The organism is Cryptosporangium aurantiacum, assembly GCF_900143005.1.
Lineage (GTDB): Bacteria > Actinomycetota > Actinomycetes > Mycobacteriales > Cryptosporangiaceae > Cryptosporangium > Cryptosporangium aurantiacum.
The window spans coordinates 1-55,722 of record NZ_FRCS01000032.1 but is presented as its reverse complement, the minus strand read 5'-3'; the positions used below and the strand labels follow the sequence as shown (position 1 = coordinate 55,722).

Below are 55,722 nucleotides of genomic sequence, written 5' to 3'. Positions count from 1 at the left end.
CGACACCGACGGCGACGGCTACACCGACACCGCCGTGGCCGACACCAACGGCGACGGCGTCGCCGACACCGCAGCCACCACCCGCGTCTGACCCACACCCCGCGAGCCGCCCCCTGGAGGGCGGCTCGCGGCGTTCGAAACGGATTGCATTTGGAAGGGCCAGAGGCCTCCCAAATGCAATCCGCTTCGGCGCGGCCCCGACTCGGTGGCGGATTCCCGCCAGCATCCGGCGGCGGAGCGCACCACGATCGATGGTATGGACACCACGACGACCTACCGCATCGACGCGATCGCCCCACAGACCCTGGACGCCGCCCGGGCGGGCAGCCCGGACGCCGGCGGAACCCCGCCCGAGCGCCGCACGGCCGACGGCGGCGAACCGCTCCGCTGCTGCCTCCGGGACGCGAGCCCCGGCGAGGAGCTCATCCTGTTCGGCTACCGGCCACCGCTGCCGGAAGGCCCGTACCGCGAGTACGGCCCGGTGTTCGCACACGCCACCCCGTGCGGTGGTGCGGTTGATGGGCGGTATCCGGAGGGGTGGCTGGGGCGGCCGCAGGTCTATCGGGCCTACGACGCCGAGGGGCGCATCCACCCCGCCACGCGCGTCCACGACGGCTCCGCACCGGACGCGGTCCTCGACGAGATGCTCGCCGACCCGTCAGTGATCGGCATCCACAGCCGGAACGTCGCCTACGGGTGCTTCATGTTCACGGTGACGCGCACGGCGTGACCGCCACCACCCGCCCGCGAAGATCACGACGAGCACCACCGCGGCCGCGGCCGACAGGTAGGTTCCCGCGCCCTGGTACGGCGTGCGGTACGACAGCGCCACGGTGTGCACACCCTTCGGCACCGCGACCGCGACCAGACCGTGGTCGGCGGGGACCAGCTCGGCGGCCTTGCCGTCGACGGTCACCGCCCAGTCGGTCTGCAGTGCGTCGGCGACCACCAGGTAGCCGTCGCCGGACGCGTCGACCCGGGTCTCGATCCGGTCGACCCCGTCGGTGACGACCGAGATCTCCGCGGTGCTGCCCTCGGTCGCCGGCGCACCGGCCGCGTCGAGCACGACCTGGTTCGCCGCGAGCGAGCGGCTGTTCACCAGCTCCACCCGCGCGGCGGCGTCCGGCTCGACCACGGTCTCGTTCGCCCACCGGATCCGCGGCAGCGCGGTCAGCCGCTCGTAGACCACCGCTTCGCCGGCGTACACCAGCTTCAGCCCGTCGTCAGCCGGCCGCACGACGCCCAGCGACCCCTCGACGGTCAGCGGGACCGCGGAGTCCTGGGTGATCACCGCGGTCAGCGCCGCGTCGGCGGGCAGATCCTCGGCGACGATCGGGATCGTCAACCGCTGGCCGGCGGCCAGGCCGTCCCGCCCGCCGCTGACCAGTACCTCGCGCTCGCCGCGCGCCAGCTCCTTACCGGCGGAGTCGCGCAGGCTGACCCGCACGTGCGCGTCGCGGTCCGGCCGGAACGCCGCCGCGGTGACGACCGAGACCGCGCGCAGCGGCCCGGAACCCGGCACCCGCTCGGTCAGCGGCTGGTCGTTGCCGATCGTGGTCGGCCCGGTGGTCGGCTTCGGTTCGGTGACCGTGCCGAACACCTCGTCCCAGGGCGCGGTCACGAAGTACTTGATGCCGAGCCGGTCGAAGAGCGGCTGCTGCGCCATCTGCGACGTCGACCGGAAGTTGACGTAGGTCGGCGGGTCACCGAGTCCCCAGCCGGGCATGCCGTCCAGCGCCTCGCCGAACCGCTTCCCGACGAACTGGTGGCCGTTCAGCGCCCGCAGCCGGTAGTAGGAGTCCGATCCGACGAACATCGCGCCGCCCGCGGCGTACCGGTCGTCCCCGAGGTGCTCGGCGAGCCAGGTGTGGACGCCGGTCTCCGGGTAGAACGTGTCCCGGTCCGACTTCGGCCAGTACGGCCCGGCGAACGTCAGCGCCTGCACCACGACGAGCACCGGCACCAGCACCGCCGCAGCTCCGGCGAGCCACCGCCCGCGCCCGCGGCGGATCGTCCACCACAGCACCCCGATCGCCGCCACCGCCAGCGCGACGAACAGCCCGGCCCACAACACTTGGTCGTCGAACCAGGAGACGCGGTACGCGCCGTTCTCGCCGCCCTTCGCGATCTCCGCCGCCCGCCGCCCCCGCCAGATCAGTCCGGCGCCGGCAACCGCTGCCCCGCTGAACACCAGCGCCGGCCAAACCCGCCAGACCCAGCTCGCGGCCCGCGCCGGAGCGACCTTCCGCACCAGCAGGTCGAACCCGACCGCAGCGAGAACCGCGAGCACGAAGCAGAGCACGCTCCGCATCCGCCCGACGTAGTTGTCGGAGAACAGCACCGGCAGCTTCTGCAGCACGGCCAGCGGCAGCCCACCCGCGTACGAGACGAGGAGCCCGAGCCCGGCCGCGACGACGAAGAACGTCCAGCCGCCGCGCGGCAGCCGGCCCCAGGCGGCCCGTGGCCACGCGACCGCGACGAGGATCAGCAGCACCGCCGCCGCCCCGAGGTACATCGTCGATTCGACCAGGTTGACCGGTAGATACCAGTACGGTCCGCGGTTCGGGTCGGTCGTCCCGAACGCCCAGGGCGCCACCGCGGTCAACGCGGTCACCGGCGACAGGTGGTCGTCGGGCGTCTGTTCCCGTCCTCGGATGAAGACACCGGTCATCGCCGACGCGAACGGCAGCAGCTGGAACGCGGCGAGCGCGACCGCACCGCCGAGCGCCGCACCGGCGCCGCCGACCACGCCGACGATCCGCCGCCACTGCCCGCCGTACTCGGCGAAGACGCGGGTGACCAGGTACAGGCCGGCGAACAGGATCGTGTAGCCGGTCACCGCCGGGAAACCGCCGAGCAGCATCGACGCGACGGCCAGGCACAGCAGTGCCCCGTCCCGGGCCCGCCGGTTGGTCACCAACCGCTCGGCACACCAGAACACGGCCGGAATGAACGCGGCGACCCGGGTCTGCGGCCAGTTCGTCCACGCGATCATGAACCCGCTGCCGACGAACACCAACCCACCGAGCCCGGCCGCCGCACGTCCGAGCCCGAACCGCCGCAGGAACAGGAACGTCGCGCCCGCCGCCACCAGGATCTCGAGCAGCTTCACGTAGCCGGGCGCCAGCCATCCGGGCAGCACCAGGTACGGCACCGTCAGCGGGTTGTAGACCGCGTTGTTCGGCGTCGAGCCGAACGCGCTGCCACCGGCCTGGTACGGGTTCCAGAGTGCGACGTCACCGTCGCGGAACAGCTCACCGAAGAGCGTGGTGTTGGGGACGACCGAGTCGACGGTGTCGTTCAGGTACGTGTTCGTCGGCTGGACGTCGGCCAGGCCGGAGTTCACGTACGGGGCCTTGTTCGCGATCATGTCGGTCGCGGCGAAGACCTTCTGGCCCAGCAGAGCCGGCCCGATGCCGATCAGCGCGTAACCGATGATCGTCAGCGTGACCACCGCGGTCAGCACCCGCTGCCAGCGCGGTTCGGCCGGCCGGGACTGCTCGCTCTCCTCGGACGGCTCCGGCGCCGGGGTTGCCACGACGGTGTCGGACCTCTGGCTCACGGGGACCCTGTTTTGTTCACGAGATGATCGAACTCCGGAACGCGGGGGACTACGGCCACGCCGGGACGCGAGGACCCGCCGAGAGTAACAGCCCCGTGGTAACCCTCCGTCGAACGCCGGACGTCCGATGGATTGTCGGCAGCCCGGCGGGGAACCCAGCACGTCATGCGCATCGTGGTGACCGGAGCCAGCGGGAATGTCGGGAGTGCGGTGGTACGGGCTGCCCTCCGATCGGGTGCGGAGGTGGTCGCGGTCGCTCGGCGGATCCCGCCGGAACGCTCTGCACCTTCCGGCACGCGGTGGGTCCGCTGCGACGTCGGTGCCCGTAATGCGGACGTCGTCCTGCGCGCCGCCATGGCCGGGGCGGACGCCGTGGTGCACCTGGCGTGGGCGATCCAGCCGAGCCACGACCGGCGCCGGCTCGTCCGGACCAACCTGCTCGGGACCGACGCGGTGATCAGCGCCGCCGAGCAGGCAGGCGTCCCGCACCTGGTGCACGCGTCCTCGGTCGGCGTGTACTCGGTCGGGCCGAAGGATCGCCCGGTCGGCGAGGACTGGCCCACCGAGGGCATCCACACGTCGTCCTACAGCCGGGACAAGGTCGCGGCCGAACGCCTGCTCGACGCCGCCGAGCAGCGGGGCGTGCTGCCGGTCGTGACCCGGCTGCGGCCGGCGCTGGTGGTGCAGCGCAGAGCGGCCAGCGAGCTCCTGCGGTACTTCGCGCCCGCCCTGGCGCGGCCGCTCGTGCGTGCGCCACTACCGGTCCTCCCGCTACCCGACCGCGCGGTGACGCAGGTCGTGCACGCGGACGACGTCGCGGACGGCGTCCTGCGAATTCTCGCCGCGCGGGCGGGCGGGGCGTTCAACCTGGCGCCGGAGCCGCCGCTGCGGCCGGAGGACCTGGCGGCGGCGTTCGGTGGGCGGCGGATACCGCTTCCGGCGTCGGTGCTCCGTGCGGGCGCTGCCGTGACCTGGGCGACGCGCCTCCAGCCGGTCGACGCCGGTTGGGTCGACCTCTTGCTCGGTCACCCGCTGCTGGACAGCGCACGGGCGCGGGACGAACTGGGGTGGACGCCCCGCTACCGCACGACCGAGGCGCTCGCCGATGTCGTCGGTGGCATCCGCGCCCACGCGGGCGGTCGCGGCCCCCTCCTCCGCCCGATCCGGCTGTTCGCCTAGTCCACCATCAGGAAGACACGCACGAGCATGAACAGCGCGACCAGCACCACCATCAGTCCGATGGCGCCGATCACCACGCGGGGCACCCATTTCGGGGCCGGTCCTGCCTCCTGATGGGTGATCGCCGAGACGCCACCTTCCCCCGGTGGCGTCTCCCCCGGCGGCACACCGCCGCCGGGCTCCAGCCCCGGCGTGCGGCTCGGATCCGGACCTTGCCAGCTCATCGAGCTCATCAGTCCTCCTTCCGGTTGCGTCCGCCGGTGGGCTACCCGGTCACCCGGCACACACACCCCGTACCGGGCGGAAACCGGCGACCGATCTCAGGTTCACGGTGTGACCGCCTGCTTGCCGGGTAATTGCTGCTCTATGTCGGTGATCCGAGCACTCTTCACCCGCCTGGAAAACGCGCGGCTCCTCGACCCCGTCGCCGAGGCGGTCGCGGACGCGGTCCATCAGACGATCCCCAGCGCACGCATCGCAGACCTCCTACACGGTCGATGGCTCGGCCATCCGGTCCATCCGGTGTTGGTCCAGGTACCGATCGGCGCCTGGGTGTCGGCGAGCGTCCTCGACTTCACGCCCGGTGGCCGGACCGCCGCGCGGCGACTCGTCGGTCTCGGGCTGCTCACCGCGCCCGCCGCGATCGCTGCCGGCCTGGCCGACTGGGCGGACCTGGAACCCGACCAGCGGCGCGTCGGCCTGGTGCACGCGGCCGCGAACGCGGTCGGCACCACGTTCTACGCCGCCTCCTGGACGGCCCGGAAGCAGGGACGACAGCTCAGCGGCGTCGGTTACGCGCTGCTGGGCCTGGCCGCCGTCGGCCTCGGCGGCACGCTCGGCGGCCACCTCGCCTACTCGCAGGCGAGCGGCGTCAACCACGCCGAGGGCACGATGCGGCGGGCCGGGGACGGCTGGCAGGACCTCGGGCCGCTGGACGAGATCCCGATCGGCGAGCCGGTGCGGCGCGTGGTCGGTGACACCACGGTCGTCGTCTATCGCAGGCACCTGCGGACCGGCGGCGGCGTCCATGTCCTGGCGTCCGAATGCAGTCATGTCGGCGGACCGCTGCACGAAGGGGAAGTCACCGACGGGCCGGGGGAACCCCGGATCACGTGCCCCTGGCACGGGTCGGTGTTCCGGCTGGTCGACGGCGAACCGCTGCGCGGTCCGGCGACTGCGTGCCAGCCGGTGTTCCGGACCGAGATCGTGGCCGGGCGGCTGCGTGCTCGGGCGTTCGCGGAAGGAAGCGTGTGGAAGAACGCCGAGGTGTGAGCGGTGAGGAAGTGAGCGTCACGCTCTATGAGGACGGCCCGCTGCTGATTCGGGGCGACTTCGTACTGCGTGGCCAGGACGGGACGCCGATCGACCCCGGCCGCGCGACCGTGGCGCTGTGCCGGTGCGGGAAGTCCGGGCTCAAGCCGTTCTGCGACGGCACGCACAAACTCGTCGGCTTCGAAGCGCCCGGAGCATGAAAACAAGCCCTACCGCCGCATCTGCGGCGGTAGGGCTTTCCCATGGAGTCAGGCAGCGAGCGGATCGGGGCTGCGGAGTGCGGTGTGGCCGCTCTCCCAGCGATCGAGGATCCACTCGGCCGCAGCGGCGTCCAGCCACAACCCGCACGCCGCTCCGAACAGCACGTCGCGCGCCTGGTCGGGGTGCTCGGCGACGTATCCCCCGCAGAGGTCGTGCGCGGCGATCTGCTCGTGCACGGCGTCGGCGGTGACGTGCTCGTCGTAGAAGCGCGTCGCGTCGGCGTCACCGCCCAGCCGCCGCAACCCGTTGCCGTAGCGCCGATTCGGCAGCGACGACGTCATCTCGAACGCGGCCAGGTGCCCCAGCAGCGCGGGCAGCCAGCGCCGGTGCAGGCCGAACAGCGACATGAGGTTGCTGGTGGCGAGCGTCTGCGCCGAGACGTGGTCGACGTAGGCGCCGTACCGGGAGTCGAGACCGAGCCGCTCCATCGTCGTCCGGAACAGTTCGGAGTGCATCCGCTCGACGCGGCCGCCGCCGTACTCGTCCGCCTGGATCTCGACCAGCGCGGCCTTGGGCCGCCCGTCGAGCCGCGGAATCCCCCAGCTGTGCGGGTCGGCCTCCTTCAGGTGGTACAGCGACCGGTGCACGACGAACTCCCGGAACTGGGTGAGCGTCGCTTTCCGCTGCAGATAGCGGCTCATCGAGGGCCCGGCGTCGGCGTTGGTCAGCGCGGCGAGCGCGGCAGGGATCGGCCCGTCCGAACCGTCCGGAAGCGTCACCACCGCACGAAGGCCCCCGAGGAACCGTTGCTCCAACCCCGCCCGCAGCCGAATCAGATCTGGATCCCAGTCCCAGTCGGGGTCGACCTCGTCGAATCCCCGGTAGTGCAACTCGTAGAGCACCCAGAGCGCGAGCTGCAAATCCTCGTCGGCCCACGGCTCGTCCGACCCTGGGACGGACGCTCCCCCGAACGTGCCGGGCTTACCGGCCAGTGCCTGGACCAACGCTTCACTCACGCCACCCCGTGGCTCCGGCAACCGCATGTAACTTCCTTCCGGTTCGGCGCGTCAACGCGCGCCCCGGACGAAGTTCCCGCTAGGAAGCATCCGAAACGGCAGTTGCCAGCGGTACCGGGTGTCCGCGCTCGATCGGCCGCACGCCGGCGATCCGCCGCCGGGCCGTCTCGTCGAGGAACGCCTGCAGCGGCGTCTTCTGCACGGTGTAGTCGTCGTTGTGGATCGGGAAGACGAACGACGGGTCGATCAGCTCGACCAGGTCCGCGCCCTGCTGCTCGTCCATCGTCAACAGCACGCCGAGGATGCGGGTTCCACCGAGATGCACCAGCGCCGCGTCGATCCCCGGGTATCGCTCCGCGATCTCGCCGAGCCACGGACGGCAGAGCGTGTCGCCGGTGATGTACAGCCGGAACACCCGGACACCGTCCCGCTCCAGGTCGACGACGCTGCCCATCACCGGCGGCAGCAACCGGTGCACGAGGTCGGGGCCGTGCTGGCCGGGCACTGAGGTCACCCGGAGCACCTCGGTGCCGTGCCGCAGCTCCCACGCCGCCCAGGGACGGAGACCTTCGGCCGCCCGGAAGCCCCAGCGTTCCAGCCGCCGGGCGGCGTGCGCCGTGGTCACGATCGGCGTGCTGCGCTCGAGGCCGTGCCTCGCTCTCCGGTCGAAGTGGTCACCGTGCAGGTGGGAGAGCACCACCGCGTCCAGCGGCGGCAACGCCTCCATCGCGATCGCGGGATCGACCAACCGGCGGGACGACAAGCCGTAGCCGAGGTAGGCGCGCTCGCCGCGGCGCAGGAAATTCGGATCGGTCAGTACGGTGCAGCCCCCGAGCCGGAGCAGGACGGTGGCGTTCCCGATGAACATCAGGCTGCCGACTGCCCGGTTGACCGAGGTCATGCCCGGACGGGTTCACCCCTCAGCGGCGTCCGAAACGTCGGTGTCGCTGGCAACGTCCGGCTCGACGGCCAGTGCCGCCCAGACCGTCTTGCCGTCCGGGTGGTCGGCGATACCCCAGCGTTCGCTGACCCGATCGATCAGCGGCAGGCCGCGCCCTCGGAAGCTCACCATGTCCAATGGCCGCGCGACCGGCTGGACGGTGGAGCCGTCCCGGACGCTGATCCGCAGCCCGGTGTCGGTCAGCTCCAACACGACCGTCGACGGGGTCCCGGCGTGCTCGACCGCGTTCGAGACCAACTCGCTGACGACCAACTGGGCTACTTCGGTCAGGTCCGGTGAGAGGTCCCAATCGGCGGCTGTCTGCTGGAGAAACCTCCGGGCAGCGGCGGACGCGGAGGGATCGGCCGGAACCACGATGTCCCGTTTGATCCGTGCCGGCCGGTCATCGACATGGCGCACACCCGCCTCCGTCGCCGGGTAGAAGTGGAGCAGGTCGGCGCAGTGCACGCGCCGGGCGGCTGCCTCGTAGACGCCGTTCGCGTCGACGATCGACATCCGCGCGGCGGGCCATCCTCCCGCGGTGGTGAGCACGCTGGGCAGCAGCCAGACGCACTCCAGGTTCGCCAGCTGGAGCCGGGACACGTCCACCACCACCCTCCCCACGTCGAGCAGCGACTTGAGCATCGCTCGTCGAGCCGCCGGCGCGGAACGCACTGAGAGCCGACCGTGCAGGCGTAGAACCACATGGTCGACAGAACGTTCCTGGTCGACCTGTAGGTCCGGGCCCATCACACCGCTCTCCGGTCTCTGTTGCGTCGTGTTACCCACGATCCGTAGTGGGCACACGCGGAAGGACTGCCGGTGTCCCGATCAGGAGTAACCTCCGTCACATAGGGTGTTCACGGCAGCACGGACGCCCGGAAGGGAACCGTATGTCCGGTCGGGCAGAGGGCGTCGAGGGCCATCGCTCGGTCGTCCGTAGGTTCCCGACCGACCTTCCGGCGGCCCTTCTCGTCGTCCTGCACACGTCCCCCGGCGGAAGCAGCGTACTCGGCTCGATCCTCGACCGGGTGGGCCCGCTCCCCGCGCGCACGGCCACCGACGCTATGCGGCCGGCACCTGCTCAACCTCGACATCGGAATCGCTGTCGCTCGACGCGATCAACCGGCGGGGTCGGGCGGTGGAGATCCGGTCCGCACCGGCCTAACTAGTACCCGTCACCGCCGCGCCCGCCATTGGTCAGGACCAACGGCGGGCGCGGCCTTTATATGCGTTTCTACTCATATGATCCGGCGGCCTTGACGCGAGCTCCACCGCGAGAGGAGCCGGATGCCGGACCGCGTGCTCGACCCGCCAACCGTCCCGATCGCCCGCCTGGACCGATCGTCCCGCCCCGGGCGCCGGGTCCGGCCACCCGAGCGGCTACGCCTCACCCACCGCCCCGCCCTCGACGGGCTGCGTGCGGTGGCGGTCGTCGTCGTGTTGCTGTTCCACGGTGGAGTGTCCTGGCTACCGGGCGGCTGGCTGGGCGTCGACGCGTTCTTTGTACTCTCGGGGTACCTGATCACGACGTTGCTGCTCGCGGAGCACGAGCGGACCGGAAGCATCCGGCTCGGCGCGTTCTGGGCCCGCCGCGCGCGGCGGCTGCTGCCGGCGCTGCTGACCGTGGTCGCCACCGTGCTCGGCTGCGCCCGCTGGCTGGTGCCACCGGAGGAGCTGGCGGCCCTCGGCCCGGACGCGCTCGCGGCGCTCGGGTACGTCGCCAACTGGCGCATGCTCGACCGCGGCGACGGCTACGCCGTGCTGACCTCGGCGCCCTCACCGTTGCAACACACCTGGTCGCTGGCCCTGGAAGAACAGTTCTACCTGCTGTGGCCGCTGCTCGTCGTCGGAGCGCTCGCGCTGTGGTCGGCGCGCGCCCTGCTGGTGGGGACGCTGGTCGCGGCCGCGGCGTCCGCCGGTGCGATGGCACTGCTCTACGTTCCGGACGCCGAGCCCGCGCGCGCCTACTACGGCAGCGACACCAGGGCTTTCGGCCTGCTGGCGGGGTGCGCGCTCGCGCTGGTGCTGAGCGCTCGCCGGTACCGCCCCGGTCACGCCGCCCGCCGACGCTGGTCACCGGCGGTTCTGGCGGCGGCCGGCGTGCTCGCGGCGGCGCTGCTGCTGCTCGACGACGTCGGACCGGCGCTCTACCGCGGTGGCCTGCTGCTCGTCGTCCTGGCCGTGGCGGCGGTGATCAGCGACGCCGAGCGCGAGCCGGACGGGCTCACCGCCCGCCTGCTCTCGGTCCCGCCGCTTCCCCGGATCGGCCGCGTCTCGTACGAGCTGTACCTGTGGCACTGGCCGGTGTTCCTGGCGCTGGACTCCCAGCGCACCGGCCTGGACGGGCTGATGCTCCTGGTGGCGCGGTGCGCGGCCACGATCGTGCTCGCCGAACTCACGTTCCATTTCCTCAGTCGGCCGATCCGCGCCGGGCGGTGGCCACGCCCCGGGACGGTGCGGCCGATCCTGACCACGCTGGGAGCGACGGCTTGCGTGGTGATCGCGGCGCTCGTGCTGACCACGCCACCCGCTCCGCGTCCGACGACACCGGACGGCCCGGCGACCGCACTGCGGACCACCGGACCGAGCACGCTGCTCGACCGGCCGGGCCGGGCACCGGGGCCGCTGCGGATCACGGTGTTCGGCGATTCGGTCGCACACAGCCTGGCCATCGGGCTACCGCTGGTGTCCGGTGCCCGGGTGACGAATCGGGCGCTGATCGGGTGTGGGATCGCGCGGTCCGGGCCGGTTCGGAACGCCGCCCGGATCCAGGACCCCTACGAGCGGTGCCCCCGCTGGGACGCCTACTGGGCCGACGGCGTGCGCGCCGACCGTCCGGACGTCGCGCTGGTCGTCCTGGCCCGGTGGGAGGTGCTCGACCGCAAGTTGCGGGGGCGATGGCAGCACATCGGTCAGCCGGCGTACGACGCCTACCTGCGGACCGAGCTGGCGCGAATGATCCAGGTACTGACCGCGGACGGGGCACGGGTGGTGCTCGCCACCGCTCCGTACAACCACCGGTACGAGCGCCGGGACGGCAGCCTCTACCCGGAGGACGACCCGGCGCGGATGGACGCGTGGAACCGGATGCTGGTGGACACCACGCGGACCCATCCGGACCGCGTCCGGGTCGTGGACCTGGGAGCGCGGCTCTGTCCCGACGGCCGGTACGCCCGCGATGTCGACGGGATCCGGGTCCGGAGCGACGGACTCCACCTCACCCGAGGCGGAGTCCGCGACTACCTCGCTCCGTGGCTACTGCCGCAGTTGGTCGGGGCGGCCGGTTAGACCGCGGCGGGGGCGGGATCCGAGCTGGGCTCGGGGTCAGGGTCAGGGTCGGGGTCGGTTTCGGCGCCGCCGGTGGACGCCGGGCCCGCGTCGTGGCCGAGTCCGCGGAGGCGCAACGTGCCCGGCGGTGCGATCCCGAGCCGCTCGGCGGCCAGCAGGAACGCCTCGGCGTACGGCGAGTGCGCGGTCGCGTCGTGGACGAGGTTCCAGTCGATCTGCTCCCGCAACGCCCGGCCCAGCGGCAGCACCGTGGCCAGGTCGCAGTAGTGCTCGGTGAACGCCAGCAACTTGTTCAACAGCAGGTCGGTCGCCGACAGCACCGGCATCCGCACCGCCTCGACCGGCAGCTCCTCCGCCCGCTCGAGCATGTCGAACGTGACCTCCCGCTCGGAGGGGCGGAAGATCAGGTCGACCAGGCAGTCGCCGTCGTAGACCTTCACCAGCCAGTCCTCGGGCGGGTGCTCGGACCGCAGCCCGGCCTCGACGCAGGCCCCGACTGCCGACTGGACGTCGGAGGGACGGATCAGGAAATCCACGTCGTGCGTGGAGGCCGGGCCGCCTCTGGCATAGACCGCAAATCCTCCGGCCAGGGCAAACGGAATGTCCGCCGCCTTCAGCGTGCTGGCTACCCGCTTCATCGTGACGATCAGCGCGTCCGGATCTCCACTCATGGTCCCCCCTTACCCCGTTGTCGTCCCGGGTTACCCCGGCGGCTCAGCGCTGACACGACCAGCCGGCCGCGGTCCACCACTAGCATGGAGACTCGACGAATTCTCCGCGTCGACCCGGGTATGTCTCGCCGCGCGAGGGAACGACGTGCCTGCTCGGTGCGCCGAGAAGCGAGGCGTTGGATGTTCAGCAGTGAGATCGACAGGACCCGTCCGGCCACCGTGCTCCGACTGGACGGGGAGCTACGGATGCGGACCGTCGCCCAGGTTCGCAACGCCTTGCTGAAGTGCCTGGTCGAGTGCCCGGAGGCGGTCGTCGTCGATCTGTCCTGCCTGCAAATCGGCAGCAGGACCGCGCTCACGGTCTTCGGTGCCGTGAGCCACCGAGCCACGGAGTGGCCACCGGTCCCGCTGATCCTCGTGGCGACCCCGCCGGATCTCCGCCAGCAACTGCGTCAGGTCACGCAGCTCTGGAGAATCCCGGTGTTCTCGACGGTCGACGAGGCGCTGGCCGTGGCACCCGTGGTTCCGCTCACGCCTCGCCGTGTCAAACGGACCATGCGGCCGGGGACGATGTCGCTGCCCCAGGTTCGTGCGATGGCATCGGACGCCTGCCTGGCCTGGGGATTGGACGATTTTGCGCTGCCGGCCGAATTGATTCTCTCCGAGCTGGTCAGCAACTCGATCCAGCACGCGGGCACCGACTTCACCGTGGGCCTGGTCTTCCGGTACGACCTGCTGCACCTCACGGTCGCCGACGGCAGCCCCGACCCACCACGGAAGAGCCCGAGCTATCCCCCGGTCGGAGCGCTGAGCGGCCGCGGACTGCTGCTGGTCGACGAGTTCGCGTCGGCGTGGGGTTGCCTTCCGCTACAGAGCGGGAAGGTCGTCTGGGCGACACTCCGGGTAGGCAGGTAGATACGGCGCGGGTCACGCTTCAGAGCCTGGCGAACCGGTTAGGAGTACGTCCGGAACCGGCTTCCCGGCCGGCCGACGTGACGCCCGGCTCCTGACAGGGCAGGGCTGACCCGGAAGCAGGTGGGTAGCCCATGCGGCCCGAGTTCGCCCTGTCCACGGAGCTGACCGACGCGCACCCGGCCGACGCGTTTCTCATGGCGCACAAAGCCGGTCTACTCGACCTGCCGTTACCAGGATCCGGCCGGACCGCGACCCGGTTCGCGGCGCTGGCCGGTATCGGGCATGCCGACGCGGTGCTGGCCCGGCTCGCCGAGGGCCATGCCGACGCGGTCGCGATCCTCGCCGAACTCGGGGGCCCCGATCCCGGTGATGCAGCCTGGGGTGTGTGGGCCGCGGCGCCGGACTCGCTCGTGGCGACCCGGGAGGGCGGCGACTGGTTGCTCTCCGGCGACCGGCCGTGGTGCTCGGGAGCCGGCTGCTGCGCCCGCGCGCTGGTGACCGCGTCCACCGACGAGGGTGTCCGGCTGTTCGCGGTCGATGTCGACCCGCCGGCGGTCACGCCGCTGGACGAGACCTGGCCCGCCGTGGGCATGGCGGGCAGCGACAGCCGGACCGTCCGCTTCACCCGGGCGCGCGGCGAACCGGTCGGCGGTGTCGGTGACTACGTGAACCGGCCGGGGTTCTGGGCGGGCGGCGCGGGCGTGGCGGCCTGCTGGTACGGCGTCGCGGTGGCGATCGCCGAGCGTCTGGTGGACGCCCGCCCCACGGATCCGCACGCGCTGGCGCATCTGGGTGCAGTGGACACCGCACTCCGCAGCGCCTCGGCCCTGCTCGACCAGGTCGCGACCCGGATCGACGCCGACTTCACCACAACCGCGCTGCGTCTTCCGGTCCGCCGGGTCCGCGCCGCCGTCGAGGCCGCCGCGACGACGACGCTCGACCGCGTCGGACGCGCCCTCGGCGCCCGCCCGCTCTGCCAGGACGCCGCCCACGCCCGCCGCACCGCCGATCTCGCGGTCTACCTGCGGCAGAGCCACGCCGAGCGGGATCTCGCCGACCTCGGCGCCGACCTCCTCGCCGCCGGAGCCGACTGGTGACGCCGCTGATCACGGGTGCCGGGACCGCCGAGGAGGAGTGGCGTACCTGGGAGCTCTCCGGGCCCGAGTTGGAACTGCCGGACACACCGCCGCTCGTCGTGGCCCCGCATCCGGACGACGAGGTGCTGGGCGCCGGTGGTCTGCTGGCTCGCCTCGCCGACGGACCGGGTGCCGAGATCGTCGCGGTCACCGACGGCGAGGCGTCGCACCCGCACAGCACGGTCCACCGCCCGGACGAGCTGGCCGCGCTCCGCCGGGCCGAGACCGACGAGGCCCTGCGCCGGCTCGGCCTATCCGCGCCGGTCATCCACCGGCTCGGTCACCCGGACGGCGGCGTCGACGAGGCCACGCTGGCCGACGCGCTGACGCGCCTCCTGACCCCGGGCCGCTGGTGCCTCGCCAGCTGGCGCGGTGACGGGCATCCCGACCACGAAGCGGTCGGGCGAGCCGCCGCCGCGGCCTGCGCGACCACCGGTGCGCGCCTGGTCGAGTACCCGATCTGGACCTGGCACTGGGCCCGCCCCGCCGACCCGCGCGTCCCGTGGGACCGCTGCTCTCGGCTGCCGCTGAGCGACGCCGAACGGGCGGCGAAGCGGCACGCGCTCGACGCGTTCGTCACCCAGATCCGGCCGCTGGGTCCCCGTCCGGAGGACGCACCGATCCTGCCGCCGGACGTCCTGGCCCGCTTCGACCGCAGCGTCGAGGTTTTCTTCCGTTGAGCCTTCCGAGCGAGTACTTCGACCGGATGTACGCCGCCGACGACGACCCCTGGGGCTTCCGTTCGCGCTGGTACGAGCAGCGCAAGTACGCGCTGACGCTCGCCGCGCTCCCCCGGCGCCGCTATCGGTCCGGGTTCGAGCCCGGCTGCTCGATCGGCGTCCTGTCGGCGCAGCTGGCCACCCGGTGCGACGCGTTGCTGTCCACCGACGTCGCGGACGCGGCGGTCACGGCGACCCGCTCCCGGCTGGCTGGCACCGCCGGCGCGCGCGTCGCACGCCTCCGGATCCCGGACGAGTGGCCGGACGAGCGGTTCGACCTCGTCGTGCTGTCCGAGGTCGGGTACTACCTCGACCGGGCGGCGCTCGACCGGCTCGTGGCCGCGACGACCGCGTCGCTGGAACCCGGCGGCGACCTGGTGCTCGTGCATTGGCGCCATCCGGTCGACGACTATCCGCTCGACGGCGACACCGTGCACGCGGCGTTCGCCGGGCGTCCGGAGCTGGACCGCACGATCGCGCACGTCGAGGCCGACTTCCGGCTCGAGGTCTACGCCCGGGTGCCCCCGGCCGCGCGGTCGGTCGCTGCCCGCGAGGGCCTGTGCTGACGCGAATCGCCGTCGTCATTCCCGCTCACGACGAAGAACAACTGCTACCTGCCTGTTTGGACGCTGTGCGCGAGGCCGCGAGCCACGCACCATTGCCGGTCGACGTCCTGGTCGTACTGGACGCGTGCCGGGACGGATCGGCGCGGGTGGCGGCCGAGGCCGGGGTACGCACGCTCGCGGTCGAGGCCCGCAACGTCGGCCGGGCGCGCGCCGCCGGTGCGGCGGCGGCGCTGGCCGACGCCCCGGCCGGCCGCACCTGGCTGGCGTGCACGGACGCCGACACCCGGGTGGCGCCGGACTGGCTGATGCAGCAGCTCCGGTTCGCCGCAGCCGGCGCGGACGTCGTCACCGGCATCGTCGGCGTGGACGACTGGACGGAGTGGCCCGCGGCGACCGCCACCGCGTTCCGGGCCGCGTACCACCGGGGCATCGGCCCGGCCCAGCACCTGCACGTCCACGGGGCGAACCTGGGGCTGACCGGCGCCGCCTACTTGCGGGCAGGCGGCTTCCGGCCGTCGTCGGTCGGTGAGGACCAGGCGCTGGTGCGGGCCGCGGTCGACGCCGGGATGCACGTCGTCCGCAGCACCGCCGTTCGGGTCGTGACCAGCGCCCGCCGCACGGCCCGCGCCCCACACGGTTTCAGCGCCTACCTCCACGCGCTCTGATCGGTCACTCCACCTTTTCGCGCACCGCGGTGAAGGCGAACTGCAGCAGGTCCGACCCGGCCACCGCGGTCAGCGCGGTCGCTGCCACCCGCGTGAAGCCGGGTGCCAGCACGAGCCCGGCAGCCAACCCGGTCGCCACCCACATCGACGTGCAGAACGGACAGTTGACGAGCTCACCGGCCGCGTGGCGATACGGGTCGTGCGCCACCGGCTCCTCGTTCACCTCGCCTTCCCCTGCGGACGCGGAGTACTGGGTGAACGGGGCGCGCAGCGGGCTGGTGATCGCGTCCTTGGTGAGGATGCGGCTCAGCTTGTACGTCGCGGCGGTGAGCAGGGCGACGTCGCCCGCGGACACCTTCTGCGGTGGCTTGCGTCCGAGGACGGCGGCCAGCCCGGTCAGGCCGGCCACGGTGCCGCCGTAGAGGCCCATCAGCGTGAGATACCCGCGTAGCGGACGATCGTCGTCCGCCGAACGCGCGTACCGCTCGGCCACCCGCGACGCTGCCGCCCGTACGGTCGGTAACACGTCGGTCATCAGCGGTTCTCTCCCTCGGTGTCGGCGGTCGTCAGACCCGTTCCGCCGGGGTTCTGGTCGTTGGTGGTCACGGTTCGGTGATGTCCACCAGCCGGGCACGGAAACCTGTCCGGTCCGCAGTGCTGCAGACGGCTCCGGCGAGGCCCCCATCTGGTGGACAATGAGCGGAGATGTCGCAGCAGGAGGTTCGCGTCGCCGGGTCAGTCCGGGCCGCCACCGCGGCGCGAGTGACCGAAGGGGGTCAGGTGGCGGTGACGCGGTGTCGGATCGGGCTGGTCGGCGCCGGCCGAGCAGCGGCCCGGCATGCGTCGACCTTGGCTCGATTCCACGACGTGTCGATCGTCGGCGTCACCGATTGTGACCTCGCCGCCGCCGCCAGGCTGGCCGCCGATTGTGACGCCACGGTCGCCCCGACCGTCGGTGCGTTGCTGGCGCTGCGGCCGGACGCGGTGTTCGTCTGCGTGCCGCCGTTCGCCCACGGCCCGATCGAGGAGGAACTTCTCGACGCCGGGCTGCCGATCTTCGTCGAGACGCCGCTCGGGGTGGACCGGGAGGTCCCGGACCTGCTGGCCAGGCGGGTCGCGTCGGCCGGTGTCGTCACGGCCGTCGGTCACCACTGGCGGTACTCCGCGGCGGTGCGGCGCGCCGGTGCCGTGCTGGCCGGGCGGCCGATCCGGCTGGTGACCGGCTCGTGGCTGGACAGCGTCGACACCGCCGGCTGGTGGGGACGGCGCGACCGCTCCGGAGGGCCGATCGTCGAGCAGGTCGTCCACCTGCTCGACCTGCTGCGGGCGCTCGCCGGCGAGGTGGTCGAGGTCTACGCGGCCGGAGACGGTACCCCACCGCCGGGCGTCGCGGACGCCGATATCGACGGGGTGACCGCGGCGACCCTGCGGTTCGCGTCCGGAGCAGTCGCGACGCTCGCCACCACCTGCCGGTTCACCGGACGCCGCCGGGCCGGGCTGGAGATCTTCGCCGACGGTGCCAGCGTGACGATCACCGAGGACGGCTGCGAGATCCGGGTGGGCGACCGCTCGGAGTGGCACGCGGTCGACGCGGAGACGTCCTACCGCGCGGCCGACCGGGCGTTCGTGGACGCGATCCGGCGCCCCGAAGCGCGCGTCGGCGTGCTCGCCGACTACGCCCAAGCGGTGCGCACCCACCGGCTGGCCTGCGCGCTCACCCGCTCCGCCGCCGAAGGCCGCGCGTTACGCCTCCGCACCGACTAGGGCCGAACCCGCAGGGGGCGTCGTGCCGGTGCTCAGGGCCGTCCCCAGGTGGAGCGCATCATCGTGAGGTAACCGTCGTCGCGGGTCGGTTCGCCGTGGAACGCGCCGACCGCGGGCGGGGCGAGGAACGCGTGCCGTTCGGCGCGGGCCCACGCCGCGGAGGCAGCGGCCACTCGGAATGCCCGACGCCACAACCCGGCGGTCCACAGACCGAAAGAACCCTGCCGACCGACGTCTGCGATCTCTGACACGTTGCACGCTCCCCAGTAAATGCAATTCCCCGACGGGGACGGACCTCCAACTACCCGGGTCACGGGCGTTCAAATCTCCGATCGGATCTGGACCGATGGAGACGACCTGGAGCCCTGCACCCGATCGGGCGCAGGGCTCCATTATGGACCATGCAGCGGCCGGTCCTCAGTCGCCGGGCCAGGAGCCGGTGGACTTGGCCCACGCCTGCGCTCCGGCCCGGTCGATGGCGGCCTTGACCACGGCGTAGATCGCTCCCTGCAGCGCGGCGGCGAGCAGGACCTCGCTCCACGAGTACTCGCTCTGGGTGGCGCCCGGCGCGTCGTCCTCCCCGGACACCTTCTTCCACACCTGCTTGAAGATGATTCCGGCCAGCAGACCGCCGGCCATACCGCCGGCCAGTCCGATCGGCCGGTACGCGAGCGCGGACCCCTTCATCGGCGACCCACCTTCCGCAGCGTGCGCCGCGTCGAGGACGCCCGGCGGGCCCGCACCTTCCGGCCGCCCAGCACGAGGACGACCAGCGTCGCCGCGGCACCGGCGGCGACCTGCGGCCACGGCGCGTACCGGGACAGCGTGTCCTTCGCCCGGCTCACCTCGGGCCGCTCGCGCAGCTGCACGGTGCGGTCGGTCGCCTTGGCCCTGAGCGAGCCGGCGGTGTGGCCGATCTGCTCCTTGGCGTGCACGGCCTTCTCCCGTAGCTGGTCCTTCGTCTGCTCGACCTTCGCCTGGGCCTGCGCCTTGACGTCGGCCTTCGCCGCGAGGGCCTCGACGGTGTCACCCAGCTCCGCGCGAATCTCGGCGATCTCGGCGCGCAGCGCGTCGGGATCCTTCGTGGGCTCGACGGCGGTCGAGCCCTTCTTCGCGTCGTCCGAACTCATCGGTGTGCACGCTCCTTCACCGTGTTGATGTCCTGCTTGACCCCGCCGACCGCCTCCTCCGGGACCGGCGGGGTGGCCTGCTGGAGCTCCTTCTTGCCGGTGAGCGCCAGGACGCCGGCGACGGCGAACAGCACCACCGCGACGATCAGCGCGGACGCCCACACGGGCAGGGCGAGCGCGAGCGCGGCGATCGCGGCGGTGACCAGCGCGCCGACGCCGTACAGCGCCACCACACCGGCGCCGCCGAACATGCCTGCGCCGATGCCGGCCTTCTTGCCCTTCTGGGTCAGTTCCAGCTGCGCCAGCTTCAGTTCGTCGCGCACCAAAGTGGTGACCTGGTCGGCGAGGCGGGTGACGAGCTCGGCGGTCGACGCGTCCGCGGTGTTGAAGCGCCCCGGAGAAGGCGTCGGCGCGGGTCCGGTCTGGGTGGCCATGGGACTCCCTTCCTGTTCTTGGTACGGCTAGGTGAGTGAGCCTTCGGTGCTCGGTCCGACCTCGTCGGCCTTGCGGGCACCGCGGCGGCCGAGGGGTTTCTCCGCGCCGGTGGTGCTGTCGCGCTTCGTCTGGGCCTCCAGCTCGGCGTTCAGCTCGGCGCCGAACAGGATCGCCATGCAGGAGATGTAGAGCCAGAGGTTGAGGACGATGACGCCGGCGAGGGCGCCGTACGTCTTGTTGTAGCTACCGAAGTTGTTGACGTAGAACGAGAAGCCCGCGGACGCGATCAGCCAGAGCACGGTGGCGACCACCGCGCCCCAGGAGACCCAGCGGAACTTCGGGTTGTCGCGGTCCGGGGCGTAGCGGTAGAGCAGGCCGAGCCCGAACATCATCAGCACGGCGAGCAGCACCCAGCGGCCGACGTTGACCGCAGCGCTGGCGAATCCGCCGAGCTTGAGCGCGTCGAGCGCGGGCGGCAGCACGGCGACGAGCAGGATCGCGACGACGAACGCCACGATCGCGCCGAGCGTCAGGACGATCGCCAGACCGCGCTTCTTGACGAAGTTGCGCTCGTCCTTCTCGTCGTAGGCCGTATTGACCGCCTGGATCATCCCGTTCATGCCGCCCGAGGCGCTCCAGAGCACCGCGGCGAGCGAGATGATCAGACCGATCGACAGGCCCTTGCCGCTCGCGCTGGTGGCCGCGGTGATCGGGTCGGTGATCACCGACTTCACGTCCGCGGACAGGCTGGCGGTGAGCTCGTCGATCTGGGTGGCGATCTGGTCCGGGCTGGCGACCAGCCCGTACACGGTGATCGCGCCGATCGCGGCCGGGATCAACGCCAGCCAGGCGTAGAAAGCCGCAGCCGCGGCCGCGGTCGAGATCTGATCCTCCTTGAACTCACGGACCGTACGGACCAGTACGTCTTTCCAGCCCCGCGCAGGAATCTGGCTGGGCGAGTCCGCCTGACGCCCGCGTGCGCCCCCGCTGCGCGCCCCGCCTGCGGATATCGCGGTCATCCGACTACCCCCTCGGCTGTGCTCCGGACCTCCCGATCGGCAATTCGTCAGGTACGCCGATCGGGCGATTGGTATGCCCTCCCATACCCGGGGTGACGGTTGTCAATGCGTGTCGCGCCTAATCGGTCCAGTTCGCCCGTGCCGGACACTTGGGGGCAACCCAGATTTCCCGTCTTGTCCGGTCCACCCTGTTCTCCGGACGCTGCCGCACGTACCCTGGACGGGATCGAGCGGTTGAGCAGCCAGCCACTTCGGGTTCCGTACGCCTCGACGCGCGCCCAGCGCGGCGTTCAGCGAGGGAGCAGCCATGACCGCACCTGAAGCCCAGTGGACGGTGATCGAGAGCGGCGTGGAAGTACGCACTGTTGCTGAGAGCGCCGGCTCACCCGTCCAAGAGACCCTGACCGTCGCCACTGCGCGTGAAGCGACCGGTCTCACCACCGTGCGCGTCGACGGCGAGCTCGACATGCTGACCGCGCCGACCCTGATCTCCGTGGTCGACGACGAACTCGACCGCGGGTGCAGCCGTCTGCTGGTCGATCTCCGGCCGGTCCGCTTCCTGGGTTCCAGCGGGCTGAGCGCGTTGATCGCGCTGGCCCGTCGCTGCGCGGACCAACAGGTCCAGCTGCGGCTGGTCGCCGACGGGCCGAGCGTGCTGCGTCCGCTGGAGATCACCGGGCTGGTGACCGCGTTCACGACGGTCAGCGACCCGCTCGACGCCTGGTGAGGCTACTCGTTCGAGTGGATCAGCTCGTCGTCCACGGCGGGCAACGCCGCGGGCACCAACGCGCGGTACGCCCGTTCCGCATCGACGGCGATCCGCGCCCACTCGTAGCGTGATCGGGCCCGGTCAGCGCCCGCCGCGCCGAATCCGAGGCAGCGCACCGGGTCACCGAGCAGCCCGCGGATCACGGTCGCGAGCTGGTCGGGACGGCGGGGCGGCGCCTGGACCCCGGTGACGCCGTCCACGACGACGTCGGACACCGCTCCGACCGCGGTCGCCACGACCGGGATGCCGCACGCCATCGCCTCCAGCACCGGGCCGGCACCGACCGGCCCGTGCCACGGTACGCAGACCACCGCGTCGGCCGACCGCAGCAGCGCCGACCGCGCCGCGGGATCCCGCACGGCGGAGTGCGCGAACGTGACCCGGTCGGCGAGTTCGAGCTGCTCGGCACCGGCCCGCAGCCGCTCGAGCTCCTCCGACGCGTCTCCCGACGTCGTACCGGCGATCACGAGTTCGACGCCGGGCAGCCCACGGAGGGCCGCGATCACGGTGTCGAAGCCGCTGGAGGGGGTCAGATCGCCCACCGCGACGAGCCGCGGCGCGTCCGTACGTTCGGCGGACGGGCCGTACGGCGTGAACCGGCTGACGTCGACGCCCGGGGGCACCAGCGTGACGCGCTCCCGCGGCACGCCCATCCGGGCCAGTTCCTCCACCTCGTCGTCGCTGCCGGCGATCACCGCGGCGACCGAACGGGCCAGCGCGACCTCCAGCCGGATCCGATTGGCCAGGCCCGGGTCGACCGGTCCCTGACGGCGGTGCTGCTCGGCGCCGAACGCCGTGAACGTCAGGACGACCGGCAACGGCGCGGCCGCCGCGCCGTTGCGGATCAACGTGCTCTCGCGGAGTTGCTGGCGGGCGGCGGATGCCGCCAGGCCGGAGGCCCAGGAGAACGCGTGCACGACGTCCGGGCGGTCGTCGCGCCAGGCGGCGGCCAGCGCCCGCCCGAACTCCCCGAGCCACGGGGCGAGCTCTTGCTCGACGATCGGCCGCACCGGGCCGGCCACGATCTGCTGCACGACGACCCCGGACGGCAACCGCTGCCGCTCCGGGGCATCCGGATCGACGCGCCTGGTGTGCACCACCACCTCGTGTCCCCGCTCGGCCAGCGCGGCAGCGAGCGCGCTGGGCAGGTTCGTGGGTGCCGACACCATCGCGATCCTCATGAAGCAGCTGCCTTCCCGGAGCGGCCTCGAGTGGGAATCCCGCTCCTCTCCCTACGCTAAGCCCCGTCGGCCCGGTCTCGTCCACATTTCGGGGACCGGTGTGCCGCACTCGTCACCCGAGGCTTCACAGCACTCACGGTAGACCCGGAACGTCACAGCGTCGTGCCCGCGCGATTCTCCGGGAGACACCCAACGAAACGCCCGAATTCAGGTGTGTGAGGCCGCCGGGGCCGGGTATGGGTGCTGTGGCCCCACCAGTTGACGCGTCGGCGTTATCGCTGGCCAGCGGTGAGGCGGAGACGAATTCGCCGGGGCGGGGTGCAGACCGAGCGCCTCCCGGTGGCCGATTTTCGGGCGCGGTTCCGCGCCGACAACCGGAGAGCGCACGGATGCGACGACGTCCGGCGTCCGCCCCGATCGGGCCCGTGAGGCCTGCACGTTCCGGGTCCAGCAGCGGGCCCACGGCGGGTCCACCGCCGGACCTTTCCGACCGACCCGGGCGGTCGAGGCGCCGATCAGCGCGCCGGCCGTTCTCGTGAGGAGGAAGAGTGAGCACCATCGAGCGATCGATCGACGTCCATGTGCCGGTCCGCACGGCTTACGACCAGTGGACGCAGTTCGAGACGTTCCCGCAGTTCATGGAGGGCGTCGAGGACATCCGGCAGATCGACGACGTCCACACCCACTGGCGGACGAACATCGCGGGCGTTCACCGCGAGTTCGACGCCGAGATCACCGAGCAGCGTCCCGACGAGCGGGTCGCGTGGAAGAGCACGGACGGCGAGGAACAGGCCGGCGTCGTGACGTTCCACCGCTTGGACGACGAGAACACGCGGATCATGCTGCAGCTCGATTTCCACCCGAGCGGTGCGGTGGAGAAGGCCGGCGACGCGCTCGGTGTCGTCTCGCACCGGGTGAAGGGTGACCTGGAGCGCTTCAAGACGTTCATCGAGGAGCGCGGCTCCTCGACCGGCGCGTGGCGCGGCGAGGTCGACGCTCCCCCGCAGCGGGGGGACGCCGCAGCGCAGGCCAACGAAGCGTCGTCCGCGGGCGGCTACTGGACTCCGCGAACCGAGGAGGACCCGAACGCGATGGCCCACGGCGTGCCCCCGATGCCGTCGGGCCCGGCTTCCGATCCGCTTTCGAGCCGGTCCGCGATGTCGACCGAGGACGCCCAGCGGGCGTTCGACGAGGGCCGCCCGGCAGGCCCGCTGCCCTGATCCGATCCACCGGCCGTGCCGGGCCGGGCCGCGTCGGCGGTCCGGTCCGGGTACGGCGGAGCCGGGCTCTCCACCCGGCCGACAGCGAAATGAGGGGGCTCCGGTGCCCGCGACACTCCGCCACGCCCAGCCATTGTTTTCGACAACCCTCGCACGCTCCGCACCGCACCGGGATCCGGACGCGGGCTCGGGCGACAACGCCGTCGAGGTGATCTGTCCGGCAACCGCCGAACAGCTCCCGGTGCTGCGCGCGATCGCGACGTCGATCGCGCTCCGCGCGGACGCCGACCTGGACATGGTCGCTGACCTGCGGCTCGCGGTCGACGAGGCGTGTTCCGCCCTGGTCCGCGCCGCCGGCCCCGACGAGCCGCTGCACTGCCGGTTCATCCAGCACCCGGACGCCGTCGAGGTGGTCGCCGCGGTCTGGTCACCGCAGTCCGCATCGGCCGAGGACGAACTCGGCGTCCTGCTGCTGAGCAGCCTGACCGACCGGATCGCTACCGAGACCCAGGCGCTGGACGACGGTTACGAGCTGCGGACGTCGCTGCTCGTCCGGGTCGGCCCGCGCCCCGCCCGACACGGAAGGGACAACTCGTGACCGACCGCGGGCCGGGCGTGGACCTCCGCGACCCCGCAGAGGCCGAGGTCGAGCACGGGCTCCAGCCCGAAGCCGACCTCGGTCTCCGCAGCGCCCCCGACCTGTGGGGCGAGTCCGACACCGAGACGGCTCCCGAGCCGCGCAGGCGCCGCCGGGAGTCGGCGGACGGTTACAGCGCGGCGCGCCTCGCCGCGCACCTCGGTGGTCGCGACGCCGACCGCCGGCTGGACTACGACGACTATTCGACGGTCGCGCCGCTGTTCGAGCAGTACGCCCGGCTGCCGGCGGACGACCCCGAGCGGGCCGCACTCCGCGAGCGGCTGGTCACCGTCCATCTGCCGCTGGCCAGGCACATCGCGCGGCGGTTCGCGAACCGCGGCGAGCGGCTGGAGGACCTGGCGCAGGTCGCGATGGTCGGTCTGATCCAGGCCATCGACCGGTTCGACCCGTTCCGCGGCGTCGAGTTCCTCTCGTTCGGCATCCCGACGATCATGGGCGAGGTCCGTCGGCACTTCCGCGACCAGGGCTGGTCCGTACGGGTGCCGCGGCGGCTCAAGGAGCTGCACCTGTCGATCAACGCCGCGGTCGGCGAGCTCTCGCAGCACAACGGGCGGGCGCCGACCGCGACCGAGCTCGCCGCCCATCTGGGCCTCTCCCGGGAAGAGGTCCTCGAGGGCCTGGAGGCGGCCAACGCGTACCAGTCGACGTCCCTGGACACGCCGGTGGGCACCGAACCGGACGCGCCGTCGCTGGTCGACACGCTCGGCGGTGAGGACTCCGCGATCGACGCGGTCGAGTACCGCCAGGCCCTCCAGCCGCTGCTGGCGAAGATCCCACCGCGGGAGCGCCGGGTGCTCGCACTGCGGTTCTTCGGCAACCAGACCCAGACGCAGATCGCCCAGGAGATCGGCGTCTCCCAGATGCACGTGTCGCGATTGCTCGCCGCGACGCTGGCGAAGCTCCGCCTCGGACTACTGGAGGATTGAGAAAGGCTCAGGACTTCGTGGGATCGCGCGAACCGCAACGCCTGCCGCGGCCAGTAGTTCCGCCCTCCGCTGGGCCGGGGAGAGTGAATCAGTAACAGCGCCAGGGCAGGAGTATTCGGTGACCGGCTGGGCCGACCATGTGATCTGGTGGCACGTCTACCCGCTGGGGTTCGTCGACGCGGAGAAGTCGGCGTTGCCGCCGGGCGCCCCGCCGATGCACCGCCTGGATCGGTTTGATGCCTGGCTCGACTACCTGCTCGCATTGGGCTGCAACGGGCTGGCGCTCGGGCCGGTCTTCCGGTCGGCGACCCACGGCTACGACACCGTCGACCACCTGACGGTCGACCCGCGGCTGGGTACCGAGGAGGACCTACGCCGGCTGATCGACGTGTGTGCCGCGCGCGGCGTCCGGGTCTTGCTCGACGGGGTCTTCAACCACGTCGGTCGGGACCACCCGTTCGTCCAGGACGTGCTGGCGCACGGCCGGGCGTCGCAGTACGCGTCCTGGTTCCGCATCGACTGGGACGCTCCGGACTTCCGCTACGACACGTTCGAGGGCCATCAGCACCTCGTCGCGCTGAACCACGATGAACCCGCGGTGGCCGACTACGTGACGTCGGTGCTGCGGTACTGGCTCACCGCCGGTGCGGACGGGTGGCGGCTGGACGCGGCCTATGCGGTCGCTCCGGAGTTCTGGCGCAAGACCGTGGGACGGGTCCGCGCCGAGTTCCCGGACGCCTGGTTCGTCGGCGAGATGATCCACGGGGACTACGCCGGGTACGTGGCCACCAGCGGCCTCGACTCGGTCACCCAGTACGAACTCTGGAAGGCGACGTGGAGCGCGCTGGCCGACCGGAACCTGTTCGAGCTTGCCTGGGCGCTCGAGCGGCACGCGGCGTTCGCGGCCGCGTTCGTACCCCAGACGTTCCTCGGTAACCACGACGTCACCCGGCTCGCCGACCAGATCGGCGACGACCGGCACCTCGGCCATGCCATCGCGGTACTCGCCACGCTGCCGGGCGTCCCGAGCGTGTATGCCGGGGACGAGCAGGCGTTCCGCGGGCGCAAGGAGAACCGGGCCGGTGGCGACGACGCCGTCCGGCCGCCGTTCCCCTCCTCGCCCGCCGACCTGGCCCCGTACGGCCAGGGCGTCTACCGGCTCCACCAGGAGCTCTTCGGCCTGCGACGCCGCCATTCCTGGCTGGTCCGGGGTCTTCCGGTGGCGGAGAACATCGCCAACGCGTCGCTGATCTACCGGGTGAACGGGCCGGACGGGCAGCACGTGCGGGTGGCGCTGAACCTCGCGGACGAGCCGCTGACCGTTGCGGGCACCGGCTACCGGGTCGGCGCAGGCGCCGCGGCGCGGACCGGGGCCGGCGTGAGTGTTCCGGGGCACGAGTTCGCGGTGTTGCTACCGGAATGAGCGGGCCGTTCCTGGGCATAACTCCCGCATGCAGACCGTACGCCTGACCATTCCCACCAGCCCGGATCGTGTGTTCGCGGTGCTCTCCGACGGCTGGGCGTACGCCAGCTGGGTGGTCGGCGCGAGCCACATCCGAGACGTCGACGAAGGGTTCCCCGCTCCCGGCACCCGGATCCACCACAGCCTCGGCGGATGGCCGCTGATGGTCAAGGACGAGTCCGAGGTCCTGGAGTTCGAGGCGAACCGCAAGCTCGTGCTGAAGGTCAAGGCCTGGCCGCTGTTCGGCGGCGTCGTGAAGATCGAACTCGAGCCGGACGGCGACGACGCCACGATCGCGACGTTGTCCGAGGAGTTCGTCGACGGCCCGGGGAAGCTACTCCCGGAGCCGCTGATCGCGCCGATGCTCAACGCCCGTAACCGGGAGTCGCTCCATCGGCTGGCCGACCGAGCGGTCCATGACGATCGGTATGCCGGGAGCAGCCGAGCCTAGAGGTCAGGAGTACACCGCTCGGTTCGCGGAGCGGATCAGCGCCGCGTAGGCGGGGCCGCCGAGCGAGTTGCGGAGCAGCGCGGCCCTGGCCGCGTTGCTGCCCGGCCCGCCGTGCACTCCCCCGCCCGGGTGCGCCGACGCGCTCGCCAGGTAGAGCCGGTCGATCGGCGTGTCCGGACGACCGAGGCCCGGCACCGGGCGGAAGAACAGCTGCTGGTGGATCGCGGCGGTACCGAGGTTGGCCGAGCCCTCGGGCAGCGACGGGTTCCCGTGCGTGACGTCGCGCGTGCTCAGCACCCGCCTGGCGACGATCCGGTCGGCGAACCCGGGAGCGTGTCGTTCGAACAGCGCCTGGACGCGGTCGGCGTGGCGCTCGGTCTCGCCGGGCTTCCAGTCGTGTCCGTGCGGCACGTGCGTGTAGGCCCAGAGCGACTCGCCGCCGGGAGGCGTCCGAGTGGGGTCGGCCACCGCCATCTGCCCGGCCAGGACGAACGGATGTTTGGGGATCCGCCGGCGAGCCAGGTCCGCGCCGTACTGGGTGAGCCCGTCGAGGTCGACGCCCAGGTGTACGGTGCCGGCCTTACGGGCGGCCTCGGCGGTCCACGGCACCGGACCGGACAGCGCCCAGTCGACCTTGATGATCGCGTTGTCCCAGGCGAACCGGTCGAGGTCGTCGCGCAGCCGGGACGGCAGGTGGCGGTCGCCGACCAGCTCGCGGTAGAGGTGCGGCGCGGCGACGTCGGCCAGCACGGCCTTGCGCGCCTGGATCAGCGCCCCGGACGCCGTCCGCACGCCCACCGCCCGTCCCCGGGCCACCAGGACCTGCTCGACCGGTTCCGCGCAGCGCAACTGCCCGCCCGCCGCGGACAACCGGGAGACCAGCGCCCCGGTGAGCGCACCGGCGCCGCCCTCCGGCACCGGGAAGCCCTGGAACTGCCCCAGCATCGCCAGCAGCCACCCGAACACCGAGCTGGCGGCGCTCTCCGGCTGCAGGTCGGTGTGGAGCGCGTTGCCCGCGAGCAGCACCTTCGCGCCCTCGCCGGTGAACGTCTCGGTGATGTACTGCTTGACCGGCTGCACGGCGAACCGGGCGAAGCGCAGCGCGTCCGCGACACCGAGCGTGCTGAGCAGGCCTGCCGCCGCCCGCACCGGCGGGAACGGCTGGAACAGCGCGTTGAGGAGCTGGTCTGCCAGGCGGCGGAACCGCTCCGCCTCGGCCAGCCACGCGTCGCCGTCGCCGGGTGCGAACGCGTCCACCGACGCGGCGGTCTCGTCGAGGTCGCGGGAGATCACCGCCGCGCGGTCGTCCGGAAGCACGTGGGCGAGGACGAGCGGCGAATGGACCCAGCGCAGGCCGTGCTGTTCGAGTTCGAGCCCGGCCAGCACCGGCGAGGCGCCACCGAGCGGGTAGAACGCGCTGCACAGGTCGGCCAGGTAGCCGGGGCTGATCTCGTCGGTGCGGACCGCTCCGCCGGGTTGGTCGGCGGCCTCCAGCACGAGGACGTGCCACCCCTCGTCGGCGAGCAGGTTCGCCGCGACGAGCCCGTTGTGGCCGCCGCCGATGACAACCGCATCGACGGTTTCCGTAGGACCGGTCATCGGCGGGCCCTCGCGATCAGTGCTTGGGCGGTCGCGGCGGCGAGCACCGCTCCGCCGGCGGCCAGTACCAGCGGCTTGCGTCCGGCGGCCCAGGCCTGCCAGCTGTGCGACTTCGCCTGGGCGTCGAAGATACCGTGCGCGCCGCGGTCCTGGACGTCGTCCAGCGGGCGGGTGAGGTTGTCCTTCCAGGCCCCGGCGTCGATCTCGTCCGGGGTCTGCTGGCTGTCGACGCCGTTGCGGGCGAGGTAGTGGTCGAGCAGACGGGGCACGAACTTGTTCGCCCAGCGGGTGGCCACCGTGATCAGACCGACGTCCAGCAGCCGCTGACCGGTCTCGGCGGCCCGGACGATCGCTTCCGCACCGACCTCCGGCTGATAGATCGGCGGCACCGGCTGCGGGTGCCGCGGCAGCCGGGTGCGGACCCAGCCGAACTGCGGCGTGTTCATCGCGGGCAGGTTCACCTGGCTGATCCGGACGTTGCTGCCGATCGCCCGGAGCTCCACCCGCACCGATTCGGTGAACCCCTCGACCGCGTGTTTGGACGCGCAGTACGGCGCCTGCAGCGGGATCGCACGATAGGCCAGCGACGACCCGACCTGGACGATCGTGCCGTGGTCCCGGCGCCGCATCCGCTTCAGCGCGGCCAGCGTTCCGTTCACGTACCCGAGGTAGGTGACCTCGGTGACGCGCTTGAACTCCGCCGGGGTGACGTCCCAGGAGAACGCGAACACGCTCGCCATCGCGTTGTTCACCCAGACGTCGATCGGGCCGAGCTCGGCCTCGATGCGGGTGGCGGCGGCCTCGACGGCGTCCGCGTCGGATACGTCGGTGCGGACGGCCAACGCGGCGGACGCGCCGTGCTCCAGAGCCTGCGTGCAGGCGGCCGTGAGGCCGGCCTGCCCACGGGCGAGCAGTCCGACCGCCGCGCCACGCCGGGCGAAGGCCAGCGCGGCGGCGCGGCCGACGCCCGCGCTCGCACCGGTCACCACGACTACGGGGGCACCGGACGCTGTCGGCATGGCCGTCGTCTCCTCGGGTCGGGGGTCGACTTGCTCCGACGAGGTGCCCGAGCGACCGCAGGGGCAAACCGTTCCGTGCGTCCTGACACACGACCGGGACCCCGCGCCACGGCGCGGGGTCCCGGTGACGTCGAGCTCAGACCGCGAAGAGCCCGGTGAGCGTGAGCGCGTGGACCTCGCCGGAGGTGACGACGGTGCCGTCGAGGACGCCGGTGACGATGAGCTTCTGCCCGAACGGCAGCGAGGAGAGGACCCGGCGCTTGCCGTCGACGGTGATCGTGGCCTGCGCGGTGAGCCGGACGGTCAGCTCGTGGTGCACCCGGCGGCCGTCCTGGACGTCGACGATCGTCACGGTGCCCTCGGTGACGTCGAATCCGCGGATCGTGCCGACCAACTCGACCTGCTGGCCGCGGCGGCGCCGGTCGCGAACAACGGGCACATCGGCGATCGCGATGACAGGGGCTGCGGAGAGGTTCTCGGACGGCATGGGGTTCTCCCGGTGGGGTCGGCTCGGCTGCAACCGGGAGATCGGGCCGCCCGGGTGGCGCGCCAAGTGCCGCACCGTGGCAGCTCGGTTGCGCGCCCCCGCTCAGCCCGCGTGGTACAGGTCGCGGACCGTACGGGCGGCGATGTCGCGGAGGACACGGTCGGCGGCGTCGGTGCTCACCTCACCCTCACTGCGCAGGCTGAGCACCGCGGCCTGCTCGGCCTCACGCAGGTGCCGGGAGACCCTGCTGACGTCGAGGATCCGCTGCCGCACGTCGGCGGGCAGGTCGGCCCGCAGGCCCGGGACGGTACGCGCGTACCGGCGCCGGATGGCCTCGGCGATCTCGTCGTCGATCCGGCCGTCGGCGTGCAACTCGTCCAGCCGGGCGAGCGCGGCGCCTGCGGCCACCGCTCTGGCCCGGTTGATCTCGCCCTGCTCCTCCTCCGGCGACCGGACGCCGAGCGCGCGCACCAGCCACGGCAGCGTCAGCCCCTGCCCGACCAGCGTCACCACGACGACCGCAATCGCGGCGAACAACACCACCGGACGCCCGGGGAAGTCGGCCGGAAGGGCCAGCGCGGTCGCCAGCGTGACGACACCGCGCATCCCGGCCCAGGACACCACCGTCGACTCCCGCCAGCCGTGCGACTCCGCCGACCGGCGCATCCGCCGTCCGGCGACCCAGCCCAGCGGAAGCACGAACAGCGCTCTGGTCGCGATCGCGGCGACGCACACCGCGGTCGCCACCCCCACGCCGTACGTCGGCACGCCGGGATCCAGCACGACGCGGACCAGCTCGAAGCCCACCAACCCGAACGCGAAGCCGCCGATCATCCAGTCGGCCACCCGCCACACGGTGCCGCCGGCCAGGAACCCGGCGCCGGTGTACGCGTCGCTCCCACCCTGGCCGAGCATCAGCCCGGCCACCACGACCGCGAGGACGCCGGAGCCACCGAGTTCCTCCAGCCCGAGGTAGGCGGCGTACGGCAGCAGCAGCGACAGCCCGACCTCGGCACGGGGGTCGGACAACCGACTGATCAACGCCCGCCCCACCCACCCGACCGCCAGCCCCACCAGCGGGCCGACCAGCACGGAAACAGCCAGCGTGCCGGCCGCGTCGGCGACCGAGAACGAGTCGGTCAACGCCGCGGAGACCGCGGTCGTGTAGATCACCAGCGCCAGCGCGTCGTTGATCAGCCCCTCGCCCTCCAGGACCGCGACCAGCCGCTTCGGCAGCCCGAGCCGCCCGGCCAGCGACGTCGCCGCGACCGGGTCCGGCGGCGACACCACCGCGCCGAGCGCGATCGCGGCGTACAGCGTCAGGCTGGGATCCACCCAGCGGGCGACCACCGCGACGACCGCCGTGGTCACCAGCACCAACCCGACCGCGAGCGCGAGCAGCACCGTCCAGTTCCGGGTGAAGTCCCGGCGCGAGCTGCGCTGCGCCGCCGCGAACAGCAGCGGCGGCAGGAACAGCGGGAGGACCAGGTGCGGTTCGATCAGCTCGGTCGGCGCGTCCGGGAGCAGCGCGAGAACCGCCCCGAACACGGTCAGCGCCACCGGCGCGGGGACGCCGAACCGGTCGGCGAGCGGACTGACGAGGACGACGCCGAGCAGGAGGATCAGAACCAGGACCAGAGGTGTCACACGCCAGACCTACCCGGGAACCCGTGCACCCACCTGTGACGCTCCTCGGACCGGCATGCCGAGTGAGCGCGGCCGGACGGATTGCCGCCCCGGTCTACGCGCACCTGGCCCGAGGGCGGAGGATTGCACCGGGCCGACATGGGGCAGGACTGGTTTCGCGGCCCCTCGCCCGGGGCTCGCTGGATCGATGCGGATCCGGTGGGTGTACCACGACGGCACGTTCGACGAGGAGGCACGATGCAGGTGTGGGCCGGCACCAGCTACCCGTTGGGTGCGACCTACGACGGCGTCGGCACGAATTTCGCGCTGTTCTCCGAGGCCGCGACGAAGGTCGAAGTCTGCTTGTTCGACGACAGCGGCGTCGAGGAGCGTCATGCCCTCCCCGAGGTCGACGGTTTCGTCTGGCACGGTTACCTCGCCGGCGTACAGCCGGGTCAGCGGTACGGGTTCCGGGTCCACGGGCCGCACGACCCGCAGTCCGGCGTCCGCTGCAACCCGAACAAGCTGCTGCTCGACCCGTACGCGAAGGCCATCGACGGCGACGTCGACTGGGACGACTCGCTGTTCGGCTACAAATTCGACGCTCCGCACGAGCGCTCGGACACCGACTCCGCCCGGCACCTGCCCAAGTGCGTCGTCGCGAACCCCTACTTCGACTGGGCCGAGGACCGCTCCCCGCGGCACCAGTACCACGACACGGTCATCTACGAGACCCACGTCCGCGGGCTGACGATGAACCACCCCGGGGTGCCGAAGGCGCTCCGGGGTACGTACGCGGGGATCGGCCACCCGGCGGTGGTCGAGCACCTCTCGAAGCTGGGCGTCACCGCGCTCGAACTGATGCCGGTGCACCACTTCGTGCACGACCACTACCTGGTCGAGAAGGGCCTGCGGAACTACTGGGGCTACAACACGATCGGCTTCCTGGCGCCGTACTCCGGCTACAGCAGCACCGGCACCCGCGGGCAGCAGGTCCAGGAGTTCCGGGCGATGGTCAAAGCGCTGCACGCCGCCGACATCGAAGTGATCCTCGACGTCGTCTACAACCACACGGCCGAGGGCAACCACCTGGGCCCGACGCTCAGCTTCCGCGGCATCGACAACCGCACGTACTACCGGCTGGTCGACGACCAGCCGGAGTACTACATGGACTACACCGGCACCGGGAACAGCCTCAACGTCCGGCAGCCGCATTCACTGCAACTGATCATGGACTCGCTGCGGTACTGGGTCACCGAGATGCACGTCGACGGCTTCCGGTTCGACCTCGCCGCGACGCTGGCCCGGGAGTTCTACGACGTCGACCGCCTCTCGACGTTCTTCGAAGTCATCCAGCAGGACCCGATCGTCAGCCAGGTCAAGCTGATCGCCGAGCCGTGGGACGTCGGTCCCGGTGGCTACCAGGTCGGGAACTTCCCGCCGCTGTGGACCGAGTGGAACGGCCGGTACCGCGACACCGTGCGGGACTTCTGGCGCGGCGAGCCCGGCACGATCGGCGAGTTCGCGTCCCGCATCTCCGGCTCCGCCGACCTCTACCAGCACGACGGACGTCGTCCGGTGGCCAGCATCAACTTCGTGACCTGCCACGACGGGTTCACGCTCAACGACCTCGTCTCGTACAACGAGAAGCACAACGACGAGAACGGCGAGGACAACAAGGACGGCGAGAGCCACAACCGGTCCTGGAACTGCGGGGTCGAAGGCCCCACCGACGACCAGGAAGTCCTCGAACTCCGGGCCCGGCAGCGCCGGAACTTCCTGGCGACGATGTTGCTGTCCCAGGGCGTCCCGATGATCGGTCACGGCGACGAGCTGGGCCGCACCCAGCGGGGCAACAACAACGCCTACTGCCAGGACAGCGACCTGTCGTGGGTCGACTGGCGCAACGCCGACGAGCAGCTGGTCGACTTCGTTCGCAAGCTGGCCGAGTTCCGGGCCGAGCACCCGGTGTTCCGGCGCCGCCGGTTCTTCGACGGCCGCCCGGTCCGCCGCGGTGCGGGCAAGCCGCTCAACGACATCGAGTGGTTCACGCCGGACGGGCGGGAGATGACCGAGGACGACTGGGAGAGCGACTTCGGCCGCGCGATCATGCTGTTCCTCAACGGGCAGGGCATCCGCGAGCTGGGGCCGCAGGGTGACCAGATCCTCGACGACTCGTTCGTCCTGTGCTTCAACGCGCACTACGAGTCGATCGACTTCACGATGCCGCCGAGCGAGTTCGCCGCGAAGTGGAAGGTCGCGATCGACACCGCAGCACCCGGCGAGCGTGCCGGACGGATAGCGGAGGCCGGCGGTCAGATCCCGGTCGAGGCCCGGTCGCTCCTCGTCCTGCAGCGGGACGTCTGATGGGGGCCGTGCGAGGCACCTACCGGGTGCAGGTGCAGCCGGCGTTCGACCTGGGTGCGGCCGCCGGGCTCGCCGACTACCTGGCCGACCTCGGCGCGACCCAGCTGTACTCGGCGCCGCTGCTGCAGTCCGCGCCCGGATCCGCGCACGGGTACGACGTGGTCGACCACTCGCGCGTGAACACCGCACTGGGCGGGGCGTCCGCGCTGTCCGAGCTGGTGAGCGCGCTGCGCGCCCACGGCCTCGGCCTGGTCGTCGACATCGTCCCGAACCACGCCGGGGTCGCCGTTCCGGAGGCCAACCCGGCCTGGTGGGACGTGCTGAAGCGGGGGCGCGAGTCGGACTACGCCCGCTGGTTCGACATCGACTGGGACCGCGGCCCGCTGCTGATCCCGGTTCTGGGATCGGACGACGACGTCTCCGCGCTCACGGTCTCCGACGGAGAACTGCACTACTACGAGCACCGGTACCCGCTCGCGCCGGGCACGGAGGACGGAACGCCCGAGGAGGTGCACGACCGGCAGCACTACCGGCTGGTCGACTGGCGCCGCGGCGACGCCGAGATCACGTACCGGCGGTTCTTCGCGATCACCGACCTGGCCGGGCTCCGGGTCGAGGACCCGACGGTCTTCAACGCCACCCACGGCGAGATCCTCCGCTGGTACGCCGAGGGCGACCTGGACGGCATTCGCGTCGACCATCCGGACGGCCTCCGCGACCCCGGTGAGTACCTGCAGCGGCTGCGGATCGGAGCGCCGGACGCCTGGCTCGTGGTGGAGAAGATCGCCGAGCCGGGCGAGGCGTTGCCGGAGTGGCCGATCGACGGCCTGACCGGGTACGACGCGCTGGGCGAGGTCGGTGCGCTGTTCGTCGACCCGGCGGGCGAGGACGCGTTCACCGCGCTGGACACCGAGCTGACCGGCGTTGCCACCGACTATCCGGGGCTGCTCTACACGTCCAAGAAGGACGTCGCGACCGGCATGCTCAGGGCGGAGCTGCGTCGGCTCGCCCGGCTGGCGTCCGGGGTCTCCCCTGCCGAGCCGGTCGTGCCCGACGTGTCTGAATACGCAGAGGCGCTGTCCGAAATTTTGGCGGTGTTCCCGGTGTACCGGTCGTACCTGCCGTTCGGACTCGACCACCTGGCGTCGGCCCTGGTCCTCGCGCGCGAGAACCGCCCCGACCTCGGACCGGCGCTGGACGCGCTGGAGCCCCGGCTGACCGACCCGGACGACGAGCTGGCGATCCGGTTCCAGCAGACGTCCGGCGCGGTGATGGCCAAGGGCGCCGAGGACACCGCGTTCTACCGGTGGACGCGGTTCGTCGCGCTCAACGAGGTCGGCGGTGACCCGACGAAGTTCGGCGGCTCGCCTGCCGAGTGGCACGCGGCGGCGCAGGCGCGGCAGGCGGTGTTCCCCCGCGGCATGACCACGCTGTCGACGCACGACACGAAGCGCTCCGAGGACGTCCGGGCGCGGCTGGCCGTGCTGTCGGAGCTCCCGGATGAGTGGGCGGACGCCGTGCGGCGCTGGCGGGACATCGCGCCGGTGCCGGACGGGGCGATCGCCCACCTGCTGTACCAGTCGGTCGCCGCGACCTGGCCGATCGAGGCGTCACGGCTTCGCGAGGCGATGCGCAAGTCCGCTCGGGAGGCGCGGACCGTCACGTCCTGGAACGACCCGAACGAGGAGTTCGAAGCCGCGCTGGACGCCGCCGTGGAGGCCGCAGTTGCCTCCCCCGACGTGGTGAAATTCGCCGAGCGGATCACGCCCTACGGCTGGGTCAACGCGCTCGGCCAGAAGCTGGTACAGCTGACGATGCCGGGGATCCCGGACACCTACCAGGGCACCGAGCTGTGGGACAACTCGCTGGTCGACCCGGACAACCGGCGACCGGTCGACTTCGACGCCAGGCGCAAGCTGCTGGCCCGGCTCGACGACGGCTGGCTGCCGCCGGTGGACGCCGAGGGGGCCGCCAAGCTGCTGGTCACCTCGCGGGCCCTGCGGTTGCGGCGCGATCGGCCGGAGCTCTTCAGCGGGTACACGCCGGTGTCGGCGTCCGGGTCGGCGGCCGCGCACGCGGTGGCGTTCGACCGGGGTGGTGCGATCACCGTGGCGACCCGGCTGCCGGTCGCGCTGGAGCGGCGCGGCGGCTGGGGCGACACCGTGCTGGAGCTCCCGGACGGCGAGTGGACGGACGCGCTGACCGGCGCGGTGTACTCCGCCGGGGCGGACGGTCCGGTCGGCGTCGTCGACATCCTGTCCCGCTACCCGGTGGCCCTGCTCACGAGGAGTGCACCATGACGGCTTTCGAGCTGTGGGCACCCAAGCCGTCCCGGGTCCGGATCCGGGTGGGCGAGCACACGGCCGATCTGGAGCGCTCCGGCGACTGGTGGCGCGTCGACCTGCCGGACGCCGTCCCCGGCACCGACTACGCCTACCTGCTGGACGACGACCCGCAACCGCTCCCCGACCCGCGCGCCGCGTGGCTGCCCAACGGCGTCCACGAGCCGGGCCGCGTCTACGACCACGGCGCGTACCGGTGGACCGACGGCGACTGGACCGGCAAGCAGCTCCCGGGCAGCGTCCTCTACGAGCTGCACGTCGGCACGTTCACCCCGCAGGGGACGTTCGACGCCGCGATCGAGCGACTCGACCACCTGGTGGAGCTGGGCGTCGACCTGGTCGAGCTGTTGCCGGTCAACAGCTTCAACGGCCCCTACAACTGGGGGTACGACGGTGTCGCCTGGTACGCCGTGCACGAGCAGTACGGCGGCCCGGACGGCTTGAAGCGGTTCGTCGACGCGTGCCACCGCAGGGGCGTCGGCGTGGCGCTCGACGTCGTCTACAACCACTTCGGTCCGTCCGGCAACTACCTGCCGCGGTTCGGCCCGTACCTCAAGGAGGGCCGCAACACCTGGGGTGACCTGGTGAACCTCGACGGACCGAACTCCGACGAGGTCCGGCGCTACATCCTGGACAACATCCTCGGCTGGTTCCGCGACTTCCACGTCGACGCGCTGCGCCTGGACGCCGTGCACGCGCTCGCCGACACCCGCGCCGCCCACCTGCTGGAGGAGGCGTCCCGCGAGGTCGACGTCCTCTCCACGCACGTCGGCAGGCCGCTGTCGCTGATCGCCGAGTCCGACCTCAACGACCCGACGCTGATGGTGCCGGTCGAGGCCGGCGGGTACGGCCTCACCGCGGCCTGGGACGACGACGTCCACCACGCGCTGCACGCGCTGCTCACCGGCGAGCGCAGCGGTTACTACCGCGACTTCGGGTCACTCTCAACGCTCACCACGGTGCTGACCAGCGCGTATCTGCACGCCGGGACGTACTCGTCGTTCCGCGAGCGGGTGCACGGCCGACCGGTCGACCGGCGGAACACCCCCGGCTACCGGTTCGTGGTGAGCCTGCAGAACCACGACCAGATCGGTAACCGCGCCATCGGTGACCGGCTTTCCGCCACGCTCTCCCCCGGCCTGCTGACGATCGGCGCGGCGCTGATGCTGACGTCACCGTTCACGCCGATGCTGTTCATGGGTGAGGAGTGGGGCGCGAGCACGCCGTGGCAGTACTTCACCAGCCACCCGGAACCGGACCTCGCCACCGCGGTGGAGAACGGCCGCAAGTCCGAGTTCGCCGCGTACGGGTGGGGCGAGGCCGACGTGCCGAGCCCGCAGGACCCGGCGACGTTCGAGCGTTCCAAGCTCGACTGGACCGAGCTGGAGAAGCCACCGCACGCCGGCCTGCTGGACGCCTACCGGCGGCTGATCGCGCTGCGGCGGAGCGTCTCGGACCTGAGCGATCCGCGGCTGGACCGGGTGGCGGTGGAGTACGACGACCACTCGCGTCGTCTGGTCGTGTACCGCGGTGAACGGCACGCGGTCGCGGTCAACCTGGCCGGCGAGGCCCAGGCGATCCCGCTGGCGGCACCGGTCGACGCGGTTCTGTTCGGCGAGAACGTCGACGTCGAGGACGGCCCCACGGTCTGGCTGCCCCCGGAGTCAGTGGCCGTTCTCCGCCTTTGACGCGCGAGCCACCGCACGCCACAGCTGGCGGGCGGCGGTGCGGGCGCTCTCGGTGGGCGTCAGCACGTGACCGACGTCGTCCGGATGCTCGGCGGGGGCGTTGCCGACGTGCTCGGCCAGCGCCACCGCCAGCTCGCGCAGCCGTACGTTGTAGCGCTGGCTGGCGCGGTCGAGCAGCTCGAACGCCCGCGGCGCGGAGACCCCCGTGGTCGCCATCAGCGCGCCCTTGCACTGCTCGATCACGCGCCGGTACTGAACCATCTTCGCCATCTGGTCGGCGCGCATCGACTCCTTCTCGCAGAACACCACGGTGGCCAGCGCGTGCGAGACCATCGGCTCGATCCGGTCGAGCACCGCGACGGTCTTCTCGCTCGGCTTGCGCTCGAGGTAGAGCGAGAACTGGGAGGGACCGCCCTCGTCCCAGGAACCGGGCATCGCGACCGCGCCGACGGTACCGGGGAGCCCGGACACGTACGTCCCGGTCAGCGACCGCCGCAGCGCCGGGTACTCCGGGTCGGCGCGCAGGTCGTCGGAGAGCACGGACCGTTCGGTGTGGTGCGCCCGCACCACCGGACCCTCACCGACTTCCCACTGCAAGCGGTCCAGCCTCGCCGCGGCGCCGACCGCGGAGACCTCGGTGATCTTGCCGTCCCGCACGAGGCTCACGCCGGCCCCGATCGCCCCGGCGACCTCGTCGACGGCATAACACAGCAGACGCTCGATCAGCGCCCGCCCGGAGGTGGTGTCGTCGTCCACGACTGATTTATTTCCCGGCCGTAACCCGGTCAACCATGCTCGTGTGTACGCCGGGCAGGCACGTCACCGCCGTGCTCGCCCCACCAGCGGGCCAGTTGCCCGGCGCGGCTGACCGCCCGGAGCCGACGCTCGGTGGCCCGCCGGTCGGCCGTCGTCGTCACGACGAGGAATTGGTCGCCGACCCGGAACCGGGTGTGCTGATCGGGCACCGTGCTGCGGCCGTCGCGCACGAGCAGCGTCACCACCGCGCCGTCGGGCAGCCGCAGGTCGGTCACCCAGACGCCCGCGAGACGGGACCGCGGCGGGATCGTGACCGCGAGCAGCTCGGCGCGCAGTTCGTCGAGCGGTGCGGCCTCGACGACGATGTCCCTGGCCTCGTCCGGAGCGGCCACCCGCAGCCGTCTGGCCACCCAGGGCAGCGTCGGCGCCTGCACCACGGTGAACATCAGGACCAGCAGGAAGACGACGTCGAACAGCCGGGCGCGACCCCAGATCGGCGCCACCGCCGGGATCGTCGCGAGCACGATCGGCACCGCGCCGCGCAACCCGGCCCAGGACAGGAACGTCTGTTCCCGCCACGGCAATCGGAACGCCGATGCCGAGATCAGCACCGAGAGCGGACGTCCGACCAGCAGCAGTGCGACGCCCACCACGAGCGCGGGCACCAGGGCGTCGTCCAGACGTGTCGGGCTGGCGAGCAACCCGAGCATCACGAACAACCCGATCTGGGCCACCCAGGCAAGACCCTCGGCGAAGCCGAGGGTGGCGTTACGGTGCGGCAGCGACGCGTTGCCCAGCACCAGCCCGCCGACGTAGACCGCGAGGAACCCGCTCGCGTGCAGCATCCCGGCGCCCCCGAACGCGAACAGCGGGATCGCGATCGCGCTGACCGGGTACAGCCCGGACGCCGGCAGCGCGATCCGGTTCAGCAGCCACTGTCCGACAAAACCCACGAGCAGCCCGATCAGCGCACCCGCGACGAGCTCGTAGACGACCAGCCCGCCGATCTCCCACCCGGACGCGGTCTCCCAGGCGTCCGACGCGACGACGGTCACCAGGATCACGGTCGGCGGGTCGTTGAAGCCGGACTCGGCCTCCAGCGTCGCGCTGAGCCTGCGTCGCAGCGGCAAGCGCCGGAGGACGGAGAACACCGCGGCCGCGTCGGTCGACGACACCACCGCGCCGATCAGGATGCCCAGCCGCCAGTCGAAGCCGAGTGCCAGGTGCGCGCAGACCGCGACCGCGGCGACGCTGACCAGCACGCCCACCGTCGACAGCACGGTGGACAGCCCGATCACCGGACGGATGTCCTGCCAGCGGGTGGTCAGGCCGCCCTCGGCGAGGATCACCGCGAGCGCGGCGAACCCCACGAGCTGGGTCAGCTCCTCGTCGTCGAACCGGATGCCGAGTCCGGACTCCCCCAGCGCGAGCCCGACCAGCAGGAAGGCGAGCAGACCGGGCATGCCCACCCGGGACGCGACTCGGACCGCGACGACCGCGGCGAGCAGCACCGCAGCGCCGCCGAGGAGGTAGAGATCGAGCGCATCCATCGCAAGAAGGCTCTACCATCCTGACCTTCGGAGAACTCCTGACCACGCCGGGACGAGTTTCCCGGCGCGTCACTCCGGCCCCACACGCCTCACCTGGGACGATATGCCCAGTGGTTTCGTGGGGCTTCGCGGTGTGTCGAGGTGGCGCGCCGTCGTTACGGAGTTTTGTCTTCTCTGTTCCCGTTCTCGAAACTAGCCTGGCCCCATGGAATCGCGGGGGAAAGACAAGAGGGCCCAGCTGTTCGCGATCGCCCTCTGTGGACTGTTGGCCGGCGTCGTCATCGCGGCAGCAGCTTTCCCGGCCGTCGCGGTCACCGGCCTGACCGCCAAATCCGCGTCCGACGAGTTCGAGAACCTTCCCAGCGACCTGGCGACCCCGCCGCTCCCGCAGACGTCCTACCTGCTGGCCGCCGACGGTTCACCGATCACGTCGTTCTACGCCGAGAACCGTGTTCCGGTGCCGATCAGCGAGGTCCCGCAGATGATGCAGGACGCGATGGTCGCCGCCGAGGACGCGCGGTTCTACCAGCACAACGGCGTCGACATGCAGGGCATCATCCGGGCGTTCGTCCGCAACCAGCAGGCCGGAGACATCCAGCAGGGCGCATCGACGCTGACCCAGCAGTACGTCCGTAACGTGCTGTCGTACGCCGCGGACACGCCCGCTGAGCGTCGGCTCGCGACCGAGGACACGGTGGGCCGGAAGGTCCGCGAGGCGCGATACGCGGTGGCGCTGGAGAAGCAGCTGACCAAGCAGCAGATCCTGGAGCGCTACCTCAACATCTCGTTCTACGGAAACGGTGGCTACGGCCTCGGGTCGGCTGCCCAGCGGTACTTCTCGAAGGCGCCCAAGGACCTGACGCTCGCCGAGGCCGCGATGCTGGCCGGGATGGTCCGCAGCCCGTCGACGTACGACCCGATCAGCGGCGACGCCGACGCGGCCCGCGCCCGCCGGAACTACGTCCTGTCCCGGATGGCCGACCTCGGCTACATCACGCGGGTCGAGGCCAACGAGGCCGCCGCGACCAAGCTGGAACTCCACCCGCGCAAGCCGCAGGGCTCCTGCGTCAACGGCGACCCGTCGTACGGCTTCTACTGCGACTGGTTCCTCGACTGGTGGAAGTCGAACCCGGCGTTCGGCCGCAACCGCACCGAGCGCGAGCAGAACCTGAAGACCGGCGGCTACAAGATCGTCACCGCGCTCGACCCGGCCACCCAGCGCGCCGCGCAGAAGGCCGTCGACGAGGAGGTCCGGCGGACGAGCAACTTCGCCACCGGCGTCGTCGTCGTCCAGCCCGGCACCGGGCGGGTCACCGCGATGGCGATCAACCGCACGTACAGCCTGAAGAAGAACCCGGCGGGCGGGTCCGCGCCGAACACGGTGAACCCGCTGCTCACCGGCACCAACGTCTCCCCCGGCTACCAGGCCGGTTCGACGTTCAAGCTGTTCACGCTCGCCGCCGCGATCGAGAAAGGGCTGCCGCTCGGCACGAAGATCTACTCGGCCGGCCGGATCAAGACCCAGTTCCGCAACGCCAGCGGCCCGGTCGCGTGCGACGGCGACTACTGGTGCCCGAAGAACGCCAGCGGACGAATGTCCGGCACCCACACGATGTGGTCGGGCTTCGGGGAGTCCGTCAACACGTTCTTCGTCCAGCTCGAGGAACGGATCGGCGTCAAGGCCGCGGTCAACATGGCCGAACGGCTCGGCGTGACGTTCCGCTCCAGCAAGGACTACGACCAGCGGAACGCCGTGCAGACCAACCCCAAGGCCTGGGGCTCGTTCACGCTCGGCACCGCGCTGGTCACCCCGCTGGACATGGCGACTGCCTACGCGACGATCGCCGCGCGCGGTAAACGCTGCGATCCGACCCCGCTGCTCTCGCTCGCCGATCGGAACGGCAGGCAGATCGCGTTCGGGAACCCGACCTGTAAACAGGTGCTCGCCCCCGACATCGCGGACGCGGTGGCGGACGCCGCCCGCTGCCCGGTCGGCGACGACGCGGCGAGCGGATGCTCCCGCCGGAACGGGGTGACCGCGGGCCGGGTGGGCGGCGCGTTCGTCCGGCCGATCGCCGGCAAGACCGGTACGACCGACGACAATAAGGCCGCGTGGTTCGTCGGCTTCACGCCGAACCTGGCCGCGGCGGTGTTCTACTCCGATCCGGACAACCCGAACGTCCGCCCGGTGCCCAACTACCGGGTGCCCGCGACCGTGTTCATCAAGACGATGCAGACCGCGTTGAGCACGGTGGCCCCGAAGGGCTTCGTCGCCCCGACCAGCTTCCGGAAGTGGGGCGCGGACGGCTCGCCGCCGACGTTGAAGAGCGATCCGAGCGTGGGTGGCGGACCGGCCGACCCGGACCAGGAACGGCGGGAACGCGACCGGCGCTCGCCGACTCCACGCCCAGGTGAGGACGACGAGGATCCCGACGAGGAGGACGGCGGGAGAACCACCACCCCGCCGACACCCGGCGACTGACCGTTCGTGAAGGGCTACCGGGGTTATCGCCCCGGTAGCCCTTCACACGAGTTCGGTGCGCAGCTCGTGGGCGCCGTCGGCGCGGGTGCCCTCGTAGTAGACGCGGTAGCCGCCCTCGGGCAGCGTCAGCACCGAGACGTACCGGAGCCCGCCGGGAGCGAACGGCGATCGCTTCGGCGGGCGGGGGTCGGCCACGAACGGGCTGAACAGGCCGTCGTCCCCGAGCCGGCCGTGGGCGAGGCCGGTGACCTCTTCCCAGTTCTCCTCGGCGGTGGCCCGCCCGTCGTAGAGCGCGAGCGCGCTGTCCCCGTCGACGACGACCGACGAGAACCGGACGCCACGGGCGTCCCACTCGCCCGGACGGCCGGCCAGCGCGGTGCCGTGCCAGGTCCACTCGACGCCGTCCGGGCTGGTCGCGTACTCCGTGGTCATCCGGTCGGCATGCTCGTCGGACTCCAGCGGGTGGACCGACGCCCAGAGGTGCCAGCGCCCGGCCGCGTGCACGATCACCGGGTCCTTGACGCCGACCGTCTCGTCGCCGGGCAGCACTGTGCGGGGCGCGGCGAGCGGGAGCTTCTCCGGCGTGTCGGCCTCCAGCAGCACCACTCGCCAGTGTTTGGTCTCCGGCGTGGCGACGCTGACATAGAGCCGCCAGCGTCCGTCCGGAGCCCGCAGCAGCGCCGGGCGCTCCAGGGAGTCGGAGTCGAACTCCTCCCGGCGGACCTCGGCGACCGGCTCGAACGTGACGCCGTCCGCCGACTTCGCGATCACGTTCACGTAGCCGCGACCGGCGCCGATCGGCAGCCGGAGCCGGTAGGCCAGGTAGTAGACGCCGTCGGCGAGGACGGCGCTGGGCGCGCCGGCCCAGGATCCCGTCGTGACCTCCGGTGGTTCGACGACGACCGTCGCCCCTTCCCACGCTGGAACGGGCTCGCTCACGCTATCTCCTTCGGTGTGCCGGGGGCGGATTCTCGACGTCCAGCCAGTCCTGGAACGACTCGCCGGTCACCTTCTCCAGTAAGACGATGTCCTCGTGGAAGTACGGCAAGATCGTGGCGCGTTCGTGCAACGTCAGCCGGGGACGCGGGCCGGTCTGCCGGTGGAGTGCGGTGAGCAGCGGTCCCCGTGCGGCCAGCCGCAGCGGAACCGGGAAGTGTTGACCGAGCCGGCCTCCGGTGCGCAGCAGCGTCCGGAGGACGGCGTTGACCGGGGTGTCCGGCACGTACGGTGTGACGTTCTCGGACGGCACCGCGTCGAGGATGCCGGTGCGGACGCCGAGGAACGCGCAGACCCGGTCCAGCGCTTCGACCGGTTCGTCCCGCAGGTCGCGGTACCGCATCAGCAGCACTTGCTCCTCGTCGAACAGCGTGTAGAGGTGCTGCAGCTGCTCGCCGTAGCGTCCCTGGCCGAGGTAGTGCCAGAAGTGCGCCCAGCCGGCCGCCTTCCGCTCCGGTTCCAGTTCGCAGGCGGTGACGAAGTCCCGCTCGGATTCCAGCCCCGCCGCCCACAGGTGGTACCAGTTCGAGTGCGCGCGATCGACCGGGTTCCGCAGCACCACGATCAGCTTCGCGTCCGGGACGGTCCGCTTGATCCGGGCCTGGGCGTCCAGGTCGTAGAGGTAGAACGGCGTCGCCTCGCCGGTCAGCGTCCCGGGCGGGGCGGGCGCGAACAGCGCCTCGTAGTCCGCGCGCTTCCAGACGTGCTCCTGGTAGGTCTGGGCGTCGCCGGGGCCGCCCTGCGCGGGCGGCGGCCCCTCGGACAGGAAGTACTTCGGCTCCTTCACCTTCGACAGGTACAGCTCGGGGTGGTGGACCAGCGCGGCGTGCAGCGCGGTGGTGCCCGCCTTGGGCACGCCGATAACGAGGAAGTCGGGCAGCGTCACTGTGGTGCCACCCCCACCGGCTCGGACGGCGCCTGCTCGAGGGACTCCTCGCCGACGCGCGAGCCTTCGCGGCGCCACCGCAGATAGGCATAGGTCGCTAGCGCGACCACGACCGCCACGATCGCGGCGTAGATCCCGAGTCGGGCGGCGTCCGCCACGTCGGTCTGCTTCAACAACGTCCGGACGTTGGTCAGCACGAGCAACCCACCGGCCGCGGTGCCGAGCAGCGGCAGCGGCAGGTGCTTCACCAGCCAGGCCGCGAACGGCGCCGCGATCACACCGCCGACCAGCAGGCCGCCGACCACCGCCCAGTCGATCGCCTCGTTGCCGAGCCCGAGCAGGAAGCCGAAGCTGGCGAACAGCGCGACCAGGAACTCGCTGGTGTCGACCGAGCCGATGACCTTCCGCGGCTCGGTCCGCTTCGCCGAGAGCAGCGTCGAGGTGGCGACCGGTCCCCACCCGCCGCCGCCGGTGGCGTCGATGAAACCCGCGGTCAGGCCGAGCGGCACCAGCGCACGCTTGCGCAGCGGCGGACGCGCGGACAGCTGACCGTCGATCGCCCTGGTGGCGAACCGCAGCACGATGTAGACGCCGAGCACCAGCAGGATCGCTGACGTCCACGGCTCGGCCACTTCGGTGGAGAGCCGGGACAGCAGCGAGGCCCCGACGAACGCGCCGACCGCGCCCGGCACGCCGAGGCGCACGACGAGCTTCCAGTCGACGTTCTGGAACCGCCAGTGCGCCGCGCCGGACGCGAGCGTCGTTCCGATCTCGGCGAGGTGTACCGACGCCGACGCGACCGCCGCCGTGACGCCGCTGGTGAGCAGCAGCGTGGTCGCGGTGACGCCGAACGCCATGCCGAGCGAACCGTCGACCAGTTGGGCGCCCAGACCCACCAGGACGAAGACGAGAAAACGGGTCAACGGTTCTCTCCCTGATCGAGGGGACCCTGTTCGAGGGGGCGCCGCTGTTCGGGGGGGCCCTCTTCGAGGGGGCGCTCTTCCAAGGGGCGCTCTTCGAGGCGGCGCACCAGTACGGCGGCGATCGCGTCGCCCGTCCGCTCGGCGAGCAGCAGCGCGGCACCGGTCGTCCGGTCGTGGCCGTACGCGTCGACGGCGAGCGGCTCGGCGACGGCGATCGTCGCCCGGCCGATGTCGTTGGTCTCCAGGCGGTCGGCCGGGCGTCGCCGGCCGGTGTCGATGTCGACGGTGTCGGTGACCTCGCGGACCAGGCCGCGGACGAGCTTGCCGGTGTGCCGCACGAGCACGCGGTCACCGGCGACGACCGGTCGTTCCCCGACCACCGCCAGGTCGGCGACGAACTCCCGCAGGACCTCGGCCGGTGCGTCCGCCGCGACGATCAGCTCACCGCGGCCCACGTGCAGGTCGTCGGCCAGGGTCACCGCGACCGCGGCACCCTCACCGGCGGCGTCGAGCGAACCGTCGGCGTCCTCGACCGCGACGATCCGGGTGCGGCGGCCGGCCGGCTGCACCAGCACCTCGTCACCGGGGCGGGCGATCCCGGACGCCACCGTGCCGGTGTAACGGCGGGGGCCGTCTCCGCGGGCGACCCACTGCACCGGCAGCCGCAGCGGCGCGTTCGCGCGGACCGGCACCTCCACCGAGGCCAGCAGCTCGAGCAGCGTCGGGCCGGTGTACCAGGGCGTGTGCTCGGACCTCGTCGTGACGTTGTCGCCGGCCTTCGCGCTCACCGGCACCGCGGTGACCTCCGCGATGCCGACCTCCTTCGCGTACGCCTCGGCGTCGGCCACGACCTGCGCGAACGCGTCCTCGTCGTAGTCGACCAGGTCGATCTTGTTGACCGCCAGGATCAGGTGCGGCACCCGGAGCAGCGCGGCGACCGCGGCGTGCCGCCGGGTCTGCTCGACCAGCCCGTTGCGGACGTCGACGAGCAACAGTGCCACGTCCGCCGACGACATGCCGGTCACGGTGTTGCGGGTGTACTCGACGTGGCCGGGACAGTCGACCAGGACGACGTCCCTGGCCTCGGTGGAGAGGTAGCGGTGGGCGACGTCGATCGTGATGCCCTGCTCCCGCTCGCTGCGCAGCCCGTCGACCAGCAGCGACAGGTCGAGCTCTGCGCCGCGGGCCCGGCTGGCCGAGGAGACCGCCTGCAGCGTGTCGGCCAGCACCGCCTTGCCGTCGTAGAGCAGCCGGCCGACCAGCGTGCTCTTGCCGTCGTCGACCGAACCCGCGGTGGCGACCCGGATCAAGCCGGTCGCGCCCGCCGCCCGCTTCGGGGACTCGAGAAGTGTCATCAGAAGTAGCCCTCCCGCTTCCGGTCCTCCATCGCGGCGTCGCTGGTCCGGTCGTCGGCGCGGGTCGCGCCGCGCTCGGACTGCTCGGCCAGCGTCACCTCGGTCAGCACAGCCTCCGCGTCGGTGGCGTCGCTCTCGACCGCGCCGGTGCTGATCGCGTCGCCGACCGTGCGGTAGCGGACTTTCTTGCGGACCGCGGCTGCGCGATCGGCGTCCGAGGACCACTCGGTGATCGCGAGCAACATGCCGTCGCGCTCGACGACGTCCCGTTCGTGGGCGTAGTAGAGCGGCGGGAGCTCGATGTTCTCCCGCGCGATGTAGCGCCAGACGTCGAGCTCGGTCCAGTTCGAGAGCGGGAAGATCCGGACGTTCTCCCCCGGCTGGTGGGCGCCGTTGTAGAGACGCCAGAGCTCGGGGCGCTGCCGGTGCGGATCCCAGCCGCCGAACGCGTCCCGGAGCGAGAACACCCGCTCCTTGGCTCGCGCCTTCTCCTCGTCCCGGCGGGCGCCACCGATCAGCGCGTCGAACTTGTGCGCCTCGATCGCGTCGAGCAGCGTCCGGCTCTGCAGTGCGTTGCGGGACTGGCCCTGGGCAACGTCGGAAACCCGGCCGGCGGCGATCGTCTCCTCGACGTGGGCCACGACCAGGTCGGTGCCGGTCTCGGCGGTCCGCCGGTCACGGAAGTCGATGACCTCGGCGAAGTTGTGGCCGGTGTCGACGTGGAGCAACGGGAACGGCAGCGGCGCGCCACCGAACGCGCGGGTGGCCACGTGCAGCAGCACCGCGGAGTCCTTGCCACCGCTGAACAGCAACGCGGGCCGGTCGAACTGCCCGGCGGCCTCGCGCAGCACGTGGATGGCCTCGGCCTCCAGGAGGTCGAGGGCGCCGGGAGCGGAGTGACCGGGGATCAGCCCGGCGACCCGGCTCACGCCAGGCCCCGCTCGGCGAGCAACCCGACCAGCCGGGACGCGCTGGCCGCGACCGACTCCTCGTGCGTGCGCAGCACCAGGTCGGGGGCGGTGGGGATCTCGTACGGTGCGTCCACGCCGGTCAGCCCGGAGACCGCGCCGGTGCGCTGCCCGGCGTACAGGCCCTTCACGTCCCGGTGGGCGCAGACCTCGACCGGGGCGGCGGCGTACACCTCTAGGAACGCGAGTCCTTCAGCCTTCGACCCGGCCTTGAGCGCGTCGCGGTCCGCCGCGTACGGGGAGACCAGCGGCGCGAACGCGAGGACGCCGTTGCGGGCGAGCAGCCGGGCGATCCAGCCCACCCGAGCGACCTGCTTGCCCCGGTCCTCCCGGGAAAATCCCAGGTCAGCCGAGAGGAATGCGCGGATCTCGTCCCCGTCGAGCACCTCGACCGCGCGGCCGTCCGCACGCAGCAGCTCGGCCGCGGCGAGCGCGACCGTGGTCTTGCCCGCGCTGGGCAGACCGGTCAGCCAGATCGTCGCGCCGCCGGGCGCGCTCGAGGGGAGAGCGGCGGGGGCATGGTCGGTGCCAGGAGTGGACGCTGGGGGCATCGTCTGAATCCCTCGGTCGGCGGGTCTGGGCCGGGGCTCGGCGGTGCGGGGCCGGGGGCAGCGTGTCCGGGCCGGGCGAACGGATGGCCGGCGCGGTCGAGGAGGCACGCGGACGCGACGGTGCGCTGCGGTCGCTCCCTGCGGTGAGCGGTCAGTCGACCAGACAGAGTGCGGTCGCGACGCGCACGAGGTCGATGTGGCGCCGCTGCGTCAGCGGGACCCGCTGACCTGGGCGTCGACTCGTGCGGTGCGTCATGGAGTCATTGTTACCCGGCACAGGCCCAAGGTCACATCGATCCCACCGTTTGGATAGGAAATCACAGACCGTAAGCACAACGCAGCCCCGCACCTCGGGGGGTGCGGGGCTGGGGTGTGGAGGGTCAGTTGGCCGAGATCTTGACGATCACTTCGTCGGCGGTGATCTCCTCGACCGAGATGTTGAAGCCCTCGGACTGGGCATCCTGGCCGACCGGAACGGTCACCTGCTGCCCGGCGACCTCCAGCGTCGCCTGGCTGTCCTGGACCGAGATGAGCTTCGCGTCGATGCCGAGCACCGAGACGCTGGCGTCCACCCCACGGTCGAAGGTGATCGTGCACGAGTTGAGGTTGCAGTCCGTCTGCGAGTTGTCTCCGCCGCACCCGGCGAGCACGGCGAGCCCGAGAGCGGCTGCCGCGATCAGGGCACCGATGCGAGCCCCGGCCCGGTGGCGGAACGAACGACCGGTGGATGCGGCGCGATGGGCGTCGATGCTGGTCACGAACTAAGTGTAGGGGCGTCGCGCCACCCGGTGGCCGGGCGCAGGCTGCAACCAACGCGGCCCGAGGCGCCCGGCAACCCCATCCGGACGCCACGGGCCGCGCCCCCCGGCCGGGGCAACATCGGCCGGGGGGCCACCGGCCCGGACGCCACCACTCTCCAGGTGACGTCCGGGCCGGTGGGTTCGGGATCTCGACGCGGAAGACGGGGGGCAACCGCGGAGACCCCGAGTCAGGGGGTTATCGGAGCACGGGGTGATTGCTCCGGATGACGCCGTGCGGGTCGCGCCGCCGCTTGACGTCCCGCAACCGGGCGAGCACATCCGGCGGGAACGCCGCGACCGGGCTCTCCTCCGAGCCGAGGAACGTGAAGAAGATCCGTCCGCTGGCGTGCGGGGCGAACGCGTCCGCCATCAGCGCCTGGTGCGCCTCGATCTGCTCGGCCATGCCGGGCCCCATCGGCATGCCGATCCCGGTCAGGCTGAACTTCTCCTCGAGGTGCCCCACCGCACCACCGCCGATGGTCGGCCGCGCGAGCGCGCCGCCGAGGTGCCGTAGCTGCACCGTGTTCAGCGGCGAACCGCTGTGCGGCCCCGCCACGCCGAGCAGCGTGTCAGCCGCGTCGTCGTCGAGCTCGGGCAGCAGCGCCGCGTACTCCATCGCCGGCACCGGGTCGACCGGCTCGGCGGCCACCGACCCGAGGTCGGCGACCTGCAGCGCGCCGACCGTGTCGAGCAGCGTCCCCGGCACCGCGAGCAGCCGCGAGAGGAGCTCCCGGCCGTTCGCCAGCCCACCGAGGTAGGTCGCGTCCACCGCCACCATCGCGCGGCCCCGCAGGAACTCCGGCAGCTCCGGGATCGGCGGGAAGCGCAGCAGCGTGTACCAGAGGCTCAGCTCCTCCGGCGCGATCGCCACGGTCTCCCGGTACGCCTCGAGCACCTCGGCGGCGCGCTCGGCCGGCCAGAGCAGCCGGCCACCGTAGAGCAGCGGCGCCGGGAAGAGGTCGAACTCCAGCTCGGTGACGAGCGCGAAGTCACCACCGCCACCGCGGAGCGCCCAGAACAGCTCCGGGTCGCGGGTGGCGTCCACCCGGTACCGGTCGCCGTTCGCGTCCACGACCTCCGCGGACCGCACCGCGTTGGCCGTGAAGCCGTACTTGCGGCCGAACCACGACAGCCCACCGCCGAGCGTGAACCCGACGACGCTGGGGCCGGTGGAGCTGCCCGCGAGACCGGTGAGCCCGTGCGCACCCGCCCGGCCGAGGACGTCCGCCCAACCGGCGCCCGCGGCCACCCGGGCCGTCCGCGCCACCGGGTCGACGTCGACGCCGCGCAGCGCGCCGGTGCGGAGCAGGATCGTGTCGCGGAGGGCAGTGGTCGCGCCGTGGCCGACCGGCTGCGCGGCGACCGACAGCCCGTACTGGTTCGCGTACCGCACGGTGGCGGCGACGTCCTCCGCGTCCTCGGCGACGACGACCGCCCGGACTTCCTGCTTCACCTGAAGGTTCCACGGACGCCGGGCCACCTCCCACCCGGTGTCACCCGGCGAGAGCACCTGTCCGCGCACCAGGCGGGTCAGGTCCGCGCCGACGCTGCCGGCCGCTTCCCTGGTCGCCGTCGCGCCGATGGTCATCATCGCTCTTCCCCCACTGGAGATTTCCGCTGCCGTATCTCGACAACGGAAACAGTGGCGGAAGGCGCTTGGCGGCGACTTGATCCTCACTTGGAGCGCTGCTTGGCCGCTTAAACCGTTGACTTGGGTGGGGTATTGGTCCGAGTTCGCGGCAATGGACCGAGTCGTTCCCTAGCCGGATCCAAGTCGCGTCCAAGCGTGCCTGGGAATGCTCTCCAGTGTGACCGCCTCCTTGCCCTCCGACGATGTGGCAGCCGCGGACATGGTCCTCTTCCGGACCTCGCCACCGACGGCGCCGGGGCCTGCCCTCGACCTGCTGCGGCGGTGCGCTCCCGAGATGCTGGGCGACGTCACGGACGCCCGCCTGTATCTACTGGTCGACGTCGCCGCCGAAGACCCGCACCAGGCGCTGGCCGCTGCGCTGGTCGTCCCCGGCAGTACCCCGGAACGAGCCCGGATGGTCGCGCTCGCGGTCGAACCGTCCCGGCGCCGGCGCGGCCTGGCCACCAGGCTGCTCAGCGACGTACGACGGTCGCTGCAGGCCGGGGGCGAAATCCTGGAGTTCTGCACCAACGCCGACGACGCGCTGACGAAGATGTTGCGGAGACTCGGCTTCGCGGAGGATCCCGACGTGGTGAACGACGGTTACTCTCACCGTTCGGTGGGGCGCCCGGTGCTGTGGAGGTCCCGGGAGACCTGACGGAGGGGCTATGCCGGCCGAGAACCAACCCCCGGCGAACGCCGCACCCCCCGGCACCCTCGACTTCCGGTTACTCGGTCCGCTGCTCGTGATCGACGGGCAGGGACGCCAGGTCGACATCGGGCCGCGCAAGGAACGCGCGATCCTCGCGATGCTGCTGATCACGCCGGGTCAGGTACTTCCGCTCGACCGGCTCATCGACCAGCTCTGGGCCGACGAACCACCGTCCAGCGCAACCGGCACGCTGCAGGCGTACATCTCCCAGCTGCGTCGAGCGCTGGAGCCCGACCGCGCGCCCCGCACCCCGCCCCGCACGCTGCTCACCCGCGAACCCGGCTACCTGCTCGACATCGACCAGGCCCAGGTGGACCTCGTTCGCTTCGCACAGGACGTCGACGCAGGTCGGCGGGCGCTCGCCGCCGGCGACCCGCTCACCGCCGACGCGCACTTCCGGGCCTCGACGACGCACTGGCGTGGTTCGGCGCTGCAGGACTTCTCCGACCTGCCGTTCGCCCAGCCGACGATCACCCGCATGCACGACCTGCACCTGGTCGCGCACGAGCTGCAGATCGAGGCTTGGCTCGGCCTCGGACGCCACACCGAAGCCGTGCTCAAGCTGGAACAGATCGTCGAGCGCCACCGGTTCCGCGAGCGGTTCTGGGCGCTGCTCGCCCTCGGCCTGTACCGCAGCGGACGGCAGGCCGACGCGCTCGGCGCGCTCCAGCGGGTCCGCACGATCCTCGCCGACGAGCTGGGGCTCGATCCCGGGCCCGAGCTGCGCGACATGGAGGCCGCGGTCCTGCGTCAGGACACGTCGCTGGACCTGCCGGACACCCCGCCGGGCACGGCCGTCGTCACCGAGCAGTCACCGTTCCTGTACCTGGCACCTGCCGCGCCGCCCACCGACCCGTCGCCGGCCGCGACGTCGTACCCCGCGCCGCCGTCCCCACTGGCAGGCCCGCCCCGCCCAGCCGTCACCCCGCCAACCGTCACCCCGGCGACCGTCACCCCGACCACCGTCACCCCGACCACCAGCGGGCCGACCACCAGCGGGCCGACCACCAGCGGGCCGACCACCAGCGGGCCGACCGCCGGTGCGCCGACTGGCGGGAGCGGGCCGGGGGCGGCCGGGCTTCCGATGGCACCGGCGCAGCCGCACCCGAGCCGCACGCCGGTCACCGAGCCACCGCACTACCAGGCCCCGGCCCTGCCCGGGGCGGGCGCGCTGCCGCTGATCGCCCGCGACTTCCAACTCGGCTGGATCACCACCCGGCTGCAGGAGCTACCCCGCGGCCGGGGCGGCGTCGTGCTGCTCACCGGAGAGGCCGGGATCGGCAAGACCCGGCTCGCCCAAGCCGCCACCGACACCGCCACCGGGCTGGGTATCCCGATCGCCTGGGGTCGCTGCGTGGAGAGCAGCGCGTCCCCCGCGTTCTGGCCGTGGCTCCAGGTCCTCGAGGCCTGCGCCACCCGGCCCGGCTCCGCGGCCGAGGACGCGTTGCGTCTGCTCACCGGCCGCGCGGACAGCGCCGCCGACCCCGACCCGGACGCCGCACGCTTCGCGCTGCACGCCGGCGTCGCGAGCGCGCTGCTGGCCGGCGACTCGCCGCTGCTGATCGTCATCGAGGACCTGCACTGGGCCGACGCGTCCTCGCTGGAGCTGCTCGCGTTCGTCGCCGGGGAACTGCACCGGTATCCGACGCTGATCCTCGTGACGCTCCGGCAGGAGCCCGGCGAGCACGCCGCGGCCCTGCACCACACGCTCGGGGACGTCGCCAGACAGCCCGGCGTCGAGCGGGTCAACGTCCACCCGTTCACCGCCGAGGACGTCGCCGAGTTCCTGAACGCGCACCAGGTCGAGCCGGCACCCCGGCTGGTCCGCGTGCTGCACGACCGCACCGGCGGCAACCCGTTCTATCTCGGTGAATTGCTCCGCCTCTTGAACAGCGAGCAACCCGCCGCACTGGCCGGCAGCGGCTCCACCGAGGCCGCAGCGTCCGCAGTTCCGGCAGGCGTCCGGGAGGTCATCGACCGGCGGGTCGCCCGGCTGCCGCAGGACACCCAGGCGCTGCTGCGCGCGGCCGCGGTCGGCGGCCGTGACATCGAGGTGGACGTCCTGGAGAGCGTCATGGAGCTCGACACCGAGCGCGTCCTGATGCTGCTGGAGCCCGCCGTCGCGAGCGGACTGGTCGAGGAGCTACCGGACGGCTGGGACTACCGGTTCTCGCACGCGCTGGTCCGGGACGCGCTCTACGTCGGGTTGAGCCGGCTGCAGCGGGCCCGCCTGCACCGACGCGTCGGCGAGGCGCTGGAGGCACAACCCACCGCGTCCGACCGCTCGGCCGAACTCGCCCACCACTTCGGGCTCGCGGCACGCGTCGGCAGCAGCGAGAAGGCCGTGGAGTACGCGGTCAAGGCCGCCAGGCAGGCCGCGGGCCAGCGGGCGCATCCGGAAGCCGTGGAATTCTGGGAGCTCGCGCTCGCCGCGCTCGACGTGGCGACGCCGATGCGCCGCCGAGACCTGCTGATCGAGCTGGGCCGCGCCCGCCGCGCCTGCAGCGACACCGAGGGCGCCCGGGAGGCGCTGGACGAGGCCGTGCAACTCGCGCTCGCCGACGGTGACGAGGCCGCGGTGATCGAGGCCGTCACCGTGTTCGGCGGCGTCACCGCGTGGAACTGGCGCCCGTACGGCGTCGTCGATGACCGGATGGTGCAGATTCTGCGCGACCGGGTCGACGCGGAGGGCCTCACCGACGCACAGCGGGCAGCGATGCTCGGGACGCTCGGCGTCGAGCTGTACTACGGGCAGGCGCGGGCCGAGGGCGAGGCGTACGCGGCCCGCGCGGTCGAGCTGGCCCGCCCGCTGGGCGACGCCGCGCTGCTCGCCCAGACGCTGAACAACTACCACATCGCCGCGTGGGTGCCGGAGCGCGAAACCGAACGCCGTCGAGCCACCGACGAGGCGATCGCGCTGCCCGGCGTGCCCCGGCCGCACGAGCTGGTGGCCCGCATCCACCGGATGGGGATGCTGATGCGGGCCGGTGACCTCCCGGGTTTCGACGCCGACCTGTCCCGCGCCCGGGAACTCGTCGGCGAGGTCAACCGGCCTGAGTTGGACGGGATCGTCCGGTTCGCCGAGGCGTCCCGCACGATGCTGTCCGGACGCTACGAGGAAGGCGAGCGGCTCTCGGCAGAAGCGCTCGACTTCCATCACCGCACCAGCCTCTGGGGCGGCGAACTGCCGCACCTCGTGCAACTGTTCACCAGCCGACGGGCCCAGGGACGGCCGGGCGACGCGTTCGAACAACTCCTGGAGTACGCCGCGAAACCGGCGTTCGAGATGCTGCGGCCGGCGACGATCCTCGCCGCCGTGGAGTCCGGCGACGAGGGGTACGCGCGGCGGCTCGTCGGCCGCTGGGGTGTCACGATCCGGAACAACTGGGCGACCGACTTCGTCCTGGTTCAATGGGCGCTGGTCGGCGCGCAGCTGGGCACCCCCGACCCGGAGGCGGTGCTGGCCGACCTGATGCCGTACGCGGACTGGTTGGCAACGCTCGGCACCACCGGCGCCTGCTGGGGATCGACCCACCACCACATCGCGGTGGTACTGGCCGCCCTCGGCCGGGTCGACGAGGCACGCAGCCACGCGGGAAAGGCCCTGTCCGCGCACCGCACGCTCGGCTTCCCCGTGTTGACCCAGCGGACCGAGATCCTGCTGAACCAGCTGACCACGTGAAGCGGCCGGGGAGCCCGTTGGGGCTTCCCGGCCGTTTGTTTGTGTTGGGGGGTTCGGCTCAGTAGCCGTAGTCCCAGCAGTAGTCACGCTTCTTGTGGTGGCGACGACGGCGGCGCGGCTTGTAGCAGTCGTTGTAGTCGTAGTCGTTGCAGTGG

52 protein-coding genes are annotated in these 55,722 nt (G+C 72.0%); 24 read left to right on the top strand and 28 right to left on the bottom strand.

Going from position 1 to position 55,722, the window contains the following annotated elements:
• Positions 1 to 256: 256 nt before the first annotated feature.
• Positions 257 to 730, top strand: coding sequence for a DUF1203 domain-containing protein (locus tag BUB75_RS42965; protein WP_073266470.1), 474 nt, complete (start codon positions 257 to 259; stop codon positions 728 to 730).
• Here the strand turns inward: BUB75_RS42965 and BUB75_RS42960 are convergent.
• Entirely contained in the window at positions 659 to 3,562 is a 2,904-nt protein-coding gene (locus tag BUB75_RS42960) for a YfhO family protein (protein ID WP_073266468.1), read from the bottom strand. The genes BUB75_RS42965 and BUB75_RS42960 overlap by 72 nt on opposite strands.
• A 165-nt stretch (positions 3,563 to 3,727) precedes the next feature.
• Here BUB75_RS42960 and BUB75_RS42955 point away from each other — a divergent pair, with 165 nt between their 5' ends.
• Entirely contained in the window at positions 3,728 to 4,741 is a 1,014-nt protein-coding gene (locus tag BUB75_RS42955) for an NAD-dependent epimerase/dehydratase family protein (RefSeq protein WP_073266466.1), read from the top strand.
• Here the strand turns inward: BUB75_RS42955 and BUB75_RS42950 are convergent.
• Positions 4,738 to 4,974, bottom strand: coding sequence for a DUF6480 family protein (locus BUB75_RS42950; protein ID WP_073266464.1), 237 nt, complete (start codon positions 4,972 to 4,974; stop codon positions 4,738 to 4,740). The two genes, BUB75_RS42955 and BUB75_RS42950, sit on opposite strands and share 4 nt — an antisense overlap.
• A 133-nt stretch (positions 4,975 to 5,107) precedes the next feature.
• Here BUB75_RS42950 and BUB75_RS42945 point away from each other — a divergent pair, with 133 nt between their 5' ends.
• A complete protein-coding gene (locus tag BUB75_RS42945; RefSeq protein WP_073266462.1) occupies positions 5,108 to 6,013 on the top strand; it encodes a Rieske (2Fe-2S) protein in 906 nt (301 codons plus the stop codon).
• Positions 6,010 to 6,213, top strand: a complete 204-nt coding sequence (locus BUB75_RS42940; protein WP_073266460.1) for a CDGSH iron-sulfur domain-containing protein — start codon at positions 6,010 to 6,012, stop codon at positions 6,211 to 6,213. The genes BUB75_RS42945 and BUB75_RS42940 overlap by 4 nt, the downstream gene beginning before the upstream one ends.
• A 48-nt stretch (positions 6,214 to 6,261) precedes the next feature.
• Here the strand turns inward: BUB75_RS42940 and BUB75_RS42935 are convergent, their stop codons facing one another.
• From BUB75_RS42935 to BUB75_RS44730, 3 genes are read right to left on the bottom strand one after another with little or no spacing between them, the layout of a single operon-like run.
• The gene (locus BUB75_RS42935; protein WP_073266458.1) at positions 6,262 to 7,257 is read right to left on the bottom strand and encodes an iron-containing redox enzyme family protein; all 996 of its coding nucleotides are present in this window, start codon (positions 7,255 to 7,257) and stop codon (positions 6,262 to 6,264) included.
• 52 nt (positions 7,258 to 7,309) lie between these two features.
• A complete protein-coding gene (locus BUB75_RS42930) occupies positions 7,310 to 8,131 on the bottom strand; it encodes an MBL fold metallo-hydrolase (RefSeq protein WP_073266456.1) in 822 nt (273 codons plus the stop codon).
• 12 nt (positions 8,132 to 8,143) lie between these two features.
• Complete coding sequence (locus BUB75_RS44730) at positions 8,144 to 8,815, bottom strand: ATP-binding protein (protein ID WP_178380129.1); 672 nt, start codon at positions 8,813 to 8,815, stop codon at positions 8,144 to 8,146.
• A gap of 248 nt (positions 8,816 to 9,063) precedes the next feature.
• Here BUB75_RS44730 and BUB75_RS48720 point away from each other — a divergent pair, with 248 nt between their 5' ends.
• Together BUB75_RS48720 and BUB75_RS42920 are read left to right on the top strand one after the other, a co-directional pair.
• Positions 9,064 to 9,342, top strand: coding sequence for a chemotaxis protein CheB (locus BUB75_RS48720; RefSeq protein WP_143175793.1), 279 nt, complete (start codon positions 9,064 to 9,066; stop codon positions 9,340 to 9,342).
• Positions 9,343 to 9,460: 118 nt separating this feature from the next.
• Positions 9,461 to 11,461 (top strand): acyltransferase family protein, encoded by a 2,001-nt coding sequence (locus BUB75_RS42920; RefSeq protein WP_084742507.1) that lies wholly within the window; start codon positions 9,461 to 9,463, stop codon positions 11,459 to 11,461.
• Here the strand turns inward: BUB75_RS42920 and BUB75_RS42915 are convergent.
• Positions 11,458 to 12,132: a nucleotidyltransferase family protein gene (locus BUB75_RS42915; protein ID WP_073266454.1), complete on the bottom strand. Its 675-nt coding sequence runs from the start codon at positions 12,130 to 12,132 to the stop codon at positions 11,458 to 11,460. The two genes, BUB75_RS42920 and BUB75_RS42915, sit on opposite strands and share 4 nt — an antisense overlap.
• A 180-nt stretch (positions 12,133 to 12,312) precedes the next feature.
• On the opposite strand from BUB75_RS42915, the gene BUB75_RS42910 reads away from it, so the two are divergent.
• From BUB75_RS42910 to BUB75_RS42890, 5 genes are all read left to right on the top strand, one after another.
• Positions 12,313 to 13,047: an STAS domain-containing protein gene (locus tag BUB75_RS42910; RefSeq protein ID WP_084742505.1), complete on the top strand. Its 735-nt coding sequence runs from the start codon at positions 12,313 to 12,315 to the stop codon at positions 13,045 to 13,047.
• 194 nt (positions 13,048 to 13,241) lie between these two features.
• Positions 13,242 to 14,144: an acyl-CoA dehydrogenase family protein gene (locus BUB75_RS42905; RefSeq protein WP_073266490.1), complete on the top strand. Its 903-nt coding sequence runs from the start codon at positions 13,242 to 13,244 to the stop codon at positions 14,142 to 14,144.
• On the top strand, positions 14,138 to 14,863 hold the full coding sequence (locus BUB75_RS42900) for a PIG-L deacetylase family protein (RefSeq protein WP_073266452.1): 726 nt from the start codon (positions 14,138 to 14,140) through the stop codon (positions 14,861 to 14,863). The genes BUB75_RS42905 and BUB75_RS42900 overlap by 7 nt, the downstream gene beginning before the upstream one ends.
• On the top strand, positions 14,860 to 15,468 hold the full coding sequence (locus tag BUB75_RS42895; protein ID WP_073266450.1) for an SAM-dependent methyltransferase: 609 nt from the start codon (positions 14,860 to 14,862) through the stop codon (positions 15,466 to 15,468). Before BUB75_RS42900 ends, BUB75_RS42895 begins: the two co-directional genes overlap by 4 nt.
• Entirely contained in the window at positions 15,462 to 16,133 is a 672-nt protein-coding gene (locus tag BUB75_RS42890) for a glycosyltransferase family 2 protein (protein WP_218618119.1), read from the top strand. The genes BUB75_RS42895 and BUB75_RS42890 overlap by 7 nt, the downstream gene beginning before the upstream one ends.
• A gap of 4 nt (positions 16,134 to 16,137) precedes the next feature.
• On the opposite strand, the gene BUB75_RS42885 is transcribed toward BUB75_RS42890, so the two are convergent.
• Positions 16,138 to 16,668 carry a DUF1360 domain-containing protein gene (locus tag BUB75_RS42885; protein ID WP_073266448.1) on the bottom strand — a complete coding sequence of 177 codons (531 nt, stop codon included), beginning with the start codon at positions 16,666 to 16,668 and terminating at the stop codon, positions 16,138 to 16,140.
• A gap of 170 nt (positions 16,669 to 16,838) precedes the next feature.
• Between BUB75_RS42885 and BUB75_RS42880 the strand changes: the two genes are divergently transcribed.
• Positions 16,839 to 17,897: a Gfo/Idh/MocA family protein gene (locus BUB75_RS42880; protein WP_084742504.1), complete on the top strand. Its 1,059-nt coding sequence runs from the start codon at positions 16,839 to 16,841 to the stop codon at positions 17,895 to 17,897.
• 32 nt (positions 17,898 to 17,929) lie between these two features.
• On the opposite strand, the gene BUB75_RS45965 is transcribed toward BUB75_RS42880, so the two are convergent.
• The 5 genes from BUB75_RS45965 to BUB75_RS42860 all read right to left on the bottom strand — a co-directional run bounded on the left by BUB75_RS45965 (position 17,930) and on the right by BUB75_RS42860 (position 20,481).
• Positions 17,930 to 18,148 carry a hypothetical protein gene (locus BUB75_RS45965; protein WP_143175791.1) on the bottom strand — a complete coding sequence of 73 codons (219 nt, stop codon included), beginning with the start codon at positions 18,146 to 18,148 and terminating at the stop codon, positions 17,930 to 17,932.
• A 166-nt stretch (positions 18,149 to 18,314) separates the two neighbouring features.
• Complete coding sequence (locus BUB75_RS42875) at positions 18,315 to 18,584, bottom strand: DUF4235 domain-containing protein (RefSeq protein WP_073266446.1); 270 nt, start codon at positions 18,582 to 18,584, stop codon at positions 18,315 to 18,317.
• Complete coding sequence (locus BUB75_RS42870) at positions 18,581 to 19,027, bottom strand: DUF3618 domain-containing protein (protein ID WP_073266444.1); 447 nt, start codon at positions 19,025 to 19,027, stop codon at positions 18,581 to 18,583. The genes BUB75_RS42875 and BUB75_RS42870 overlap by 4 nt, the downstream gene beginning before the upstream one ends.
• Complete coding sequence (locus BUB75_RS42865; protein ID WP_073266442.1) at positions 19,024 to 19,461, bottom strand: phage holin family protein; 438 nt, start codon at positions 19,459 to 19,461, stop codon at positions 19,024 to 19,026. The genes BUB75_RS42870 and BUB75_RS42865 overlap by 4 nt, the downstream gene beginning before the upstream one ends.
• Positions 19,462 to 19,488: 27 nt before the next feature.
• On the bottom strand, positions 19,489 to 20,481 hold the full coding sequence (locus tag BUB75_RS42860; RefSeq protein WP_143175790.1) for a YihY/virulence factor BrkB family protein: 993 nt from the start codon (positions 20,479 to 20,481) through the stop codon (positions 19,489 to 19,491).
• 307 nt (positions 20,482 to 20,788) lie between these two features.
• Here BUB75_RS42860 and BUB75_RS42855 point away from each other — a divergent pair, with 307 nt between their 5' ends.
• Complete coding sequence (locus tag BUB75_RS42855) at positions 20,789 to 21,208, top strand: STAS domain-containing protein (protein WP_084742502.1); 420 nt, start codon at positions 20,789 to 20,791, stop codon at positions 21,206 to 21,208.
• A 2-nt stretch (positions 21,209 to 21,210) separates the two neighbouring features.
• Here BUB75_RS42855 and BUB75_RS42850 read toward each other — a convergent pair whose 3' ends face one another.
• Positions 21,211 to 22,431, bottom strand: coding sequence for a glycosyltransferase (locus BUB75_RS42850; RefSeq protein ID WP_073266440.1), 1,221 nt, complete (start codon positions 22,429 to 22,431; stop codon positions 21,211 to 21,213).
• 548 nt (positions 22,432 to 22,979) lie between these two features.
• Between BUB75_RS42850 and BUB75_RS42845 the strand changes: the two genes are divergently transcribed.
• The 5 genes from BUB75_RS42845 to BUB75_RS42825 all read left to right on the top strand — a co-directional run bounded on the left by BUB75_RS42845 (position 22,980) and on the right by BUB75_RS42825 (position 27,148).
• Complete coding sequence (locus BUB75_RS42845) at positions 22,980 to 23,651, top strand: SRPBCC family protein (protein ID WP_084742500.1); 672 nt, start codon at positions 22,980 to 22,982, stop codon at positions 23,649 to 23,651.
• A 103-nt stretch (positions 23,652 to 23,754) separates the two neighbouring features.
• On the top strand, positions 23,755 to 24,249 hold the full coding sequence (locus tag BUB75_RS45960) for an ATP-binding protein (RefSeq protein WP_073266438.1): 495 nt from the start codon (positions 23,755 to 23,757) through the stop codon (positions 24,247 to 24,249).
• Positions 24,246 to 25,235: an RNA polymerase sigma factor SigF gene (locus BUB75_RS42835; RefSeq protein ID WP_143175789.1), complete on the top strand. Its 990-nt coding sequence runs from the start codon at positions 24,246 to 24,248 to the stop codon at positions 25,233 to 25,235. The genes BUB75_RS45960 and BUB75_RS42835 overlap by 4 nt, the downstream gene beginning before the upstream one ends.
• A gap of 118 nt (positions 25,236 to 25,353) precedes the next feature.
• The gene (locus BUB75_RS42830) at positions 25,354 to 26,658 is read left to right on the top strand and encodes an alpha-amylase family protein (RefSeq protein ID WP_073266436.1); all 1,305 of its coding nucleotides are present in this window, start codon (positions 25,354 to 25,356) and stop codon (positions 26,656 to 26,658) included.
• A gap of 28 nt (positions 26,659 to 26,686) precedes the next feature.
• A complete protein-coding gene (locus BUB75_RS42825) occupies positions 26,687 to 27,148 on the top strand; it encodes an SRPBCC family protein (protein WP_073266434.1) in 462 nt (153 codons plus the stop codon).
• Between the two features lie 3 nt (positions 27,149 to 27,151).
• On the opposite strand, the gene BUB75_RS42820 is transcribed toward BUB75_RS42825, so the two are convergent.
• From BUB75_RS42820 to BUB75_RS42805, 4 genes are all read right to left on the bottom strand, one after another.
• Complete coding sequence (locus BUB75_RS42820) at positions 27,152 to 28,747, bottom strand: phytoene desaturase family protein (RefSeq protein WP_073266432.1); 1,596 nt, start codon at positions 28,745 to 28,747, stop codon at positions 27,152 to 27,154.
• A complete protein-coding gene (locus BUB75_RS42815) occupies positions 28,744 to 29,766 on the bottom strand; it encodes an SDR family oxidoreductase (protein WP_073266430.1) in 1,023 nt (340 codons plus the stop codon). The genes BUB75_RS42820 and BUB75_RS42815 overlap by 4 nt, the downstream gene beginning before the upstream one ends.
• 136 nt (positions 29,767 to 29,902) lie before the next feature.
• Positions 29,903 to 30,253, bottom strand: a complete 351-nt coding sequence (locus BUB75_RS42810; protein ID WP_073266428.1) for a hypothetical protein — start codon at positions 30,251 to 30,253, stop codon at positions 29,903 to 29,905.
• 102 nt (positions 30,254 to 30,355) lie between these two features.
• Positions 30,356 to 31,900: a Na+/H+ antiporter gene (locus BUB75_RS42805; RefSeq protein WP_073266426.1), complete on the bottom strand. Its 1,545-nt coding sequence runs from the start codon at positions 31,898 to 31,900 to the stop codon at positions 30,356 to 30,358.
• Positions 31,901 to 32,137: 237 nt separating this feature from the next.
• Here BUB75_RS42805 and glgX point away from each other — a divergent pair, with 237 nt between their 5' ends.
• From glgX to treZ, 3 genes are read left to right on the top strand one after another with little or no spacing between them, the layout of a single operon-like run.
• Positions 32,138 to 34,246, top strand: coding sequence for a glycogen debranching protein GlgX (gene glgX / locus BUB75_RS42800; protein ID WP_073266424.1), 2,109 nt, complete (start codon positions 32,138 to 32,140; stop codon positions 34,244 to 34,246).
• Positions 34,246 to 36,546 (top strand): malto-oligosyltrehalose synthase, encoded by a 2,301-nt coding sequence (treY, locus tag BUB75_RS42795; RefSeq protein ID WP_073266422.1) that lies wholly within the window; start codon positions 34,246 to 34,248, stop codon positions 36,544 to 36,546. The genes glgX and treY overlap by 1 nt, the downstream gene beginning before the upstream one ends.
• On the top strand, positions 36,543 to 38,276 hold the full coding sequence (gene treZ / locus BUB75_RS42790; RefSeq protein WP_073266420.1) for a malto-oligosyltrehalose trehalohydrolase: 1,734 nt from the start codon (positions 36,543 to 36,545) through the stop codon (positions 38,274 to 38,276). Before treY ends, treZ begins: the two co-directional genes overlap by 4 nt.
• On the opposite strand, the gene BUB75_RS42785 is transcribed toward treZ, so the two are convergent.
• Both BUB75_RS42785 and BUB75_RS42780 read right to left on the bottom strand, forming a co-directional pair.
• Positions 38,253 to 39,032 (bottom strand): ANTAR domain-containing protein, encoded by a 780-nt coding sequence (locus tag BUB75_RS42785; protein WP_073266418.1) that lies wholly within the window; start codon positions 39,030 to 39,032, stop codon positions 38,253 to 38,255. The two genes, treZ and BUB75_RS42785, sit on opposite strands and share 24 nt — an antisense overlap.
• Before the next feature lie 29 nt (positions 39,033 to 39,061).
• Complete coding sequence (locus BUB75_RS42780) at positions 39,062 to 40,582, bottom strand: potassium/proton antiporter (protein ID WP_073266416.1); 1,521 nt, start codon at positions 40,580 to 40,582, stop codon at positions 39,062 to 39,064.
• Positions 40,583 to 40,787: 205 nt separating this feature from the next.
• Between BUB75_RS42780 and BUB75_RS42775 the strand changes: the two genes are divergently transcribed.
• The gene (locus tag BUB75_RS42775) at positions 40,788 to 43,064 is read left to right on the top strand and encodes a transglycosylase domain-containing protein (RefSeq protein ID WP_073266414.1); all 2,277 of its coding nucleotides are present in this window, start codon (positions 40,788 to 40,790) and stop codon (positions 43,062 to 43,064) included.
• A 42-nt stretch (positions 43,065 to 43,106) separates the two neighbouring features.
• Here the strand turns inward: BUB75_RS42775 and BUB75_RS42770 are convergent, their stop codons facing one another.
• The 9 genes from BUB75_RS42770 to BUB75_RS42735 all read right to left on the bottom strand — a co-directional run bounded on the left by BUB75_RS42770 (position 43,107) and on the right by BUB75_RS42735 (position 51,131).
• Positions 43,107 to 44,003 (bottom strand): glycoside hydrolase family protein, encoded by an 897-nt coding sequence (locus tag BUB75_RS42770; RefSeq protein WP_073266412.1) that lies wholly within the window; start codon positions 44,001 to 44,003, stop codon positions 43,107 to 43,109.
• A gap of 1 nt (position 44,004) precedes the next feature.
• The gene (locus BUB75_RS42765) at positions 44,005 to 44,946 is read right to left on the bottom strand and encodes a sulfotransferase family protein (RefSeq protein ID WP_073266410.1); all 942 of its coding nucleotides are present in this window, start codon (positions 44,944 to 44,946) and stop codon (positions 44,005 to 44,007) included.
• Complete coding sequence (locus tag BUB75_RS42760) at positions 44,943 to 45,869, bottom strand: sulfite exporter TauE/SafE family protein (RefSeq protein ID WP_073266408.1); 927 nt, start codon at positions 45,867 to 45,869, stop codon at positions 44,943 to 44,945. Before BUB75_RS42760 ends, BUB75_RS42765 begins: the two co-directional genes overlap by 4 nt.
• On the bottom strand, positions 45,866 to 47,224 hold the full coding sequence (locus BUB75_RS42755; RefSeq protein WP_073266405.1) for a sulfate adenylyltransferase subunit 1: 1,359 nt from the start codon (positions 47,222 to 47,224) through the stop codon (positions 45,866 to 45,868). The genes BUB75_RS42760 and BUB75_RS42755 overlap by 4 nt, the downstream gene beginning before the upstream one ends.
• Positions 47,224 to 48,153 carry a sulfate adenylyltransferase subunit CysD gene (gene cysD / locus BUB75_RS42750; RefSeq protein WP_084742498.1) on the bottom strand — a complete coding sequence of 310 codons (930 nt, stop codon included), beginning with the start codon at positions 48,151 to 48,153 and terminating at the stop codon, positions 47,224 to 47,226. Before cysD ends, BUB75_RS42755 begins: the two co-directional genes overlap by 1 nt.
• On the bottom strand, positions 48,150 to 48,743 hold the full coding sequence (gene cysC, locus BUB75_RS42745) for an adenylyl-sulfate kinase (RefSeq protein ID WP_084742496.1): 594 nt from the start codon (positions 48,741 to 48,743) through the stop codon (positions 48,150 to 48,152). The genes cysD and cysC overlap by 4 nt, the downstream gene beginning before the upstream one ends.
• 151 nt (positions 48,744 to 48,894) lie before the next feature.
• Positions 48,895 to 48,999: a putative leader peptide gene (locus BUB75_RS48715; RefSeq protein ID WP_342761178.1), complete on the bottom strand. Its 105-nt coding sequence runs from the start codon at positions 48,997 to 48,999 to the stop codon at positions 48,895 to 48,897.
• Positions 49,000 to 49,123: 124 nt separating this feature from the next.
• Entirely contained in the window at positions 49,124 to 49,501 is a 378-nt protein-coding gene (locus BUB75_RS42740; protein ID WP_218618118.1) for a hypothetical protein, read from the bottom strand.
• Positions 49,502 to 49,739: 238 nt separating this feature from the next.
• On the bottom strand, positions 49,740 to 51,131 hold the full coding sequence (locus BUB75_RS42735) for an FAD-binding oxidoreductase (protein ID WP_073266472.1): 1,392 nt from the start codon (positions 51,129 to 51,131) through the stop codon (positions 49,740 to 49,742).
• 220 nt (positions 51,132 to 51,351) lie between these two features.
• Here BUB75_RS42735 and BUB75_RS42730 point away from each other — a divergent pair, with 220 nt between their 5' ends.
• The gene (locus BUB75_RS42730; RefSeq protein ID WP_178380128.1) at positions 51,352 to 51,831 is read left to right on the top strand and encodes a GNAT family N-acetyltransferase; all 480 of its coding nucleotides are present in this window, start codon (positions 51,352 to 51,354) and stop codon (positions 51,829 to 51,831) included.
• Between the two features lie 10 nt (positions 51,832 to 51,841).
• A complete protein-coding gene (locus BUB75_RS42725; RefSeq protein ID WP_073266401.1) occupies positions 51,842 to 55,567 on the top strand; it encodes an ATP-binding protein in 3,726 nt (1,241 codons plus the stop codon).
• The last annotated feature ends 155 nt before the right edge of the window (positions 55,568 to 55,722 follow it).

Bases quoted from the DNA above. Each gene is read 5' to 3' on its own strand.
- BUB75_RS42815 (WP_073266430.1), bottom strand. From the start codon at position 29,766: ATGCCGACAGCGTCCGGTGCCCCCGTAGTCGTGGTGACCGGTGCGAGC.
- BUB75_RS42865 (WP_073266442.1), bottom strand. From the start codon at position 19,461: ATGGCCACCCAGACCGGACCCGCGCCGACGCCTTCTCCGGGGCGCTTC.
- BUB75_RS42820 (WP_073266432.1), bottom strand. From the start codon at position 28,747: ATGACCGGTCCTACGGAAACCGTCGATGCGGTTGTCATCGGCGGCGGC.
- BUB75_RS42755 (WP_073266405.1), bottom strand. From the start codon at position 47,224: ATGACACTTCTCGAGTCCCCGAAGCGGGCGGCGGGCGCGACCGGCTTG.
- BUB75_RS44730 (WP_178380129.1), bottom strand. From the start codon at position 8,815: ATGCTCAAGTCGCTGCTCGACGTGGGGAGGGTGGTGGTGGACGTGTCC.
- BUB75_RS42950 (WP_073266464.1), bottom strand. From the start codon at position 4,974: ATGAGCTCGATGAGCTGGCAAGGTCCGGATCCGAGCCGCACGCCGGGG.
- treY (WP_073266422.1), top strand. From the start codon at position 34,246: ATGGGGGCCGTGCGAGGCACCTACCGGGTGCAGGTGCAGCCGGCGTTC.
- BUB75_RS42885 (WP_073266448.1), bottom strand. From the start codon at position 16,668: ATGACCGACGTGTTACCGACCGTACGGGCGGCAGCGTCGCGGGTGGCC.
- glgX (WP_073266424.1), top strand. From the start codon at position 32,138: ATGCAGGTGTGGGCCGGCACCAGCTACCCGTTGGGTGCGACCTACGAC.
- BUB75_RS42965 (WP_073266470.1), top strand. From the start codon at position 257: ATGGACACCACGACGACCTACCGCATCGACGCGATCGCCCCACAGACC.
- BUB75_RS42880 (WP_084742504.1), top strand. From the start codon at position 16,839: ATGTCGCAGCAGGAGGTTCGCGTCGCCGGGTCAGTCCGGGCCGCCACC.
- BUB75_RS42920 (WP_084742507.1), top strand. From the start codon at position 9,461: ATGCCGGACCGCGTGCTCGACCCGCCAACCGTCCCGATCGCCCGCCTG.
- BUB75_RS42810 (WP_073266428.1), bottom strand. From the start codon at position 30,253: ATGCCGTCCGAGAACCTCTCCGCAGCCCCTGTCATCGCGATCGCCGAT.
- BUB75_RS42825 (WP_073266434.1), top strand. From the start codon at position 26,687: ATGCAGACCGTACGCCTGACCATTCCCACCAGCCCGGATCGTGTGTTC.
- BUB75_RS48715 (WP_342761178.1), bottom strand. From the start codon at position 48,999: ATGACGCACCGCACGAGTCGACGCCCAGGTCAGCGGGTCCCGCTGACG.
- BUB75_RS42905 (WP_073266490.1), top strand. From the start codon at position 13,242: ATGGCGCACAAAGCCGGTCTACTCGACCTGCCGTTACCAGGATCCGGC.
- BUB75_RS42780 (WP_073266416.1), bottom strand. From the start codon at position 40,582: ATGGATGCGCTCGATCTCTACCTCCTCGGCGGCGCTGCGGTGCTGCTC.
- cysC (WP_084742496.1), bottom strand. From the start codon at position 48,743: ATGCCCCCAGCGTCCACTCCTGGCACCGACCATGCCCCCGCCGCTCTC.
- BUB75_RS42860 (WP_143175790.1), bottom strand. From the start codon at position 20,481: ATGACCGCGATATCCGCAGGCGGGGCGCGCAGCGGGGGCGCACGCGGG.
- BUB75_RS42955 (WP_073266466.1), top strand. From the start codon at position 3,728: ATGCGCATCGTGGTGACCGGAGCCAGCGGGAATGTCGGGAGTGCGGTG.
- BUB75_RS42930 (WP_073266456.1), bottom strand. From the start codon at position 8,131: ATGACCTCGGTCAACCGGGCAGTCGGCAGCCTGATGTTCATCGGGAAC.
- BUB75_RS42935 (WP_073266458.1), bottom strand. From the start codon at position 7,257: ATGCGGTTGCCGGAGCCACGGGGTGGCGTGAGTGAAGCGTTGGTCCAG.
- BUB75_RS42915 (WP_073266454.1), bottom strand. From the start codon at position 12,132: ATGAGTGGAGATCCGGACGCGCTGATCGTCACGATGAAGCGGGTAGCC.
- BUB75_RS42910 (WP_084742505.1), top strand. From the start codon at position 12,313: ATGTTCAGCAGTGAGATCGACAGGACCCGTCCGGCCACCGTGCTCCGA.
- treZ (WP_073266420.1), top strand. From the start codon at position 36,543: ATGACGGCTTTCGAGCTGTGGGCACCCAAGCCGTCCCGGGTCCGGATC.
- BUB75_RS42855 (WP_084742502.1), top strand. From the start codon at position 20,789: ATGACCGCACCTGAAGCCCAGTGGACGGTGATCGAGAGCGGCGTGGAA.
- BUB75_RS42775 (WP_073266414.1), top strand. From the start codon at position 40,788: ATGGAATCGCGGGGGAAAGACAAGAGGGCCCAGCTGTTCGCGATCGCC.
- BUB75_RS42735 (WP_073266472.1), bottom strand. From the start codon at position 51,131: ATGACCATCGGCGCGACGGCGACCAGGGAAGCGGCCGGCAGCGTCGGC.
- BUB75_RS42875 (WP_073266446.1), bottom strand. From the start codon at position 18,584: ATGAAGGGGTCCGCGCTCGCGTACCGGCCGATCGGACTGGCCGGCGGT.
- BUB75_RS48720 (WP_143175793.1), top strand. From the start codon at position 9,064: ATGTCCGGTCGGGCAGAGGGCGTCGAGGGCCATCGCTCGGTCGTCCGT.
- BUB75_RS42850 (WP_073266440.1), bottom strand. From the start codon at position 22,431: ATGAGGATCGCGATGGTGTCGGCACCCACGAACCTGCCCAGCGCGCTC.
- BUB75_RS42945 (WP_073266462.1), top strand. From the start codon at position 5,108: ATGTCGGTGATCCGAGCACTCTTCACCCGCCTGGAAAACGCGCGGCTC.
- BUB75_RS42870 (WP_073266444.1), bottom strand. From the start codon at position 19,027: ATGAGTTCGGACGACGCGAAGAAGGGCTCGACCGCCGTCGAGCCCACG.
- BUB75_RS42725 (WP_073266401.1), top strand. From the start codon at position 51,842: ATGCCGGCCGAGAACCAACCCCCGGCGAACGCCGCACCCCCCGGCACC.